At 65.8% G+C, this 55,067-nt stretch carries 56 protein-coding genes (2 of these 56 cut by a window edge); 26 read left to right on the forward strand and 30 right to left on the reverse strand.

What is annotated here, in order from left to right:
* The 4 genes in view from AC1Q5W_RS10915 to AC1Q5W_RS10930 are tightly spaced (at most 56 nt apart) and all read left to right on the forward strand, a layout consistent with a single transcriptional unit that may run on beyond the window.
* On the forward strand, positions 1-238 hold the end of the coding sequence (locus tag AC1Q5W_RS10915; RefSeq protein WP_492644619.1) for an NAD(P)-dependent oxidoreductase. Its footprint begins 1,124 nt before the window's first position; only the last 238 of its 1,362 coding nucleotides appear in the window; its start codon lies beyond the left edge, outside the window; its stop codon occupies positions 236-238.
* A gap of 14 nt (positions 239-252) precedes the next feature.
* On the forward strand, positions 253-1,560 hold the full coding sequence (gene preA / locus AC1Q5W_RS10920) for an NAD-dependent dihydropyrimidine dehydrogenase subunit PreA (RefSeq protein ID WP_492644618.1): 1,308 nt from the start codon (positions 253-255) through the stop codon (positions 1,558-1,560).
* Positions 1,561-1,616: 56 nt separating this feature from the next.
* Entirely contained in the window at positions 1,617-3,059 is a 1,443-nt protein-coding gene (gene hydA, locus AC1Q5W_RS10925; protein ID WP_492644617.1) for a dihydropyrimidinase, read from the forward strand.
* Between the two features lie 9 nt (positions 3,060-3,068).
* The gene (locus tag AC1Q5W_RS10930) at positions 3,069-4,328 is read left to right on the forward strand and encodes a Zn-dependent hydrolase (protein WP_492644616.1); all 1,260 of its coding nucleotides are present in this window, start codon (positions 3,069-3,071) and stop codon (positions 4,326-4,328) included.
* Positions 4,329-4,447: 119 nt separating this feature from the next.
* Here AC1Q5W_RS10930 and AC1Q5W_RS10935 read toward each other — a convergent pair whose 3' ends face one another.
* From AC1Q5W_RS10935 to AC1Q5W_RS10945, 3 genes are read right to left on the reverse strand one after another with little or no spacing between them, the layout of a single operon-like run.
* Positions 4,448-6,202 (reverse strand): methyl-accepting chemotaxis protein, encoded by a 1,755-nt coding sequence (locus AC1Q5W_RS10935; protein ID WP_492644615.1) that lies wholly within the window; start codon positions 6,200-6,202, stop codon positions 4,448-4,450.
* Between the two features lie 60 nt (positions 6,203-6,262).
* The gene (locus tag AC1Q5W_RS10940) at positions 6,263-7,939 is read right to left on the reverse strand and encodes a methyl-accepting chemotaxis protein (protein WP_492704166.1); all 1,677 of its coding nucleotides are present in this window, start codon (positions 7,937-7,939) and stop codon (positions 6,263-6,265) included.
* Positions 7,940-7,975: 36 nt separating this feature from the next.
* Positions 7,976-8,503: a chemotaxis protein CheW gene (locus AC1Q5W_RS10945; protein ID WP_492644613.1), complete on the reverse strand. Its 528-nt coding sequence runs from the start codon at positions 8,501-8,503 to the stop codon at positions 7,976-7,978.
* 290 nt (positions 8,504-8,793) lie between these two features.
* On the opposite strand from AC1Q5W_RS10945, the gene AC1Q5W_RS10950 reads away from it, so the two are divergent.
* From AC1Q5W_RS10950 to AC1Q5W_RS10990, 9 genes are all read left to right on the forward strand, one after another.
* Complete coding sequence (locus AC1Q5W_RS10950; protein WP_492704168.1) at positions 8,794-9,684, forward strand: MerR family transcriptional regulator; 891 nt, start codon at positions 8,794-8,796, stop codon at positions 9,682-9,684.
* A gap of 68 nt (positions 9,685-9,752) precedes the next feature.
* Positions 9,753-10,346: a tRNA-uridine aminocarboxypropyltransferase gene (locus tag AC1Q5W_RS10955; RefSeq protein ID WP_492644611.1), complete on the forward strand. Its 594-nt coding sequence runs from the start codon at positions 9,753-9,755 to the stop codon at positions 10,344-10,346.
* 77 nt (positions 10,347-10,423) lie between these two features.
* The gene (locus AC1Q5W_RS10960) at positions 10,424-10,894 is read left to right on the forward strand and encodes a hypothetical protein (RefSeq protein WP_492704170.1); all 471 of its coding nucleotides are present in this window, start codon (positions 10,424-10,426) and stop codon (positions 10,892-10,894) included.
* Positions 10,895-11,022: 128 nt separating this feature from the next.
* Entirely contained in the window at positions 11,023-12,024 is a 1,002-nt protein-coding gene (locus AC1Q5W_RS10965) for a sulfate ABC transporter substrate-binding protein (protein WP_492644609.1), read from the forward strand.
* Complete coding sequence (gene cysT, locus AC1Q5W_RS10970; protein ID WP_492644608.1) at positions 12,025-12,888, forward strand: sulfate ABC transporter permease subunit CysT; 864 nt, start codon at positions 12,025-12,027, stop codon at positions 12,886-12,888.
* A complete protein-coding gene (cysW, locus tag AC1Q5W_RS10975) occupies positions 12,885-13,778 on the forward strand; it encodes a sulfate ABC transporter permease subunit CysW (RefSeq protein WP_492644607.1) in 894 nt (297 codons plus the stop codon). Before cysT ends, cysW begins: the two co-directional genes overlap by 4 nt.
* A gap of 17 nt (positions 13,779-13,795) precedes the next feature.
* Positions 13,796-14,908: a sulfate/molybdate ABC transporter ATP-binding protein gene (locus AC1Q5W_RS10980; protein ID WP_492644606.1), complete on the forward strand. Its 1,113-nt coding sequence runs from the start codon at positions 13,796-13,798 to the stop codon at positions 14,906-14,908.
* Between the two features lie 123 nt (positions 14,909-15,031).
* A complete protein-coding gene (locus tag AC1Q5W_RS10985; RefSeq protein ID WP_492704172.1) occupies positions 15,032-16,219 on the forward strand; it encodes an MFS transporter in 1,188 nt (395 codons plus the stop codon).
* A gap of 18 nt (positions 16,220-16,237) precedes the next feature.
* Complete coding sequence (locus AC1Q5W_RS10990) at positions 16,238-17,527, forward strand: lytic murein transglycosylase (RefSeq protein ID WP_492644604.1); 1,290 nt, start codon at positions 16,238-16,240, stop codon at positions 17,525-17,527.
* 91 nt (positions 17,528-17,618) lie between these two features.
* On the opposite strand, the gene AC1Q5W_RS10995 is transcribed toward AC1Q5W_RS10990, so the two are convergent.
* The 4 genes from AC1Q5W_RS10995 to AC1Q5W_RS11010 all read right to left on the reverse strand — a co-directional run bounded on the left by AC1Q5W_RS10995 (position 17,619) and on the right by AC1Q5W_RS11010 (position 19,310).
* Positions 17,619-17,759, reverse strand: a complete 141-nt coding sequence (locus tag AC1Q5W_RS10995; protein ID WP_492644603.1) for a hypothetical protein — start codon at positions 17,757-17,759, stop codon at positions 17,619-17,621.
* A 92-nt stretch (positions 17,760-17,851) separates the two neighbouring features.
* A complete protein-coding gene (locus AC1Q5W_RS11000; protein ID WP_492644602.1) occupies positions 17,852-18,373 on the reverse strand; it encodes a zinc ribbon domain-containing protein in 522 nt (173 codons plus the stop codon).
* Positions 18,374-18,439: 66 nt separating this feature from the next.
* Positions 18,440-18,796, reverse strand: a complete 357-nt coding sequence (locus tag AC1Q5W_RS11005) for a TM2 domain-containing protein (protein ID WP_492644601.1) — start codon at positions 18,794-18,796, stop codon at positions 18,440-18,442.
* 274 nt (positions 18,797-19,070) lie between these two features.
* Positions 19,071-19,310, reverse strand: a complete 240-nt coding sequence (locus AC1Q5W_RS11010; RefSeq protein ID WP_492644600.1) for a hypothetical protein — start codon at positions 19,308-19,310, stop codon at positions 19,071-19,073.
* Between the two features lie 118 nt (positions 19,311-19,428).
* On the opposite strand from AC1Q5W_RS11010, the gene AC1Q5W_RS11015 reads away from it, so the two are divergent.
* A complete protein-coding gene (locus AC1Q5W_RS11015; RefSeq protein WP_492644599.1) occupies positions 19,429-20,466 on the forward strand; it encodes a DUF2804 domain-containing protein in 1,038 nt (345 codons plus the stop codon).
* A 64-nt stretch (positions 20,467-20,530) separates the two neighbouring features.
* Here AC1Q5W_RS11015 and AC1Q5W_RS11020 read toward each other — a convergent pair whose 3' ends face one another.
* From AC1Q5W_RS11020 to AC1Q5W_RS11070, 11 genes are all read right to left on the reverse strand, one after another.
* Entirely contained in the window at positions 20,531-21,190 is a 660-nt protein-coding gene (locus tag AC1Q5W_RS11020; protein ID WP_492644598.1) for a TetR/AcrR family transcriptional regulator, read from the reverse strand.
* An 85-nt stretch (positions 21,191-21,275) separates the two neighbouring features.
* Positions 21,276-22,280 carry an ABC transporter substrate-binding protein gene (locus AC1Q5W_RS11025; protein WP_492644597.1) on the reverse strand — a complete coding sequence of 335 codons (1,005 nt, stop codon included), beginning with the start codon at positions 22,278-22,280 and terminating at the stop codon, positions 21,276-21,278.
* Positions 22,281-22,323: 43 nt separating this feature from the next.
* Positions 22,324-23,283: an ABC transporter permease gene (locus AC1Q5W_RS11030; RefSeq protein WP_492644596.1), complete on the reverse strand. Its 960-nt coding sequence runs from the start codon at positions 23,281-23,283 to the stop codon at positions 22,324-22,326.
* On the reverse strand, positions 23,280-24,173 hold the full coding sequence (locus AC1Q5W_RS11035) for an ABC transporter permease (protein ID WP_492644595.1): 894 nt from the start codon (positions 24,171-24,173) through the stop codon (positions 23,280-23,282). The genes AC1Q5W_RS11030 and AC1Q5W_RS11035 overlap by 4 nt, the downstream gene beginning before the upstream one ends.
* Entirely contained in the window at positions 24,157-24,981 is an 825-nt protein-coding gene (locus AC1Q5W_RS11040) for an ABC transporter ATP-binding protein (RefSeq protein ID WP_492644594.1), read from the reverse strand. Before AC1Q5W_RS11040 ends, AC1Q5W_RS11035 begins: the two co-directional genes overlap by 17 nt.
* Before the next feature lie 197 nt (positions 24,982-25,178).
* Positions 25,179-27,059, reverse strand: a complete 1,881-nt coding sequence (locus AC1Q5W_RS11045; protein ID WP_492644593.1) for a hypothetical protein — start codon at positions 27,057-27,059, stop codon at positions 25,179-25,181.
* A 100-nt stretch (positions 27,060-27,159) separates the two neighbouring features.
* Positions 27,160-27,735, reverse strand: coding sequence for a YceI family protein (locus AC1Q5W_RS11050; protein ID WP_492644592.1), 576 nt, complete (start codon positions 27,733-27,735; stop codon positions 27,160-27,162).
* Positions 27,736-27,776: 41 nt separating this feature from the next.
* The gene (locus AC1Q5W_RS11055) at positions 27,777-28,355 is read right to left on the reverse strand and encodes a YceI family protein (protein WP_492644591.1); all 579 of its coding nucleotides are present in this window, start codon (positions 28,353-28,355) and stop codon (positions 27,777-27,779) included.
* 42 nt (positions 28,356-28,397) lie between these two features.
* Positions 28,398-28,958 (reverse strand): cytochrome b, encoded by a 561-nt coding sequence (locus tag AC1Q5W_RS11060; protein ID WP_492644590.1) that lies wholly within the window; start codon positions 28,956-28,958, stop codon positions 28,398-28,400.
* Between the two features lie 110 nt (positions 28,959-29,068).
* A complete protein-coding gene (locus AC1Q5W_RS11065) occupies positions 29,069-31,180 on the reverse strand; it encodes an acetoacetate--CoA ligase (RefSeq protein WP_492644589.1) in 2,112 nt (703 codons plus the stop codon).
* 101 nt (positions 31,181-31,281) lie between these two features.
* Entirely contained in the window at positions 31,282-32,427 is a 1,146-nt protein-coding gene (locus AC1Q5W_RS11070; RefSeq protein WP_492644588.1) for a JmjC domain-containing protein, read from the reverse strand.
* Between the two features lie 125 nt (positions 32,428-32,552).
* Here AC1Q5W_RS11070 and AC1Q5W_RS11075 point away from each other — a divergent pair, with 125 nt between their 5' ends.
* Positions 32,553-32,975, forward strand: coding sequence for a hotdog fold thioesterase (locus AC1Q5W_RS11075; RefSeq protein ID WP_492644587.1), 423 nt, complete (start codon positions 32,553-32,555; stop codon positions 32,973-32,975).
* 68 nt (positions 32,976-33,043) lie between these two features.
* On the opposite strand, the gene AC1Q5W_RS11080 is transcribed toward AC1Q5W_RS11075, so the two are convergent.
* Both AC1Q5W_RS11080 and AC1Q5W_RS11085 read right to left on the reverse strand, forming a co-directional pair.
* Entirely contained in the window at positions 33,044-33,883 is an 840-nt protein-coding gene (locus AC1Q5W_RS11080; RefSeq protein ID WP_492644586.1) for a MipA/OmpV family protein, read from the reverse strand.
* 9 nt (positions 33,884-33,892) lie between these two features.
* Positions 33,893-34,468 (reverse strand): cob(I)yrinic acid a,c-diamide adenosyltransferase, encoded by a 576-nt coding sequence (locus tag AC1Q5W_RS11085; RefSeq protein WP_492644585.1) that lies wholly within the window; start codon positions 34,466-34,468, stop codon positions 33,893-33,895.
* Between the two features lie 51 nt (positions 34,469-34,519).
* On the opposite strand from AC1Q5W_RS11085, the gene AC1Q5W_RS11090 reads away from it, so the two are divergent.
* The 3 genes from AC1Q5W_RS11090 to AC1Q5W_RS11100 are packed head-to-tail and all read left to right on the forward strand — an operon-like array spanning position 34,520 to position 37,465.
* Positions 34,520-35,944: an FAD-binding oxidoreductase gene (locus AC1Q5W_RS11090; RefSeq protein ID WP_492644584.1), complete on the forward strand. Its 1,425-nt coding sequence runs from the start codon at positions 34,520-34,522 to the stop codon at positions 35,942-35,944.
* A gap of 40 nt (positions 35,945-35,984) precedes the next feature.
* Positions 35,985-36,548, forward strand: coding sequence for a LemA family protein (locus AC1Q5W_RS11095; RefSeq protein ID WP_492644583.1), 564 nt, complete (start codon positions 35,985-35,987; stop codon positions 36,546-36,548).
* A 5-nt stretch (positions 36,549-36,553) separates the two neighbouring features.
* The gene (locus AC1Q5W_RS11100) at positions 36,554-37,465 is read left to right on the forward strand and encodes a hypothetical protein (protein WP_492644582.1); all 912 of its coding nucleotides are present in this window, start codon (positions 36,554-36,556) and stop codon (positions 37,463-37,465) included.
* A 21-nt stretch (positions 37,466-37,486) separates the two neighbouring features.
* Here the strand turns inward: AC1Q5W_RS11100 and AC1Q5W_RS11105 are convergent, their stop codons facing one another.
* A complete protein-coding gene (locus AC1Q5W_RS11105) occupies positions 37,487-38,242 on the reverse strand; it encodes an HD-GYP domain-containing protein (protein ID WP_492644581.1) in 756 nt (251 codons plus the stop codon).
* A 256-nt stretch (positions 38,243-38,498) separates the two neighbouring features.
* Between AC1Q5W_RS11105 and AC1Q5W_RS11110 the strand changes: the two genes are divergently transcribed.
* The 3 genes from AC1Q5W_RS11110 to AC1Q5W_RS11120 are packed head-to-tail and all read left to right on the forward strand — an operon-like array spanning position 38,499 to position 41,738.
* Positions 38,499-38,957, forward strand: a complete 459-nt coding sequence (locus AC1Q5W_RS11110) for a glycine zipper family protein (RefSeq protein ID WP_492644580.1) — start codon at positions 38,499-38,501, stop codon at positions 38,955-38,957.
* A 13-nt stretch (positions 38,958-38,970) separates the two neighbouring features.
* Positions 38,971-40,512 carry a DUF1800 domain-containing protein gene (locus AC1Q5W_RS11115; RefSeq protein WP_492644579.1) on the forward strand — a complete coding sequence of 514 codons (1,542 nt, stop codon included), beginning with the start codon at positions 38,971-38,973 and terminating at the stop codon, positions 40,510-40,512.
* A gap of 32 nt (positions 40,513-40,544) precedes the next feature.
* Positions 40,545-41,738: a DUF1501 domain-containing protein gene (locus AC1Q5W_RS11120; RefSeq protein ID WP_492644578.1), complete on the forward strand. Its 1,194-nt coding sequence runs from the start codon at positions 40,545-40,547 to the stop codon at positions 41,736-41,738.
* Positions 41,739-41,741: 3 nt separating this feature from the next.
* On the opposite strand, the gene AC1Q5W_RS11125 is transcribed toward AC1Q5W_RS11120, so the two are convergent.
* From AC1Q5W_RS11125 to mnmG, 7 genes are all read right to left on the reverse strand, one after another.
* Positions 41,742-42,497, reverse strand: a complete 756-nt coding sequence (locus AC1Q5W_RS11125) for a class I SAM-dependent methyltransferase (protein ID WP_492644577.1) — start codon at positions 42,495-42,497, stop codon at positions 41,742-41,744.
* Positions 42,484-43,416 (reverse strand): ParB/RepB/Spo0J family partition protein, encoded by a 933-nt coding sequence (locus AC1Q5W_RS11130; protein ID WP_492644576.1) that lies wholly within the window; start codon positions 43,414-43,416, stop codon positions 42,484-42,486. Before AC1Q5W_RS11130 ends, AC1Q5W_RS11125 begins: the two co-directional genes overlap by 14 nt.
* Entirely contained in the window at positions 43,417-43,965 is a 549-nt protein-coding gene (locus AC1Q5W_RS11135; protein ID WP_492644575.1) for an RBBP9/YdeN family alpha/beta hydrolase, read from the reverse strand.
* Positions 43,966-44,056: 91 nt separating this feature from the next.
* Positions 44,057-44,842 carry a ParA family protein gene (locus AC1Q5W_RS11140; protein ID WP_492644574.1) on the reverse strand — a complete coding sequence of 262 codons (786 nt, stop codon included), beginning with the start codon at positions 44,840-44,842 and terminating at the stop codon, positions 44,057-44,059.
* 51 nt (positions 44,843-44,893) lie between these two features.
* Positions 44,894-45,508 (reverse strand): LysE family transporter, encoded by a 615-nt coding sequence (locus AC1Q5W_RS11145; protein ID WP_492644573.1) that lies wholly within the window; start codon positions 45,506-45,508, stop codon positions 44,894-44,896.
* Positions 45,509-45,607: 99 nt separating this feature from the next.
* Entirely contained in the window at positions 45,608-46,276 is a 669-nt protein-coding gene (gene rsmG, locus AC1Q5W_RS11150; RefSeq protein WP_492644572.1) for a 16S rRNA (guanine(527)-N(7))-methyltransferase RsmG, read from the reverse strand.
* Positions 46,276-48,315 carry a tRNA uridine-5-carboxymethylaminomethyl(34) synthesis enzyme MnmG gene (gene mnmG, locus AC1Q5W_RS11155; protein ID WP_492646147.1) on the reverse strand — a complete coding sequence of 680 codons (2,040 nt, stop codon included), beginning with the start codon at positions 48,313-48,315 and terminating at the stop codon, positions 46,276-46,278. Before mnmG ends, rsmG begins: the two co-directional genes overlap by 1 nt.
* A gap of 70 nt (positions 48,316-48,385) precedes the next feature.
* Here mnmG and AC1Q5W_RS11160 point away from each other — a divergent pair, with 70 nt between their 5' ends.
* Positions 48,386-48,964 (forward strand): NADPH-dependent FMN reductase, encoded by a 579-nt coding sequence (locus tag AC1Q5W_RS11160; protein ID WP_492644571.1) that lies wholly within the window; start codon positions 48,386-48,388, stop codon positions 48,962-48,964.
* A gap of 9 nt (positions 48,965-48,973) precedes the next feature.
* Here AC1Q5W_RS11160 and AC1Q5W_RS11165 read toward each other — a convergent pair whose 3' ends face one another.
* The gene (locus AC1Q5W_RS11165) at positions 48,974-49,669 is read right to left on the reverse strand and encodes a Crp/Fnr family transcriptional regulator (protein WP_492644570.1); all 696 of its coding nucleotides are present in this window, start codon (positions 49,667-49,669) and stop codon (positions 48,974-48,976) included.
* Between the two features lie 100 nt (positions 49,670-49,769).
* Between AC1Q5W_RS11165 and AC1Q5W_RS11170 the strand changes: the two genes are divergently transcribed.
* From AC1Q5W_RS11170 to gstA, 4 genes are all read left to right on the forward strand, one after another.
* Positions 49,770-50,525 carry a class II aldolase/adducin family protein gene (locus AC1Q5W_RS11170; protein WP_492644569.1) on the forward strand — a complete coding sequence of 252 codons (756 nt, stop codon included), beginning with the start codon at positions 49,770-49,772 and terminating at the stop codon, positions 50,523-50,525.
* A gap of 65 nt (positions 50,526-50,590) precedes the next feature.
* Positions 50,591-52,033 (forward strand): coniferyl aldehyde dehydrogenase, encoded by a 1,443-nt coding sequence (locus AC1Q5W_RS11175; protein ID WP_492644568.1) that lies wholly within the window; start codon positions 50,591-50,593, stop codon positions 52,031-52,033.
* A 48-nt stretch (positions 52,034-52,081) separates the two neighbouring features.
* Positions 52,082-53,689 carry a GMC family oxidoreductase gene (locus AC1Q5W_RS11180; protein WP_492644567.1) on the forward strand — a complete coding sequence of 536 codons (1,608 nt, stop codon included), beginning with the start codon at positions 52,082-52,084 and terminating at the stop codon, positions 53,687-53,689.
* Between the two features lie 64 nt (positions 53,690-53,753).
* A complete protein-coding gene (gene gstA / locus AC1Q5W_RS11185) occupies positions 53,754-54,362 on the forward strand; it encodes a glutathione transferase GstA (RefSeq protein WP_492644566.1) in 609 nt (202 codons plus the stop codon).
* A gap of 81 nt (positions 54,363-54,443) precedes the next feature.
* Here the strand turns inward: gstA and AC1Q5W_RS11190 are convergent, their stop codons facing one another.
* Positions 54,444-55,067, reverse strand: the 3' portion of a protein-coding gene (locus AC1Q5W_RS11190) for a YbfB/YjiJ family MFS transporter (protein WP_492646146.1). It continues 549 nt past the right edge of the window; the window shows 624 of its 1,173 coding nt (coding positions 550-1,173); its start codon lies off the right edge, out of view — the gene reads right to left on this strand; it ends in the stop codon at positions 54,444-54,446.

Here is a 55,067-nt window from a genome sequence, read left to right on the forward strand (position 1 = left end):
GGAGGCCGACCTGGTGTTCAAGGCCATCGGCCAGCAACTGGGCAACCCGGTGCTGGCACAGGCCGGCCTCGCGCTGGACGGTGGAAAGATCGCCACCGACGCCGAGGGCCAGACCAACCTGCCCGGCGTCTGGGCCGGCGGCGACTGCCGTGCCGGCGGGCTGGACCTGACCGTGGAGGCGGTGGAGCACGGCAAGCAGTCGGCCCGCGCCATCCATGCCTACATCACACGTGCCTGAGACGGGAGAACACCATGGCCAATCTGCACACCACCTTTGCCGGCATCAGCAGCCCCAACCCCTTCTGGCTGGCCAGCGCGCCGCCCACCGACAAGGCCACCAACGTCAACCGCGCCTTCGAGGCCGGCTGGGGCGGCGTGGTCTGGAAGACGCTGGGCGAGGCCGGACCGCCGGTCGTCAACGTCAACGGCCCGCGCTACGGCGCCCTGCTCACGCCCGACCGGCGCCTGATGGGCTTCAACAACATCGAACTCATCACCGACCGCGACCTGGAGCTGAACCTGAAGGAGATACGCGAGGTCAAGCGCAACTGGCCGGACCGCGCCATGATCGTCTCGCTGATGGTGCCCTGCCAGGAGGAGAGCTGGAAGGCCATCCTGGCGCGCCTGGTGGACACCGGCGCCGACGGCATCGAGCTCAACTTCGGCTGCCCGCACGGCATGAGCGAGCGCGGCATGGGCGCGGCCGTGGGCCAGGTGCCCGAGTACATCGAGATGGTCACCGCCTGGTGCAAGCAGTACAGCAAGCTGCCCGTCATCGTGAAGCTCACACCCAACATCACCGACATCCGCAAACCGGCCCAGGCGGCCAAGCGCGGCGGGGCCGACGCGGTGAGCCTCATCAACACCATCAACTCCATCATGGGCGTGGACCCGTATTCGCTGACCATGACGCCCAACACCGGCGGCAAGGGCAGCCACGGCGGCTACTGCGGCCCGGCGGTCAAGCCCATTGCGCTGAACATGGTGGCCGAGATCGCCCGCGACCCCGAAACGCGCGGCCTGCCGATTTCCGGCATTGGCGGCATCGGCACCTGGCGCGACGCGCTGGACTTCATCGCGCTGGGATCCGGCACGGTGCAGGTGTGCACGGCCGCCATGGTCTACGGCTTCAAGATCGTGCAGGAGATGGAAAGCGGCCTGTCCGACTACATGGACGAGATGGGCTTCACCTCGGTCAGTCAGATCGTCGGCAAGGCCGTGCCCACGGTGAGCGACTGGCGTTACCTGAACCTCAACGTTATTTCCAAGGCCGTCATCGACCAGGACAGCTGCATCCAGTGCGGGCGCTGCCACATTGCCTGCGAAGACACCAGCCACCAGGCCATCACCTTCGAGAAGAATGGCCAGCGCCACTTCGAGGTGAAGGAAGACGAATGCGTGGGCTGCAACCTGTGCGTGAACGTGTGCCCGGTGACCAACTGCATCACGCTGCGCGACCTGCCCGTGGGCGAGGTGGACCTGCGCACCGGCAAGCCGGTGGTAGCCACCCATGCCGACTGGACCACCCACGCCAACAACCCCCTGCGGATTCAGGCCTGAATCCGCCCCAAACCCTTGTATTCATTGCGTAATCAGCTATTGTTTCAGGAGCAACCATGAGCACACTCTTCATCCGTGGCGGCACCGTGGTCAACGCCGACCGCGCCTTTCGTTCCGATGTCATCACGCAAGACGGCAAGATCGTCGCCGTGGGCGAGGCCCTCTCGGCCCCGGCCGGCGCCACCACCGTGGACGCTGGCGGCCAGTACGTCATGCCCGGCGGCATCGACCCGCACACCCACATGCAGCTGCCGTTCATGGGCACCACCACCATGGACGACTTCTACACCGGCACCGCGGCCGGCCTGGCCGGTGGCAACACCACCATCATTGATTTCGTCATTCCCAACCCGCAGCAACCCCTCATGGAGGCCTACCAGACCTGGCGCGGTTGGGCCGAGAAGGCGGCGGGCGACTACAGCTTCCACGTCGCCATCACCTGGTGGGACGAGACCGTGCACCGCGACATGGGCACCCTGGTGCAGCGGGAAGGCGTGAACAGCTTCAAGCACTTCATGGCCTACAAGAACGCCATCATGTGCGACGACGAGACGCTGGTGAACAGCTTCAAGCGCTGCCTGGAACTGGGCGCCATGCCCACCGTGCACGCCGAGAACGGCGAGCTGGTGTACCTGCTGCAAAAGCAGGTGGCCGAGATGGGCATCCATGGGCCTGAGGGCCACCCGCTGTCGCGCCCGCCCATGGTGGAGGGCGAGGCCGCCAACCGCGCCATCGCCATTGCCGATGTGCTCAACGTGCCCATCTACGTGGTGCACGTGAGCTGCATCGAAGCCGCCGAGGCCATTGCCCGCGCCCGCGTCCGCGGCCAGCGCGTGTACGGCGAGGTACTGGCCGGCCACCTGGTGGTGGACGACAGCGTCTACCGCCACCCCGACTTTGCCACCGCCGCCGCGCACGTGATGAGCCCCCCTTTCCGTCCCAAGGGCCACCAGGAATTTCTGTGGCGCGGCCTGCAGAGCGGCAACCTGCACACCACCGCCACCGACCACTGCACCTTCTGCGCCGCGCAGAAGGCGGCCGGCAAGGACGACTTTGCCAAGATCCCCAACGGCTGCGGCGGCGTGGAAGAGCGCCTGGCCGTGATCTGGGACGAAGGCGTAAACACCGGCCGCCTCACGCCCAGCGAGTTCGTCGCCATCACGTCAAGCAACACGGCCAAGCTGTTCAATCTCTACCCGCAAAAGGGCAGCGTGTCGGTGGGTGCCGATGCCGACCTGGTGGTGTGGGACCCCATGGCCAGCAAGACACTGTCCGCCAAGACGCAGTTCAGCAAGGGCGACTACAACATCTTCGAGGGCCGCACCGTCAAGGGTATTCCCAGCCACACAATCAGCCAGGGCGAACTGGTGTTTGTGCAGGGCGACCTGCGGGCGGTGAAGGGCAAAGGCCGCTACCTGCACCGGGCGCCGTTCAGTTCCAACTTTGCGGCAACCAAGTTGCGGGCGGAGACCCTGGCCCCCACCGCAGTCCAACGCTAAGGAGACAGCATGAACACCGCAACCGCCATCGACATTGCCAAGGCCCGCATCAACGGCCAGCGCCTGTGGGACTCCCTCATGGAACTGGCAAAAATCGGCGCCACGCCCAAGGGCGGCGTCTGCCGCCTGACGCTGACCGACCTCGACAAACAAGGCCGTGACCTCGTCACCCGCTGGGCGCGCGAAGCCGGCATGACGGTCACCATCGACAAGATCGGCAACGGCTTCATGCGCCGCGCCGGGCGCAACAACAGCTTGGCCCCCATCGTCACCGGCAGCCACATCGACACCCAACCCACCGGTGGCAAGTTCGATGGCAACTACGGTGTGCTGGCCGGCCTGGAAGTGGTGCGCACGCTGAACGACCTGGGCATTCAGACCGAAGCGCCGATTGAAGTAGCGTTCTGGACCAACGAAGAAGGCTCGCGCTTCGTGCCGGTGATGATGGGCTCAGGCGTGTTCGCCAAGGCCTTCACGCTGGAACACGCCTACGCCGCCACCGACACTGCAGGGCTGACCGTCAAGGGCGAACTGGAGCGCATCGGCTACATCGGGCCGCAGGAACCCGGCGACCACCCCATCGGCGCCTACTTCGAGACCCACATCGAACAGGGCCCGGTGCTGGAAGATGCCGACGTGACCATCGGCGTGGTGCAGGGCGTGCTGGGAATCCGCTGGTTTGACTGCACCGTGACCGGCATGGAGGCCCACGCCGGCCCCACGCCCATGGCGCTGCGCAAGGACGCCATGCAGGTGTCTGCCCGCATCATGCAGGAGGTGGTGGCCTGCGCCCTGCGCCACCAGCCGCACGGCCGCGGCACCGTGGGCATGGTGCAGGTGTTTCCCAACAGCCGCAACGTGATTCCGGGGCGGGTAAAGTTCAGCATCGACCTGCGCAACAGCACGGACGCGCTGGTCGACCAGATGGCCGACGAGGTGAAAGCCTTTGCCGCCCAGGTAGCCAAGGACAGCGGCCTGGACGTGAAGATCGAGATGGTGTCCAGCTACCCCGCCCAGGCCTTCCACGACGACTGCAAGGGCGCCGTGGCGCGTGCCGCGCAGAAGCTGGGCTACAGCAACATGCCCGCCGTCTCAGGCGCCGGGCACGACGCGGTCTACATGGCCCGCCTGGCGCCCAGCGGCATGATCTTCATCCCCTGCAAGGACGGCATCAGCCACAACGAGATTGAGGACGCCAAGCCCGAGCACATTACCGCCGGGTGCAATGTGCTGCTGCATGCCATGCTGGAGCGGGCGGGGGTGGCGTGACGAAGCAGGAAGATATGGAGCCTTCGTAGCCACCACAGGTGCTGCAATGGCAGAAATGACAACACCCGCGCTGGGCCCACGCACCACCTCGGTCATCGTCTGGCCGGTCAGGGAATAACTCAAAAACTTTCCCAGTCGCCACCCTCCACCTGTGGCGCTGTGGAACGTGAAACCTGGCGTACCGCCACTTGCGCCGAAAGCGCTGGCCGTGTGCCACTGCGACCGAGACTGCTCTTAGGCGCGTCGCCGGTTTTTTTGACCAATGTCAGTGGCCGTGGAGTTGCGTGCAGGTGCTTCGGTGGCGCCGGGCGCCGAGCCATTGCACTGCCTGATTTGAATACCGCCACTGCATTCACCAGTTCCCGAGCCTGTGCTTTCAGGCTGTCGGCGGCAGCGGCGCTTTGCTCTACCAGGGCGGCATTTTGCTGTGTCGTCTGGTCCAGCAACGTGACGGCCTCTCCCACCTGGGCTACGCCCAATGCCTGTTCATTGCTGGCAGCACTGATATCGCCCATGAGATCGGTCACGCGTTTAATCGAACTCACGACTTCGGCCATCGTGACACCTGCCTGATCAACCAGGGCGGTACCCTGCTCGACCCGCTCCACACTGGCACTGATGAGGTTTTTTATTTCCTTGGCCGCGTCGGCCGAACGGCCCGCCAGGCTGCGCACTTCGCTGGCCACCACGGCAAAGCCGCGGCCTTGCTCACCCGCCCGGGCTGCTTCGACCGCCGCGTTGAGCGCCAGGATGTTGGTCTGGAACGCAATGCCATCGATGACGCTGATGATGTCCGATATCTGCTTCGACGAGTCGTTGATGCCCTTCATGGTGCCAACCACCTGAGCCACCACATCCCCTCCCCTGACGGCCACGCTGCTGGCGCTCTGTGCCAACTGGTTGCCTTGCCGGGCGTTCTCGGCGTTCGCTTTGACGGTGGAGCTCAGCTCCTCCATGGACGCCGCCGTTTCTTCCAGCGCGCTGGCTTGCTGCTCGGTTCGGGCGGACAAATCGTTATTGCCCTGAGCAATTTCCGCACTGCTTTGGTCCACGCTCATGGCCCGCTCGCTCACGTCGTCCACCAGCGCCCGGAGATTCAAACCCGACTGATTGACAGCGCGCAAAAGCAGGCCAATTTCGTCTACGCGGTCCAGACTGATGTTGCGGCCCGCTTGCCCACTGGCAACCGTCTGGGCTTGCACCAGAATGGCTGCCAGCGGCGAGGCCACCTGCATTTCCAGCATCAGGGTCCCCAGCGCGGCACCGACCAGTAGCGCGGCCACCATCATGGCCAAGGGCGGCCCTGCCACCCCGATGGCCAGGGCGGCCACAAACGGTACCGTCGTCATCAGCACCGCAGCCAGGCGTATGCGCCAGCGTACGGGCATCACCTGAAACCAGGACATCCAACCCATCAGTCCGGTGCGAACAATGATGCCTTTGTGGAATGCCCTGCCATTGGCCGTTCCTTCGCGAAATCGGCGGTACAGGTCCTCGGCTGCGGCCACTTCCTGCGCTTCGGGTCTGGTGCGCACTGACATGTAGCCCGTTACCGCACCGTCTCGCTGAATCGGACTGGCGTTCGCGCGCACCCAGTAGTGGTCTCCGTTCTTGCGGCGGTTCTTCACCAGCGTCGTCCAGGATTGGCCCGCCTTTAAGGTCGCCCACATGTCTGCAAACGCTTGCGCGGGCATGTCCGGGTGACGGACGGCATTGTGCGGTTGACCCACGATTTCTTCTCGGCTGAAGCCGCTGACATCAATGAAGGCCGCGTTGGCGTAGGTAATGTGACTTTGCGTGTCGGTGGTGGACATCAGCGTCACACTGTCCGGGAACGAGTAGTCCCGTTGTGTGACGGGCTGGTTGTTTCTCATGTTCAGTTCTCTTGTTTTACAGATCACGTTTCAGTGAGTGGTCTGCGCCACCAGCCTCATCTAGGCGCTATTGCCGAGGTGAGGTACCGTGGCGTGGCCCAGTTTTCGGAGAACCGGCCTGGCCGGTACCGGATGGGCGTGGCTGATCTGTGCCGGCGTGCTGTCGGCACCAAAGCTCCCCTGGCTTTGCGCCAACTGGAACACCGCCACGGTGCCAACCAATTCCTGTGCCTGCGATTTCAGACTGCTGGCGGCGGCCGCCATCTCTTCCACCAGCGCGGCGTTCTGCTGCGTTACCTGGTCCATCTGCGTGATGGCCTCTCCCACCTGGGCCACACCCTGGCTTTGCTCGTTGCTGGCAGCACTGATTTCGCCCATGAGATCGGTCACGCGTTTGATCGAACTCACGACTTCGGCCATCGTGACCCCCGCCTGATCAACCAGGGCGGTGCCCTGTTCGACCCGCTCCACACTGGCACTGATGAGGTTTTTTATTTCCTTGGCCGCGTCGGCCGAACGGCCCGCCAGGCTGCGCACTTCGCTGGCCACCACGGCAAAGCCACGGCCTTGCTCACCCGCGCGGGCTGCTTCGACCGCCGCATTGAGCGCCAGGATGTTGGTCTGGAACGCAATGCCGTCGATGACGCTGATGATGTCGCCGATCTTCTTGGACGATTCGTTGATACCTTTCATGGTGTCGACCACCTGGGATACGACTTCACCTCCCTTGTTGGCCACGCTGGAGGCACTCAGAGCCAACTGGTTGGCTTGGTGGGCATTGTCCGCGTTCTGTTTGACGGTGGAACTGAGTTCCTCCATGGAAGCGGCGGTTTCTTCGAGCGCGCTGGCCTGCCGCTCGGTACGCGACGACAGGTCATGGTTACCCTGGGCAATTTCCGCGCTAGCGGTGGCCACCGATTCGGAGCCGGCCCGCACCGTGTTGACCACCCCGGTCAGTGACGATTGCATGCGTCCCACCGCAGCCAACACGCTAGCCGTATCGCCGCTACGCACATGCAGCCGCGTCGTCAGATCGCCATCCGCCACGCGACTGACCGCACTGCACAGCTCAATCGGCTCGGCACCGAGTGCGCGCATCAGACTGCGGGTAATGAGTACCCCCGCAATCAGCGCCACCAGAAGAACGCCCATGCAGCCGGCAAAAAGGTAATTCCTCTGCGTGGCATATTCCGCAGCAGCCACCTGCACCAGTTTGGCAGCGCGTTCCTTTGTGTAGTCAGAGTAGTCGTTCGACACCTTGACCAGCGCGGCCAGCAACGGCCGGCATTCGTTATTCATCTTGGCAATGGCGGCTTCGTTCTGCTTGTTCAGTGCAAGCTCGACAATCGCAAGCGCCACCGGCGCATACGACTTTTCTATGTTGTCTATCGCCGCGATCAGTCGACGGGCCTCGGTGGTGACATCTTTTTCCTCCGCCAATCGGTTCAGCGTGCTCATGCCCGCAACGACGTCAGCATGCGCCTTGCTCACCACCGACTTTTCGATAGCCATATCTTCAGGCGTGGTCACCAGCACCAGATTGCGGGCCGCTATGGCCCGAAGATCGATGGCCTCTCGCACGAGATGGGCCGCATTGGCACGTGCATTAATGCCGGTGACGTAATTCACAAACCGCTCGTTCGCATCCCCGAGCGTTTTCACGGCCAGTCCGCCAATCAGCAGAACCATTACCGAAATTCCGCCGAATACCCACGCCAGCTTTGCGCGTACTGTCATATTGTTCATGTTGCGTGTCTTGAAGTTGTTGGCTGGCTATTGGACCGTTGTGGCTATCAGCCCCATCTCAGTGCCAGCCATGAGTTTTTCGATATCCAGCAGCATCAGCATGCGATCTCCGATCGAACCGATGGCTAGCAGGTGGTCACTTCCGGTGGCCGTGGAAAACTCGGGTACCGGGCGCAGTTGCTCTGGCGTCAAGGTGATCACGTCAGAGACGCCATCCACCACCATGCCCACCACCCGGGTTCCGATGTTGAGCACGATCACCACCGTAAACGTGTCGTAGTTCACCTGCGTCAGGTCGAACTTGATGCGCATGTCAACAATAGGGACGATCACTCCGCGCAAATTGATCACGCCCTTGACGAACGCCGGCGTATGGGTCATGCGGGTGGGCTGCTCGTAAGACCGAATTTCTTGCACGCGCAGGATGTCGATCCCGTATTCCTCCTGCCCCAGCTTAAAGGCGAGAAATTCCCGGATGGAAGTGACAGACCAACCGGCCACTCTGTCGTGCAGTCCTGCAGCCGGACCGGCAGATGTTGTTGTGAAGTTACTCATTGAAATGGCACTTATGTTGTGTTTTGTCGTTCAAATCAGCGGGCTTATTGCTCGACGACTTCATGCAGGTTCTTAAATGCAGTGGATTTGTCGGAAAATTGACTGATGCCTTGCCCAGGACAACCGGGCGAGATTCAAAGCCAGCATGCTTTGAACCTCGCGGAACTCGGTCTACCAAGCGAGCTACAGAAATCGCACTTGCTGCCTTGATGCACATACGCGAGTGGGCATTGTTGCATGAATGTCCAATATATACTTAGACAAACAAAATAACATTCAACCTTTGGGGGGTGATCTTGATTACGATAGGCGCGGTATCAAGGCAGACCGGCATTCCCGCTGCTACCCTGAGAAAGTGGGAAGAGCGGTATGGTTTTCCAGTTCCTGGACGAACGGAAAAAGGCCAAAGGGCTTACAGCTTGCCCGACCTGGACTTGATCGCTGAAATATCACGTCTGATTGCAGCGGGACAGCGCGCTGGCGAGGCAATCCAGTGCGTCAAGGAGCGTTCAAGAAATACCCCTGCTGGCCCAGAGAAACTGGCTATTGCGGCCACTTCTGATGTCGATCGGGCCTTGGAAATGCTGCTTCAGAGCCAATTTGCACCATTCGAAAAATACCTTGACCGTCGACTTGCTGCCAATGGCATTCCGGTTTTTGTCCGAGAACTTGCTATTCCCCTGATTCAGGCCGTGGGCGCGGCTTGGCAAGCGGGGGTTTTGCCCATCTATGCGGAACACATATTCTCAGAGACGCTGCAAGCCGTCATCAGCCGAGAAGTTGTACCGCCGCGCAAGAACAGACTTGGCGCACCCAGAGTGCTGTTGGCATCCCCTGCAGCAGAAATGCACACGCTGGCACTTGTCTTGATCAACGCCCTGCTTTGGAACTTGGGTATTTCTCCCCTGTTTCTACACGGAGGACTCCCTGCGTCTGAAATCGCCGCTGCGGCACAGGCTTACGATGCACAAGTCATAGCACTATCGGCCAGTGTTGCCTATCCGCCGAGATTGCTTCGGAATGAACTTCAGACATTGCGTGAGTTGGTTCCCGCGCATGTACAGATATGGATCGGCGGTGCGGGAACCCATCGTATTCCTACACACATGGAAGGCATTACGGTCAGCACCTCCATTGAAGAAGCTGTCGCGCAACTCAACATGCGCATGCCTTCTCCATAAAGCAGCTCTGCCTCCGAATCAGCGTGCGCATGGCCTCGCGCAGAAATAGTTCCTTCGTTTCCCACCCCATGCGCCGACCCACCTGTCCCCGCTGCCTGCGCCCCCAATCCACCTGCATCTGCGGCTTCGTCACGCCCACGCAGACCGCCACCGAGGTGTTGATCCTGCAGCACCCGCTGGAGGTGCACGAGGCCAAGAACACGGCGCGCCTGCTGCACCTGAGCCTGCCGCACAGCCGCGTGGTGGTGGGCGAGGCGTTTGACGACGCCACGCTGCAGGCGCTGCTGGCCGGGCCCCGTTACACCGTGCTGCTGTACCCGCCCACCGCGCATGCGGGGCACGCGGTGCCAGCGCCGTTGGACGCCGCACGGTTGCAGGACCCGGCACACGTGCGGCTGGTGGTGCTGGACGCCACCTGGCGCAAGAGCCGCAAGATGCTGCACCTAAGCCCGCTGCTGCAGGCGCTGCCGCGCCAGTCGCTGGTGGATGTGCCGGCGTCGGGCTACGCCATCCGCAAGGCGCACCAGCCGGGGCAGCTCTCCACGCTGGAAGCCACCTGTGCGGCGCTGGCGCAGCTGGAGGGCGCGCCTGAAGCGTTTGCGCCGCTGCTGCAGACCTTTGCGGGCTTTGTGGCGCAGCAGCTGGCCTTGCGGGCGCAGTAGCGTGCAACCGTGGTGCCGGTAGGGCCAAAGGCGCGGGCACGCGGTGTGCCACGCGCCCAGCGCTTACCATGCGCGCCATGTACGACACCCTCAAACTCCTGCACCTCGTGGCCGCCATCGTCTGGATGGGCGGCATGACCTTCATGCTGCTGGTGCTTAAACCTGCGGCCCTGGCCCTGATGGAGCCCCAGCCCCGCGCCCGCCTGATGGGCGCGGTGTGGCAGCGCTTCTTTGTGATGGTGCTCGCCGCCATTGGGGTGCTGCTGGCCACCGGCACCCACCTCTACACCGCCGCGTTCAAGGCGGCCAAGGCCGCCAGCGGCGTGGGCAGCGTCGCGCTGGGGTGGAACGTGATGCTGGTGCTGGGCATTGCCATGATGCTGATCTTCGGCCACATCTACTTTGCGGGTTTCAGGCGCTTCAAGCGCGCCGTGGCGGCGGGCGAGTGGCCGGTGGCGGCCAAGGCGGCGGCACAGGTGCAGGCGCTGGTGCTGGTCAACTTCGTTCTGGGCTGGCTGGCCATTGCCGCCGTGCGCTTGCTGCACTGAGCAACGCAGGGCTTAGATGCTTTATGGCATAAACAAACAACGAATGATTCGTTGTGGGTTGAACGGCCTTTCCCCAGAATGGGGGTTTTGCACGCTGCGTTGCAACCACCCTGTTTTCGGGACACCCCATGAAATTCAAGCAAAAAGCCACTCTAGCCCTCGCCGTTATTGCGCTGACAGCTAGCAATTTGGTAGCAGCACAGACCACGCTGCTGAACGTCTCGTACGACGTGGCCCGCGAGTTCTACAAGGACATCAACACCGCGTTTGTCGCCAGCTACAAGAAGAGCACGGGCAAGGACATCAAGATCGACCAGTCGCACGCGGGCTCCAGCGCCCAGGCGCGTGCCGTGAATGACGGCCTGGCCGCCGACGTGGTGACCATGAACACCACCACCGATGTGGACTTTCTGGCCAGCACCGGCGTGGTGGCCAAGGACTGGACCAAGCGCTTTCCGCACAACGCCGCGCCCACCAGCTCCACCATGCTGTTTCTGGTGCGCAACGGCAACCCCAAGGGCATCAAGGATTGGGACGACCTGATCAAGCCCGGCGTCCAGGTGGTGGTGGTCAACCCCAAGACCGGCGGCAACGGCCGCATGGCCTATCTGGCGGCTTGGGGCTCGGTCCGCAAGAAAGGCGGCACCGATGCGCAGGCCGCCGAGTTCGTGGGCAAGCTGTACAAGAATGTGCCAGTGCTGGCCAAGGGCGGGCGCGACGCGACCAACATCTTCCTGCAACGCAATCTGGGTGACGTGCTGATCACGTTCGAGTCCGAAGTGGTGTCGGTGGACCGCGAGTTTGGCACGGGCAAGGTGGATGCGGTGTACCCCAGCAGTTCCATCGTGGCAGAGAACCCGGTGGCCATCGTGGAGCGCACGGTAGCCAAGAAGGGAACGGCCGAGCAGGCCAAGGCCTACCTGAACTTCCTGTACTCGGATGCCGGCCAGGAGATTGCTGCCCAGCACGCCATTCGCCCCAGCAACCCCGCCATCCTGAAGAAGCACGCCGCCACCTTCAAGCCCATTGCGCTGTTCCGCGTGGAAGACTATTTCGGCTCCTTCGCAGAAGCCCAGAAAGTGCACTTCAACGACGGTGGCCAGTTCGACAAGCTCTACACCGCCAAGTAAATGACGGCCCTCACCCTGGGTGGCCCGCCCCGCGCCCGCTCCACCCGGCGCGTGTTGCCGGGCTTCAACCTGACGCTGGGCTACACGCTGCTGTACCTGAGCCTGATAGTGCTCATCCCCCTGTCGGCGCTGGTGCTCAAGACCTTCACGCTGACCTGGGGGCAGTTCTGGGCGGCCGTGGCCAGCCCGCGCGTGGTGGCCTCGTACCAGCTGACCTTTGGCGCCTCGTTCATTGCCGCCGTGGTGAACGCAGTGTTTGGCCTGCTGGTGGCCTGGGTGCTGGTGCGCTACGAGTTTCCCGGCAAGAAGGTGGTTGACGCACTGGTGGACCTGCCTTTTGCCCTGCCCACTGCCGTGGCCGGCATTGCGCTCACCGCGCTGCTGGCGGGCAATGGCTGGGTCGGCCAGTACCTGGAGCCTTACGGCATCCAGCTGGCCTTCAACCGCAACGGCGTGGTGGTGGCCCTGATCTTCATTGGCCTGCCCTTTGTGGTGCGCACCGTGCAACCGGTGCTGGAAGACACCGAAAAGGAGCTGGAAGAAGCCGCCACCTGCCTGGGCGCCTCGCGCTGGCAGACGTTTCGCCATGTCATCTTCCCCAGCATTGCGCCGGCCCTGCTCACGGGTTTTGCCATGGCCTTTGCGCGGGCCATTGGCGAGTATGGCTCGGTCATCTTCATTGCCGGCAACATGCCCATGGTGTCGGAGATCACACCACTCATCATCATCGGCAAGCTGGAACAGTACGACTACGCCGGCGCCACCGCCGTGGCGGTGGTGATGCTGGTGTTCTCGTTCGTGCTGCTGCTGGTCATCAACGCGCTGCAGGCCTGGCAGCGCCGGCGCACCGGAGCCACATCATGAGCCGCCCCCCAACCGTTCGCACCGCCGGCACCACCGAGCCGGCCTGGGTGCGCTACACCCTCATTGGCCTGGCGCTGGGCTTCATCTTCCTGTTTCTGCTGCTGCCGCTGGCGGCCGTTTTTACCGAAGCGCTGCGCAAGGGCCTGGACGCCTACTGGGAGGCGCTGAAGGAGCCCGACGCCTGGAGCGCCATCCGCCTGACCCTGCTGACAGCCGCCATTGCGGTGCCGTTCAACCTGGTGTTTGGCGTGGCGGCGGCCTGGGCCATTGCCAAGTACGAGTTCCGCGGCAAGGCGTTTCTGACGACACTGATCGACCTGCCGTTTTCGGTGTCGCCCGTGGTGGCCGGCCTGATCTACGTGCTGCTGTTTGGCTCGCAGGGCTGGATCGGTCCGTGGCTGCAGGAGCACGACATCAAGATCGTGTTCGCCGTGCCCGGCATCGTGCTGGCCACCGTGTTCGTCACCTTCCCGTTCATCGCCCGCGAGCTGATTCCGCTGATGCAGGCGCAGGGTACGGAAGAAGAACAGGCCGCGCAGGTGCTGGGCGCCACCGGCTGGCAGACCTTCTGGCACGTGACGCTGCCCAACATCAAGTGGGGCCTGGTCTATGGCGTGATCCTGTGCAATGCGCGGGCCATGGGCGAGTTTGGCGCGGTGTCGGTGGTGTCGGGCCACATCCGCGGCCAGACCAACACCATGCCGCTGCATGTGGAAATCTTGTACAACGAGTACCAGTCGGTCGCCGCGTTTGCCGTGGCCTCGCTGCTGGCGCTGCTGGCCGTGGCCACCCTGCTCATCAAGTCGGTGGTGGAGTGGCAGTTTGAGCGCGAGCAGAAGGCCGCCGCCGCGCTGCCCCCCGAACGCCCCACCCCGGCCGTTACTGCCTGAGCCATTGAAAGAACCCCATGAGCATTGCCATCCGTAACGTCAGCAAGGACTTCGGCACCTTCAAGGCCCTGAACGATGTGAGCCTGGACATCGAATCCGGCGAACTCGTCGCCCTGCTCGGCCCCTCGGGCTGCGGCAAGACCACGCTCCTGCGCATCATTGCCGGGCTGGAAACGGCCGACCGCGGCGCCATCCTGTTCAGCGGCGAGGACACCACCGACGTGCACGTGCGCGAGCGCAACGTGGGCTTTGTGTTCCAGCACTACGCGCTGTTTCGCCACATGACGGTGTTCGACAACGTGGCTTTTGGCCTGCGCATGAAGCCGCGCGCCACGCGCCCCAGCGAAGCCGTCATCAAGGCCAAGGTGCACGAGCTGCTGGGCCTGGTGCAGCTGGACTGGCTGGCCGACCGCTACCCGGCGCAGCTCTCCGGCGGGCAGCGCCAGCGCATTGCGCTGGCACGCGCGCTGGCCGTGGAGCCCAAGGTACTACTGCTGGACGAGCCCTTCGGCGCGCTGGACGCCAAGGTGCGCAAGGAACTGCGCCGCTGGCTGCGCCGCCTGCACGACGACCTGCACGTGACCAGCATCTTCGTCACCCACGACCAGGAGGAGGCGCTGGAAGTGGCCGACCGCGTGGTGCTGATGAACAGCGGGCAGATCGAGCAGATCGGCTCCCCCCAGCAGGTGTGGGACCACCCTGCCAGCCCGTTCGTGTACGGCTTTCTGGGCGACGTGAACCTGTTCCAGGGCCGCGCCCACGCCGGCGAGATGCACATTGGCGATGGCCCCAACGCCGTGCACCTGGCCACCCCCGAGCACCCGGACGCGCAGAACGCCAAGGCCTTTGCCTACGTGCGCCCGCACGACCTGGACGTGCGCCGCTACAACGCCGCCGAAGACAGCAGCGCCAACGGCCAGCCGCCACGCGGCATTCCCGCCCGGCTGGTGCGCGCCATCGTGGTGGGGCCCATTGCCCGGCTGGAGCTGCAGGCGCTGGAGGCTTCCACCGCCGGTGGTGGCGACATCATCGAAGCGCAGATTCCGGCGCGGCAGTTCAGCGACATGGCGCTGAAAGACGGCGAGACCCTGGTGCTGACCCCGCGCAAGGCCCGGGTGTTCATGGCCTGAGTGCCGCGCCTGACCTCGACGGATGCCGGTTCACACCGGCGACACCGGTGACACCGCAGGTGCGGTACGCTAGGGACCGCCATGTCCGCCTCACCTGATTCCCCTGCCCCCTCTGAGGCCGCCATGCCCTGGCTGCCCTTGTTGACCCTGGTCAGTGCGTTCGCGCTCAGCCAGGCCTTTCGCACCGTGACGGCCATGATGGCGACGGGTTTGCAGCACGACTTCGGCCTGTCCACGCAGGCCTTGGGATTCTTCGCCGCCACCTTTGCCTTTTCCTTCGGACTGAGCCAGTTCGTCATCGGGATCGCGCTGGATTTCTACGGGTTGCGCCGCACCTGGCTGTGCACCTTCCCCCTGGCCATCCTGGGTGCGCTCACCTCCGCGCTGGCACCGAACTATGCCGTCCTGATGCTGGGCCAGGCCCTGATCGGCATTGGCTGCTCGCCGGCCTTTGTGGTGTGCACGCTGTTCATCGCCCGGCGCTTCCCCGTGGAGCGCTTTGCGGCCATATCCGGCGTGGCCATGGGGCTGGGCGGTCTGGGCTTGGTGCTCACGGGTACGCCCCTGGCATGGCTCATTGATGCGAGTTCGTGGCGCGTGGGGTTTGCCGTGCTGGCGGGACTGGCCTGCGTATCGTGGCTGCTGGTCTACCGGCAACTGCGCGAGGGCCTGTCCAGCGCGCACCACCGTCCGGACAACCTGGGACACGCCCTGCGCGGCTTTGGCGCGCTGTTCCTGCTGCCGCAAACCTGGGGCATCCTGGCGCTGGCGCTGGTCAACTACGCCTCGTTCCTGACCCTGCGCGGCCTCTGGCTGGGGCCTTTGCTGATGCACCGCCACGACATGTCGCTGGTGCAAACGGGCAATGTGGCCCTGGTGGTTTCGCTGCTGTCGCTGTTCACGCCCGCGCTGTTTGGCCACTTCGATCCCGGACCGGCACGGCGACGGCACTGGATCGTGCGCGCCGTGCTGGCCATGGCCGCGGTCTTTGTGCTGATGGCATTCCTGCCGCTGGCCTGGGTGGACGTGGGCGGCATGGTGGTGCTGGCCGTGGTCTCCGGTGCCGGCATTCTGCAATACGCCAACGTGCGGGCCTCCTACAGCGTCGAAATGAGCGGGCGCGCCATGTCGGTATTCACCATGGCCATGTTTCTGGGTGTGGCTGTCGTGCAGAGCCTCAGTGGCCTTGCCGCATCCTGGTCGCAGACCTGGGGGCTGGACCCTTATGCGGGAGTCCTGGTGTGTGTGGCGTCCTTGCTGGCGCTGGGCGCGCTGGCCTTTCGCACGCTGCCGGTGGCGCGGCCCAGCTGACCGGCGAAAATGGGGAGCATGCAAACGCCCACCCTTTCTCCAACGCCCGCCCGTTACAAATTGGCTGCCACTTGGCTGACCATCCTCGTGCTGGCGGGGTGCGCGTCTGCGCCACCGGTGGTCGGCACCGCGCCGACGCCAGTGGCGGCCGAATCCACGGAAGCCGAATACAGCGAGAAGTTTGCCCGCTGGGTGGCCGAATTCAGCACCCGTGCCCGCGCCGCCGGCATTGACGAGTCCACGCTGCACAGCGCGTTCGATACTGTTCGCTTCATCCCCCGTGCGATTGCGTCGGACCAGGCACAGCCCGAGTTCACCCGCCCGGTCTGGGACTACCTGGACAGCGCGGTGTCGCTGCAACGCATTGCACGGGGTCAGGCCAAGCTGCGGCAACTGCGCTCCACTGCGGCCAGGGATGCAAATATCGACGTCGACACGATTGCGGCGCGCTACGGTGTGCCGGCCGAAGTGCTGGTTGCGATCTGGGGCCTGGAGAGCAACTACGGCAGTTTCATGGGCGACATTCCGACCATCGACGCCCTGGCGACGCTGGGCTTTGAAGGGCGGCGCGAGACGTGGGCGCGTGACCAGCTGCTCGCCGCCTTGAAGATCCTGCAGAGCCACGACATCGACCGGGCACAGATGATTGGCTCGTGGGCTGGCGCCATGGGTCAGACGCAGTTTTTGCCATCGGCGTTTCTGGCCTACGCGGTGGATGCCGATGGCGATGGCCGACGCGACATCTGGGGTAGCGTGCCCGATGTGATGGCGTCCACCGCCAACTTCCTGGCCCGCTCCGGTTGGCAAACGGGCCAGCCCTGGGGACTGGAGGTGCGCTTGCCCGCCGGGTTTGACTACGCCCGCGCCGATGCCAATGTGCGCCAGCCCAGTACCCAATGGGCGGATGAAGGCGTGAAAACCCTGGACGGTGCGCCGCTGCCGGCCTTGCCGGAGAGTTCCATCCTGCTCCCGGCGGGCGCACGCGGGCCGGCCTTCCTGGTGGGGCCCAACTTCCGCACCATCCTGCGCTACAACAACGCGACCAGTTATGCGCTGGCCATCCACCTGCTGGCGCAGCGGCTGGCCGAGGGGCCCGGGGTGCAGGCACCCTGGCCACGCGACGTGCCCTTGCTGTCGCGCAGCCAGTTGCTGGAATTGCAGGCGGCGCTGAACGCACGCGGCTTTGACTGCGGCACGCCCGACGGCATGGTCGGCCCGGCCACGCAACGCGGCATTCGCCAGTACCAGCGCAGCCGGGGCTTGCCGGCCGACGGATACCCGACCCTGGAGTTGCTGCGATCGCTATGATTTCAGGAGCTGCTGACGCATTTCCTGTGGGCGCTTAGGGCCAAATCAGCAACAAAACCGAGCAGCCCTTGCGGGCGGCGCCCCGGTGCGCTCAGCCCAAGATGCGCATCAGCCCGTAGGCGGACAGCAGACCGGTACCCACCAGCAGCGCGGTCTTGGTGCCCCGCGCACCGACCATGGCCCCCATGAGGCTGCAGAGAAGAATGGCGCCGAAGATGTAGCTTGTTTTCATGAGGAGCAATGGTACGGCATGGAGCGCCACAGGCTCACCTGTACACCGGCAGTGACAAGCAAGCGCTGGCTCCTAAAGCGCAGAGGACGCGCCTACCGCGAAAGCCCCACCGCTAGGCCGACAATCAGCGCCGCGATGAAGTAACCGATAAGGGAGGCGACCCCTAGGAGAAGTGCTTTGCCCCACGGCTTGCGGGCATAGCCAGCGCCGAGTTTTTCCTTGACGTACTTGCTTTGCGCACGCCCCGCAGAAAAGTACCAAACCAAGAGAAACAGGAACCCAAGCCCACGCGCCATACCGTCTGCCGCCTTTGAATTGCCCATGAAAACACCCATGAGCACATATACGACAAGCAATCCTAGGCCAGCATAGAACCAGTTTTTTGACGCAGCAGCCCGCTCGGACTCTCCAAGACTCTGCCAATTCAACATTTGAAGATAGGCGCCAAACGCGGGGGTAAAAATCAAACTCCAATTCGCTGCCGCATTGGGGTTCCAGATTGCCGCCTGGGCAGCCGATTGAGGCTGCGCCAACGAGCTCGCTAGCGAGTTGCCGCATTTCTTGCAGAAGCGCGCGTCTTCCGGATTTTCAGTGCCGCACTGTGGACAAAACATGACTCTTCCTTCCAAGTCTAAAGTTGGGGCCAGCAGGTGCCGCCCGGAATCCCATCGCACATGGACTTAGGAATGGCCATATTTTTGATTGAACGCTTCATCGCTCATCGTGAGAAACAAGATGAACTCGATAAAGGCAATAAAGGCCGGAATAAACGTCCAGCAAAAAAGCAAATAAACAATGCCAAGCCCCACTTGGCCTAAATAGAACTTGTGACCACCCAGACCTCCAAGAAAAAAAGCAAACAAGGCAGCGGCAATCCGGCTTTTTCCATTTGACGCCACAGGTCCCAAATTGATTGCCGTGGGCGGATTCATCTGCCGTACTCCGCACTTGGGACAAATCTCCGCTTTGGCTTTTATGACGGAACCACATTCGGTGCAAAATTTCTCATCGATTGCCTTGGCTGGTGATTCGCTCATATTTCTTCCCTGTGAATTGGCACTGCTTCAGGAGCCGAAAGGGCTATGCAGTGCAGAACTTATTGACTCATTGGGCGCCTAAGGTGTGACAGTCGCCTGTCACTGAGTCTAGGCGGTCCTCAGGGTCGCGCATATCCCCCAAACGGGTGAATCGGTCAGCAAGCGCTGGAAGTAGTCCGCACAGGTTTGTGTTTGCCGTGGAACCCCAAATTGCTAGACTCACAGTGCTCCGGTGCCAGGCGCAACTCACGCAATTCCCGCGCGGGCAAAAGCCCTATTCAATTAACAAACCAGAACCCCGAAAAATCAGCGACACCACATGCTCGGTGGCCCACGCATGGCAGCGGCTCGACAGCGCTATGCGCCCGGAGTTCACCCAGTCCTGCACCACGGCGACTTTGTCTTTCGCCAGCAAGCCGTTCCGCCAAGGATTCTCAAACACGCACTGCCTTTTCCCAGTCAAGAAACCGGGCAGGCATCGAACTGGCACTGCCCAGGATTTGGCTTTTGCCATCACACCCGCCTGTACCTATCGCGGCTGGATCACCCAAACGGTTGACCGTGCTGCGAAGCAGCATGACTCGACAGTACCAACCACCCTATTTCTGGCCAGCCCCAGGTAAGCTTGCCCCATGCAGACCGAAATCACCACCCCCTTGAACCTGCTGGATGCGCAGGGCCACATCAACCACCCCGGTTGGGCGCGCCACCCTTTTTGGCGCTATGAGCGCAGCGCCATCCATGCCCCGAAGTGGCGCATCAAGGAGTGGGATTACTTCAGCGTGCTGTCGCCGGACCAGAAGTTCGGCCTGACGCTGACCATGAGCGACCTCGGGTTTGCCGGCATGTTCGCCCTGTGCTTTCTGGACTTCGAGCGTGGTTTTTTCCACCAGGTAGACACCTTGAGCCTGCTGCCGCTGGGCAAAACCGGCTTTCCGGCCGGCAGCGACGAGGGCGTCATTCGCTTCGGCAACGCCACCCTCGAACTGGAATTCAACTACACCCAGGGACGCCGCACCCTGCGCTTCAGCGCCCCCGGCCTGAAGAACGCCCAGGGGGACAAGGGTCTGTCCGGCAGCATCACCCTGGAGCAGGACCCCGCCCTGCAGAGCATGAACATCGCCACCTCATGGGCACAAAACCGGAAAGCGTTTTATTACAACCGCAAGATCAATTGCATGCCCGCCAGTGGCGGCTTTACCATCGGGCAGCGCCGCTACACCTTTGCCCCCGAGCGCGACTTTGGCGCCCTGGACTGGGGACGCGGCAACTGGACCTACAAGAACCGCTGGTACTGGGGTTCGGCCTCCGGCCACGCCCAAGGCCACACCTTGGGCTGGAACATTGGCTACGGCTTCTCCGACCGCAGCCCGGCCAGCGAAAACATGCTGCTGGTCGATGGCGTGGCACACAAGCTGGCCGAGGTAACCTTCCACTTGGACGAGCAGGACTACACCCGCCCCTGGCGCTTTTCCAGCTCAGACCAGCGCTTTGAAATGCATTTCGAACCGATCGTGGACCGCCACTCCAGCATCCATCTGGGACTGATTCGCTCGGCCCAACACCAGGTCTTTGGCTACTACAGCGGCACGGTCGTTCTGGACGATGGCAGCCGCATGGCGGTGGACCGCATGCTGGGTTTTGCCGAAGACGTGCTGAACTGGTGGTAGCCGGGGTCCTCTGGATGCCCGGAATTGCACTTGACGCCGGACTGCGGCAAAGTCCCCATTCAATTCACAAACCACAACCCCGCAAAATCAGCGACACCACATGCTCGGTGGCCCGCACGTGGTCGCGGTGCGTCAGTGCCTTGCGGCCCAGCACCGCTGCCACCTGCACATCAAAGTCGGCATAGGTTTGCGTGGCCGCCCAGATGGTGAAGAACAGGTGGATGCTGTCCACCGGCGCCATGCGCCCGGCGTCCACCCAGCCCTGCACCACGGCGGCCTTGTCTTGCACCATCTGGCGCAATTCCTTGGCCAGCAGGCCGTGCACCACAGGTGCGCCGTGCAGCAGCTCGTTGGCAAACACCTTGGAGCCGTCGGGCCGCTGGGCTGACAGGGCCATCTTGGCGCGGATGTACTGCTCGATGGCGGTGCGCGGGGCGGCGTCGGCCGTGATGCCGTGGGTGGGCACCAGCCAGTCGTTCAGGATGCGCGCCAGCACGGCGCGGTACAGCACGTCCTTGCTGCCAAAGTAGTAGTGCAGGTTGGCCTTGGGCAGGCCGCTGGCCTGGGCAATGGCGGCCATGGTGGCGCCGCCGAAGCCGGCGCGGGCAAACACCTTCTCGGCCGCGCCCAGTATCCGGCTCTCGTTGGCCTGGCGGATCTGGCCCTTGGCGCCGTCGTCGCCCGCTACGCTGCGGTCAAGGGGGATGGGAAGTGGCTTGGACATCGTCATGCATGCAAAAAAATAAAGGGGTCGCACCCGACAGGATACGACCCCTGGACTCAGCCTTGCGACTGTAGCGTCTGGCAGCTTACTTGCTGGCCGCTTCCCACACCACGTGCGACATGGCGGCCTTGCCCGGGTCCTTCTTGATGACAGGCGAGCTGCCACCGGCCAGCAGCACCTTCACCGTGCGCTCGTAGGCGGCGGGCTCCAGGTAGCCCATCTTGGGCGTGTTGGCGGTGGTGATGAGCTTGGCCACGTTTTCCATCTGGCGTTTCTGCACCTTCAGGGTGGCGCTGCCCGACATGTCGGCGGCGACCACGGCCTTGGCGGCTTCTTCGGGGTTCTTCACAGCGTCGTTCCAGCCCTTGAAGGTGGCCTTGAGGAACTTGGCCATGCGGGCCACGAAGGCCGGGTCCTTGAGCTTGGCTTCCATCACGTACAGGCCATCCTCCAGCGTGGCCACGCCTTCTTTTTCGTAGAAGAAGGTGATGAGGTCACTCTCCTTCACGCCCGCATCGACCACCTGCCAGTACTCGTTGTAGATCATGGTGGAGATGCAAGCCGCCTGGTTCTGCAGCAGCGGGTCGACGTTGAAGCCCTGCTTGAGCACCTTCACGTCCACATCGGGCTTGTAGCCCAGCTTGCCCATCCAGTTGAGGAAGGGGTACTCGTTGCCGCCGTACCAGACACCCAGGGTCTTGCCCTTGAGGTCTTTCGGGCTCTTCACGCCGCTGGCCTTCTTGCAGGTCAGCATGAGGCCGGAGTGGTCAAACACCTGGGCGATGTTGACCAGCGGCACGCCGGCTTCGCGGGCGGCCAGGGCATCGGGCATCCAGTTCACCACCACGTCGGCGCCGTTGCCGGCAATCACCTGCACGGGCGAGATGTCGGGACCGCCAGGCTTGATGGTCACGTCCAGCCCCTCGGCCTTGTAGTAGCCCTTGGCCTGCGCCACGTAGTAGCCGGCGAACTGGGCCTGGGGCAGCCACTTGAGCTGCACGGTCACCTTCTCGGCGGCGTGCGCGGTCATGCCGCACACAGCCACCACGGCGGCCAGCAGGCCTTTGCTGAACTTGAAAGAACGGGTCATGAAACACTCCTTGGGGTTGGGGTAGGAACAAAACAGCGGGGCATCACGTGCCTCGCACCGACGGATGCCAGAATGCCGCGCGGCGCTCCAGCTGCACAAGCAAGGCGTAGGCCAGCGAGCCGGTGACCGAAGCCACCACGATCGCGCCCCACACCAGCGCTGAGTTCATGCGCGAGGCTTCGGTCGAGATGCGAAACCCCAGCCCCATGGTGGGCGAACCAAAAAACTCGGCCACGATGGCCCCGATCAGCGCCAGCGTGGCATTGACCTTGAGCGCCCCGAACATGAAGGGCGTGGCCGCCGGCAGGCGCAGCGACCACAGCGTGCGCCCGTAGCTGGCGGCGTAGCTGTGCATCAGCTCGCGCTCCAGCTTGCCGCTGGCCTGCAGCCCCGCCAGCGTGGACACCAGCATGGGGAAGAAGGTCATGAGCACCACCACCGCCGCCTTGGACGGCCACTCAAAACCAAACCACATCACCGCAATGGGCGCCACGGCCACCAGCGGCACGGTGCTGGTGAGCGACGCCAGCGGCAGCAGGCCGCGCTGCAGGAAGGGCAGGCGGTCGATGGCGATGGCCACCGCAAAGCCCAGGCCACTGCCCAGCACCCAGCCCACCAGCACGGCCTTGAGCACGGTCTGCGTGAAATCGCCCCACAGGCGCGGGCCGTTGTCCACCATGGCCTGCACGATCAGGGTGGGCGCCGGTAGCAGCACACGCGGCACCTCGAAGGCCACCACCAGCACCTGCCAGAAGTACAGCACCCACAGGCCGAACAGGCCGGCAGTCAGCACGCCGTCCCAGCGCGTGCCCTGGATGGCCGCCACGCGGCGGATGGTCCACAGGGCCACCAGTCCCAGCACACCGGCCAGCAACCAGAACAGTGCGGTGGGCGGGCTCTCGCCCTGGGCAGTCGGGTGCAGCAGCAACAAAGCCGCAGCCACGGCGGACACCACCACGGCCAGCGCGGTGGTGCGGTGGGACACAGGGCGTGCGGGCTTCATGCCTGCCTCCGGTGGCGCAGGGCCAGCCGCTCCACGAGGGCCACCACCGTGGTCAGCACCAACCCCAAAAGGGCCGACATGACCAGCGCCGACCAGATGGCCAGGGTGTTGCCGTAGTAGGAGCCGGTGAGCAGGCGCGCGCCCAGGCCGGCCACGGCACCGGTGGGCAGCTCGGCCACCATGGCGCCCACCAGGCCGGCGGCAATGCCCACGCGCAGGGCGGGAAACAAAAAAGGCAAGGCGGCGGGCAGACGCAGCAGCCACAGCGACTGCCAGCGCGAGGCCGCGTAGGTGTGCATCATCTCGGTCTCGATCACCTGCGGCGAGCGCAGACCCTGCACCATGGCCACCGTGACGGGAAAGAAGCACAGGTACATGGCAATGACGGCCTTGGGCGCCAGACCTTCGAACCCCAGGCTGCCCAGGATCACCAGCACGATGGGCGCAATGGCCAGCACCGGCACGGTCTGCGAAGCCACGATCCAGGGCAGCAGGGCCCGGTCCAGCGTGCGCGAATGCACGATGAGCACCGACAGCACCAGCCCCAGCACCGTGCCCAGCACGAAGCCCACCAGTGTGGTCTCGCCGGTGACGACCACGTGGTACAGCAGGTTGCGCGGCGAGTCGACGGGCCAGTCCACCACGCTGGACCAGAAGTCCAGCGCCACCTGGTGCGGCGCGGGCAGCACCGGGCGCTCCATGCCCATGGTGGCGGCCAGCAGGTCCTGCCAGGTCCAGGGGTTGCCGGCAGGTTCCAGCACACGTTCGATGGCGCCGGGCGCGTTCATGGCCCAGGCGCCGGCGTACCAGAGCAGCAGCACGCCCAGCAGCATCACGGCTACGGGCAGCGCCTGCTCCCACAGGCGGGCGGCTTTATTCGTGATGGCCATCGGCAAGTGCCTCGCGCACGGCGTGCGCCACGTCCATGAAGGCCTGCGTGTCGCGCAGGCCCAGGTGCCGCTCGTCAGGCAGCGGGGAATCAATGACCTTGACGATGCGCCCGGGACGCGGCGACATGACCACGATGCGGGTGGACAGGTACACCGCCTCGGCAATGGAGTGGGTCACGAACACCACGGTGCGGCGCTCGCGCTGCCAGAGTTGCTGCAGCTGTTCGTTGAGGCGGTCACGGGTGATTTCGTCGAGCGCGCCGAAAGGCTCGTCCATCATCAGGATGCGCGGCTCAAAGGCCAGCGCCCGGGCAATGGATACGCGCTGCTGCATGCCGCCGGAGAGCTGCCAGGGGTACTTGCGCTCGAAACCAGCCAAGCCCACGCGGGCGAGGTGCTCCTGCGCGACCGACCGCGCCTCGGCCTTGTTGCGGCCCTGGATCTGCAGCGGCAGCATGACGTTGGCCAGCACGTTGCGCCACGGGAACAGGGCCGGCGCCTGGAACACGTAGCCGTAGGCGCGCGCCAGACGCGCATCGTGCGGGCTCACGCCATTGACCAGCACCGTGCCGCTGCTGATCTGCTCCAGATCGGCAATGACGCGCAGCAGCGTGGTCTTGCCGCAGCCCGAAGGTCCGATGAGCGACACAAACTCGCCCTCACCGATGCGCAGGTCGATGTTGCTGAGCGCCTGCACCGGCGTGTCGGCCGTCTGGTAGACCACGCTGGCGTCGTGGACCTCCACGGCGGGCCGGGATGCATCGGCGGGAACCGCCGTGGAAGGGGAAGGCGCTGGAGCAGGATTCATGGATAAAAAGCTAACCGATTGGTCAAGTAACTGCCGGAATACTAGCGAGTTTCGTGCCAGAAACGGATCACGCATCCGGATATACCCTGCCCCGGACTAACCCCTAGGACGCTGACCGGCGTCCGGTGGTGCACCACCAGGCTGCACCAAATCCGGCAGGGTCCGCACGGAAAGGGCGCGCGATGCGCCCCCTCCCCTCACACCAGGTGCGCCTGCTTCAACGCGAAATACACCCCCAGGCCCACCAGGACCAGCAGGCCGGCATACAGCGCCCACGGCCGTTTCTTTTCGGCGTAGGGGTCGGTCAGCGAACGCTCGGCATTGGGCGGCAACTGCGCCAGCTGGGTCAGCGAAGTGCCAAACGGAATGTTGATACGGGCGCGGGCATTGATGGCCCAGCCATTGGCGTCCAGGATCGGCCCCAGGTTGCGGCTGCGCAGCTTGAACCACGCCAGCACCACGGCGGGGCCGGACACGATGAGCAGCAGCACCAGCAAAGCGATGGGCACCTGCCACCACTTGAGGGACAGCAGCCCCGACAGCACGGACACCAGCGCCGTGCCCAGGGCGCCCACGGCCAGCCCGATGGCGGCAAAGATGCCGGCGAACTTGCCCACGTCAAACGGGGGCGCCGCCGGCGCGACCGGCACCTTGGCCGCCGCGTCGCCGGCGGCAACCGCCTTCTTGGTGGCCCCCATGGCCAGGACTCCGAGCCGGTCGTTGGACGCACTGGCCTTGTTGGCCGCCATTTTCTGCAGCTGACCAGCCACCAGGCGTGCCAGCTGCTTGTACGGCGACCAGAAGGCCTGGCGCAGGCTGATGGGGTGCTCCACCATGCGGGTGATGGTGGCATTCCAGTCGCGCCCCTGGCGGTCGTAGAACACCCCGTTGCGGCCCACCATGAGCTGGTCGGAGTCGCCCGCCGTCATGGCCACGGCAATGCTCAGTTTCTCGCTGCCGCGCACACAGTCGCAATACACCAGACAGATGCGGGCCAGCGAGGCCAGCGCCGCATGGCGCGTGGCGTCCGACACCGCCACGCACAGCTCGCACGAGCGCCCGTCGATGTACAGCGTGCCCAGCTGGAACGTGGCCTTGCCCTGGCGGGTGTAGAAGTCGCGGAAGGCGACAAAGTTGTTGGCCAGCGGCATCAGGTCGCGCACGTAGCGCGCGAGTTTTTCCAGCTCGCGCACGCCATCGCCCTCGGCGGCCGGATCGGGCTTGGCGGCCAGCCAGTCGGCATAGGGCGCAAAGCGATCCTTGAGCGTCCGCCAGTCGGCCTCGCTCAGCGCCTCGCGGGCGCCCAGCAGCGGCGTGACCACCGCCTCCCGCAATGCCTGCATGCGCTCAGCCCACGCCGGGTTGAGGCTCGAGCCCAGGTGCAGGGCCGCATGGGCCTGCACCCGCGCCACGGGCAAGGCGGCAATGCCCTCGGCGTCGGCCGTGAGCGTGTCCGCCGCCAGCGCGGTCAGGGCGTCGGCCGAGGCATTGAGGGCCTCGCCCGCACGGCCGTCAAAGGCCGCCAGACGGCAGCGCACAAACCAGTCGTCCACCTTGTCGGCCACCGCCTGCCAGGTGGCGTAGGCGGCTTCAGTGGCGTCGCCCAGGGGCAGGACATCCTCGCCCTGCGCCTCCCAGGCGGCCATGGCGCGCTCCACGTAGCGGGCCTGTGCTGCGCTGGCAGCCTCCACGCTCACCATGCCGTCGGTCTGCTCCAGGCTGGCCAGCAGCTCGCGGGCCGCGGCGGTGATGCGCTGACCTTCCTCGTCGTCGCTGCGCAGCGCAACCAGCGGCACGCCGGGCAATTTGTGCGCCAGCACCTGCGTGTCGCTGAGCCGCTCACCGGCCCACTGCACGGCGGCAATGAGTTCGGGCGCGCGGATCTGTCCGTCACCATCGCTGTCGACAAACGCCAGGGTGCGGCTGTCGAATTCGATGCCCTGCACCGGGCAGGACAGGGCCACCCACAGTTTCTGGTCCAGAGAGCCGATGGCGAGCAGTTCCGCCGCGGTGTCCAGGCGCACCTGGTCAAAACCGCCAGCCCGGAAGAAACGCCAGTGTTGCAGATCAGTGTTCACGGAGATGGATAAAGCTGTTGGGACGCACAAATCTTACCGTCCAGAAAAAAAGGCCCCGCCGGCAATGCACCGGCGGGGCCTTGTCGGGGCAGACAGGCAATTACTGCTTGACGCCTTCAGCCTGGATCACCAGGCGGACGTTCTTGGGGAAGCCCCAGTCGATGCCGTAGTTCATGCCGAAGGCGGTGCGGTCGATGGTGGTTTCGAAGTCGCCGCCGCACACTTCACGCTTGACCATGGGGCTCATGTAGCAGTTGAACTGGTTGGCCTTCAGGGTCACCGTCTGGGTCTTGCCCAGCAGGGTCAGGTTGCCGACGATCTCGGCCACCTTGTCGCCGTTGAAGATGAACTTGTCGGAGACGAACTTGATGGTGGGGTACTTGGCGGCGTCGAACAGCTCGGCGCTTTGCAGGTGCTTGTCAAAGCCGGGCGTGCCGGTGTTGATGGAGGTGGTGTCGATGGTGACTTCCACCTTGCCGGCCTTGCCCGCCTTGTCCAGCTGCACGGAGCCTTCCTTCTTGTCGAAGCGGCCCCGGTTGGTGGTGGTGCCGAAGTGACCGATTTCAAAGGTCACGAAGGTGTGGGTGGGGTCCAGGTTGTAGGTGGCGGTCTGAGCTTGGGCGACGCCCGACAGCAGGGTGGCGGCAGCGGCGAGGCCGATAAGGGATTTACGCATGGTGATTACTCCAGAAAAGAAAGGGTTGGGGGAAAAAGGAATCAGAGCTTGCCGACGCCGGAAAGCGCCAGCTTGAACTTGACCTGCACGTCATCGGCCACCATGGACGTGTCCGCCCACTCGTTTTCACCGATCTTGAACGCCAGGCGCTTGATGACGAACGCGCCATTGGCCACCGTGGTGGCGCCACTCTGGGTGAGCGCCACGGGGACGACCAGATCACGCACATTGCCCTTGATGGACAGCTTGCCCGTCACCTCGAACTTGCCGCCGCCCAGGCCCTTGATGGCACTGGACTGGAACGTGGCCTGGGGAAACTTGGCGGTGTTGAACCAGGGGGCCTTGGGCAGCTCGGCGTCCGACTCGGGGGCGCCCAGCGTGGCGCTGGCCACGTCGATGGTGAAGGCGATCTTGCCGGTCTGTGGCTTGGCCGGATCAAAGGCGATCTGGGCGTCAAACTTCTTGAAGCGTCCCTCGACGGGCACGCCCATCTGCTTGCTCACAAACGCAATTTCGCTCTGCGCGGGCAGCAGCTTTTGCTCGGCCTGGGCCTGCAAGGCGCCCAGAGCGGCCAGCAACAGCACCGCAGTGGTGCGAACCGAATACAACACGGGTTTCATTTCATTCACTCCTTGAATCAGTGTGCGTACCGCCGGAGGGCTTCAGCGCCGCCCGGGCAGCATGCGGTCGAGCAGGCCGTCGCGGTCCACCCATTGGTGCTTGAGTGCGGCGCCCGCATGCACCACCACCAAGGCGGCCATGGCGAAAGCCGAAATCTCGTGCCAGGGCTTGATCACCTCAGCCAGGGCCTTGCTCACCGGCACGAAGTCAGGCAGCGGCAGCACGCCGAACAGCACGATGGGGAAACCGGCCGCCGAGCTGTAGGCCCAGCCCACCAGCGGCACGATGAAGAACAGCGCATACAGCAGGCCGTGGGTGGCGCGGTAGGCCGCCATCTGCCAGCCCGGCATGGCCAGCGTCACCGCCTGCGGCAAGGCCGGCGGGCGGTGGCCGAGGCGCCACAGCACGCGCACCACCGACAGGGCCAGAATGCAGACGCCTGCCCACTTGTGCCAGTTGTACAGCTTCAGGCGCTGGGGCGAAAACGGCAGATCGGCCATGTACAGGCCCATGGCGAAAATGCCCACCAATGCCACGGCCAGCACCCAGTGCAGGGCAATGGCAAAACCGTGGTAGCGCGTGGCAGCGGAAGTGGATGGCATGGCAAGTAAGGTGAAGACCACCGGCGGCGGGATGCCACCGGCGTTTGGAACATGCGACAAGTTTAGGAGTCGCCGTTCTGCAAAAAATTCAAATTACTTGTCGCAACAATTCAATTTTTTTGAACTAAACGCTGCTGCGCGAACGCCACGTACCAGTCCAGGCAAGCCGGATTGGCCATGGCGTCCTTGTTCACCACCTTCTCCAGCGGCTGGCCCAGCAGCAGTTTCTTGATGGGCAGCTCCTGCTTCTTGCCCGACAGGGTGCGCGGAATCTCGGCCACCTGGAAGATGGCGTTGGGCACAAAGCGCGGGCTCAGGGCGGTCTTGATGGCGTCGTTGATCCGGGTCTTCAGTGCGTCGTCCAGCACCAGGCCGTCGCGCAGCACCACAAACAGGGGCATGTAGCTCTCGCGCCCCAGGTATTCGAGGTCGACCACCAGGCTGTCCATCACCTCGGGCAGCACCTCCACCGCGCTGTACAGCTCGCTGGTTCCCATGCGCAGGCCATGGCGGTTGATGGTGGCGTCCGAGCGGCCAAAGATCACGCAGCCCTCGCCGCCCTGCTCCTTGGTGCCCACGCGCAGCCAGTCGCCGTGGCGCCAGACGCCGCCGGCCTCGGGGCCCAGGTCGCCGCCACCGGGCTTGCGGCCGTGGCCGGGCGGGTACATCTCGAAGTAGCTGGCCAGGTAGCGGGCGTTGCCCTGGTCGCCCCAGAAATACAGCGGCATGGACGGAATGGGCTGGCTGCACACCAGCTCGCCCACCTCGCCCAGCACGGGCACGCCGGCTTCGTTCCACGCCTCCACGGCGCAGCCCAGCAGGCGGCACTGCATGACGCCGGGCTCCTGCGGCAGCTCGCGGTTGCCGCCGATGAAGGCGCCGCAGAAGTCGGTGCCGCCGGAAATGTTGCACCACCAGATGTCCTCTTGCGCCGCGGTCTGGGCGATGCGACGGAACTGCTGGGTGCCCCAGATCTGCGCCTCGGGCGACAGGGGCGAGCCGGTGGAGCCCAGCGCCCGCACGCTGGAGAGGTCGCCACACTGGGCCAGATCGACGCCGGCCTTGAGGCAGCCGGCAAAAAAGGCCGCACCGGCGCCAAAGAAGGTCACGCCCGTTTCGCTGGCAAAACGCCACAGGGTGCTCCAGTCGGGCTGGTCCTTGCTGCCGCCGGGGTTGCCGTCGTAAATCACGCAGGTGGTGCCGTTGAGCAGGCCCGCCACCTGGGCGTTCCACATGACCCAGCCGGTGGAGCTGTACCAGTGGAAGCGCTCGCCCCGGTTGTTGTCGCTGTAGCTGCAGCCGATGTCGTTGTGCAGGGTCTTGAGCGCCAGCGCCACCAGCACGGTGCCACCGTGGCCGTGCACGATGGGTTTGGGCAGGCCGGTGGTGCCGCTGGAGTAGACGATCCACAGCGGATGGTCAAACGGCAGCCACAGGGGCTCGAAGGCCGCGGTTTGCGCATCATTTCGGGCTGTGACGGCCGTGAAACGGGCGCAGGCAGCTATGGAATTGCTAGCATGCTCCGGGGCATCGGCGGTGCCCAGGTTGTCGTGCAGGATGACGTGGCGCACGCTGGGCAGGGCCTGCACCAGCTCCTGCACCACGGCCATGCGGTCGAAGTCGCGCCCGGCGTAGCGCACGCCGTCGCAGGCGATCAGCACCTTGGGGGTGATCTGCTTGAAGCGGTCGAGCACGGCGTGGGTGCCCATGTCGGGGGCGCAGATGCTCCACACGGCGCCAATGCTGGCGGTGGCCAGGAACGCCACCATGGCTTCGGGCACGTTGGGCAGGTAGGCCGCCACCCGGTCGCCGGGCATGACGCCCTGGCTTTGCAGGTGCAGGGCCAGCGCAGCCACCTGGCGGCGCAGCTCGGGCCATCCCAGCTCGCGCTGCTGCCCGCCTTCGTTGCGGCTGATGATGGCCGGGAAACCGGCGGCGTGCGCCGGCGCCACGTGGCGAAACACCTGCTGCGCGTAGTTGGCCTGCGCGCCGGGAAACCATGCCGCGCCGGGCATGGCGTTCTTGGCCAGCACCGCCGTGTGCGGCGTGGGCGACTGCATCTCGAAGTAATCCCAGATGCTTTGCCAGTAGGCGTCGAGGTCGGTGATGGACCAGCGCCAGAGGTCGTTGTAGGTGGCAAACGACAGGCCGCGGGTTTCGCGCAGCCAGTCCTGGTACAGGCGGATCTGGGGCAGATTGGGAGGGGGTGTTGTCTGGCTCATGTTCTGGTTTTGCGGGGCGCCCCGTGGCGCACCGGTGTCTCGCCGTAATATGCCCCCGCCCCCCTGGGCGCAGGTGACGCCCAGGCGACACCCCGGCCCGGTCAGTCCAGAAAGTACCAGTAACCGGCGTTGACCCAGGCGGTGAGCGCCGCCACGAATTCCGGGTTCTTCAGGCCGCTGCGCAGCTGGCTGTGGCTGAGCTGCTCCTGGTCGCACAGCGCCGTGACGGCCGCGCGGGCGGCAGCGCCAAAGGCGTGGCGTTCGCCGTCCACGTAGCACACGCCGTCGGCCGCCGTAGCGTCCACGTAGAAGCAGCGCAGGCCGCCGGTGCGCACCAGCGGCTGCTGCTGCAGGGTATCGAGCAGCTCGGCGGCGTCCATGGGTTCTTCCAGCGGCTGCAGGTCGAGTGCGCATTTGGTCTTGGACAGGAAGCTGCCGGCAAAGTCCGCCACCAGGGTGTCGTTGTCCAGCAGGGACTGCAGCTGCGCCCGGATCAGGCCGAAGTCGCTGGCGTTGATCTGGCCCGGATGGTGGCTCACCGGCCGCCCGGGGTCGCTCAGCAGCGCGCTGCCCTGCTCCTGGTCGATCACGTAGTCGGCCAGGCCGCTGAGCAGGTCGCAGGCCGACTTGCCCCGGAAACCGACCGAGTAGCTGAGCGCGGTTTCCAGCGTGACGCCGTCGTGCGGGAAGCCCGGCGGGATGTACAAAATGTCGCCGGGCAGCAGTTCCACATCGAGGATGGCCTCGAACGGGTCCACATGCAGCAGCGCCGCATGGGCCGCGAACTGGCGGTGCGCGCCCCGGTCGCCCACGCGCCACCGGCGCCGGCCGGAGCCCTGGCAGATGAACACGTCGTACAGGTCGATGTGCGGCCCGACGCCGCCCTGGGACCGGGAGTAGACGACCATCACGTCGTCCAGACGCCACTTCGGAATGAAGGCAAATGGCTCCACCAGCGTGGCCACCGCGGGCGACCAGTGGTTGACCGCCTGCACGATCAGCGACCAGCCGGTGGTGCCCAGATGGTCGTACGACTCGAAGGGGCCGGTCTCGGCCTGCCATTTGCCGTCTTTCTGGTAGACCAGGCGCGAGTCCACCGCCTCCTCGCAGGCCAGACCGGCCAGCTCCTCGGGGGTGATCAGGTCCTCGAAGGCCTTGAAGCCCTGGCGGATGACCACCGGCTTTTGCTGCCAGTAGTGCGCCACGAAGTGGTCCAGGGAAAATTCGGCCAGGGTGAGAGAGGGCATGGAACAGGGGGGATTAAACAGTCGAGGCGGCAGGTTAGCAGGCTGCCCGCACAGGGGATTGATGCAGGTCAACGGTTGGGGTGGGGGTATAAACTCCCACGAACTCTTCAGTATCTCCGCGCACCATGACCATCTGGAAACAAGCCATTTCTGTTCAGACGCTGACCGCCATCAGCGCCAACACCGCCGTATCCCACCTGGGGATGGAATTCCTGGAAGTCGGCGACGACTTCATCTCGGCCCGCGTGCCCGTGGACGAGCGCACGCGCCAGCCCTACGGCCTGCTGCACGGCGGCGTGAGCGTGGTGCTGGCCGAAACCCTGGGCTCCTGCGCTGCGGTGTTCGCCAGCCCGGAGGGCTACCGGGCGGTGGGCCTGGACATCAACGCCAACCACATCCGCGCCGCCACCAGCGGCTGGGTGACCGGCGTGGCCAAGCCCGTGCACATCGGCCGCACCACCCAGGTCTGGCAGATCGATCTGCGCAACGAGGCCGGCGAACTGACCTGCGTGTCACGTATCACGATGGCGATCCTGGCGCCAAAATAAGTGCCTAATGCGGCTAACAGCCGCATGAATACTGCGCATACCGCTATGCATTGCATAGCATCGCCCAATCAATCCCGCACCAGCGTCTGCGACTGTGCCACGGTGTAGGTGATGAACAGGCCGACCGATGCGCCCGTGGTCTTTTGCACCAGCGGGCTGGACTGGTTGGCCGCACCCGCCACCGAATCCACGCGCGTGAAGGCCGTGATGCGCAGGTGCGGCGTGAAGGACTTTCCGGCATAGAGCGACAGGCGTGTGGCGATCAACCCCGCCTGCGCGGTGTAGGCGCTGCGGTTGGGCGTGGCGTACGCCGGCGCCACGCCGTACAGCGTGTCGGCCAGGCGCTGGTCGCCCAGCAGCAGGCCCAGACCGCCGCCGTAGCTCCAGCCCGCGCGGGCGCTGCGCTGGTACACCAGCTCGGGCTCCAGGGCCATGCCCTTGTCGGTGAGGTGGTTCGTGGCGTCAAAGACGCCGCGCAGGGGAAAGTCGGCGCGCCAGCGGCCGTGGTTGGCATCGCGGGCCAGCGTCCACTGGATGCGGGGGCCGAACTCCAGCAGCGTGCCGAGTTCCGGCATGCCGCGGCGGGCATCGATCTCGTCGGAGCCCGCGCCAAAGGCGGCGGCAAAGCCCAGGTCCAGCCGTACATCGGGGGAGAGAATCTTGCGCAGGCCCACGTTGTCGCGGTCCACCCGCAGCAGGTCGCCGCGGTACACCACATACGGCAGCAACAGGCCCCGCTCCAGCTGCTGGCCGGAGCCCGGGTAGGCCTGCTGCGACATCAGCAGGGACATGGCGCCCACCTCCCACAGCGGCTGGGCTTCGCCGTCCTGTGCCAGCCCCGCCAGGGGCGCCAGCAGGCCCGCCACCACCACCGTACATCGGAATCGGCGTCGGCCGGCGTCACGCATGGCCGGACCTCACTGCCCGGACTGCGCCAGCTTCTCGCTCTTCCAGTAGACGTCGTCGCCGACCGTGCCGTCGGGGCGGTAGCGGTTGAGCACGCGCGAGAGCACGAACATCAGGTCCGACAGGCGGTTGAGGTACTGGCGCGGCGTGTCCTTCAGCGCATCCTGCGCCCCCAGGGCCACCACCGAGCGCTCGGCCCGGCGCGCCACGGTGCGGCAGATGTGGGCCTGGGCGGCCGCACGGGTGCCCGCGGGCAGGATGAATTCCTGCAGGCGCGGCAGGTTGGCGTTGTGGTCCTCCAGCGCCTGGTCCAGCACCAAGAGGGCCTCGGGCTTGAGCAGCTCGAAGCCGGGAATGGACAGCTCGCCGCCGAGGTTGAACAGCTGGTGCTGGATTTCCACCAGCAGAGACCGCACGGCCGCCGGCATGTCCTCGCACAGCAGCAGGCCGATGTGGGAGTTGAGCTCGTCCACGTCCCCCATGGCGTGCACGCGCAGGCTGTTCTTGGAGACCCGGGTGTTGTCGCCCAGACCGGTGGTGCCGTTGTCTCCGGTGCGGGTGGCGATTTGCGAGAGGCGGTTGCCCATGGTCGACTCCATGAAAGTACAAAAGGAATCTCGCTATCGTAAACTGGTCGCATGAATGCCCCTACCACCACCCCGCATTTGCTGCCCCGCGTGAACCAGCGCCCGGTTCCCGCCGCGCTGCTGCAAGCCCTGCAAGCCCAGTTCGGCGAGCGCTGTTCCACCGCCCAGGTGGTGCGCGAGCAGCATGGACGCGACGAGTCTTCCTTTGACGTGCCGCCGCCCGGCGCCGTGGTGTTTGCCCGCAGCACGGCCGAGGTGGCGCTGGTGCTGCAACTGGCCGCGCAGCACGCCACCCCCGTGATTCCCTTCGGCGTGGGCACCTCGCTGGAAGGCCACCTGCTGGCCGTGGAGGGCGGCATCAGCCTGGACGTGAGCCAGATGAACCAGGTGCTCTCCATCAACGCCGAAGACCTGACCGTGACGGTGCAGCCCGGCGTGACACGCAAGCAGCTCAACGAAGCGGTCAAGTCCACCGGCCTGTTCTTCCCCATCGACCCCGGCGCCGACGCCACGATTGGCGGCATGAGCGCCACGCGCGCCAGCGGCACCAATGCCGTGCGCTACGGCACCATGCGCGAAAACGTGCTGGCGCTGGAAGTGGTCACCGCCAGCGGCGCGGTCATCCGCACCGGCACGCAGGCCAAGAAGTCGTCGGCCGGCTACGACCTGACGCGCCTGCTGGTGGGCTCCGAAGGCACGCTGGGCGTGATCACCGAAGTCACGGTCAAGCTCTACCCCCTGCCCGAAGCCGTGATGGCGGCCACCTGCTCCTTTGCCACGTTGGCCGACGCGGTGAACACCACCATCCAGATCATCCAGCTGGGCGTGCCCATTGCGCGCTGCGAACTGCTGGACGCCAACACCGTGCGCGTGGTCAACCAGCACTCCAAGCTCAGCCTGCGCGAAGGCGCCATGCTGCTGATGGAATTCCACGGCTCCCCCGCCGGCGTGCAGGAACAGGTGGAAACGGTACAGGCCATCGCCCGCGAGCACGGTGGCGAAACCTTCGAGTGGGCAGCCACCCCCGAGGAGCGCACCCGCCTGTGGACGGCGCGGCACAACGCCTACTTTGCCGGCGTGCAGTCGCGCCCGGGCTGCAAGGCCATCACCACCGATGCCTGCGTGCCGATCTCGCGCCTGGCCGAGGCCCTGCTGGACTCGGTGACCGAGGCGCAGGCCGCCGGCATTCCCTACTTCCTGGTGGGCCACGTGGGCGACGGCAACTTCCATATGGGCTACCTGATCGACCCGGCCATTCCCGCCGAGCGCGAAACCGCCGAACGGCTGAACCACCAGCTCGTGGCGCGCGCGCTCCGGCTGGGCGGCACCTGCACCGGCGAGCACGGCGTGGGCCTGCACAAGATGGATTTCCTGGAGAGCGAAACCGGTACCGGCGCCGTGGACATGATGCGCGCCATCAAGCACGCGCTGGACCCGCAGAACATTCTCAACCCGGGGAAAATCTTCGCGCTGTAATGCGGCGCACACCCCTTCATCAATGGAATAGGAAACTGCAATGGTGATTTTCTGGATTGGCGTCGGCGTCCTGGTGGTCTACCTGGTCACCCTGTACAACAGCCTGGTGGAGGTGAAGAATGGAGTCGCCAAGGCCTGGGCCAACATTGACGTGCTGCTCAAGCAGCGCCACGACGAGCTACCCAAGCTGGTGGACACCTGCAAGCAGTACATGCAGCACGAGCAGGCCACGCTGGAGAAGGTCATCCAGGCGCGCGCCCGCGTGTCGTCGGCGCGCGAGGCCCACAACGTGGAGGCCCTGGGCCAGGCCGAGGGCGCCTTGCGCGGCGGGCTGGGGCAGCTGTTTGCCCTGGCCGAGTCCTATCCCGACCTGAAGGCCAACGAGCAGTTCCTGCACCTGCAGTCGCGCATCAGCGGCCTGGAAAACGCCATTGCCGACCGGCGCGAGTTCTACAACGACAGCGTCAACATCAACAACGTGCGCATCGCGCAGTTCCCCGGCGTGCTGCTGGCGCGCTGGTTCCAGTTCAAGGCCTTTGACCTGCTGCAGTTTGCTGCCGCGGAGTTGCAGGACGTCGACATCGGCCAGCGCTTCAAAGGCTGAGACCGGTGCTGCTCTGGGGCTTGCGGGCGGTTCGCAGCCAGGACCTCAACGCCTTTTTCACGGCCTGCTACCTGGGCCTGTTCGTGGGTGCGCTGCGGGCCGGTCCCGGCACCGCCAGCCGGCTGTTCCTGGTGGCGGTGGCGCTGCTGGGCATCGGGGCGTGGGCTGCGGCCCTGCGCCGCGCACGGGCCATTGCCAACACGGCGACCTCCCGCATCGGCTCAGCAGCGCAGGGCTACGTGGAGGTGCAGGGGCGCGCCAGCGTCAGCCAAGACAACCTGATCGTCAGTCCCCTGAGCGGCGTGCAATGCATCTGGTACCGCTACCGGGTGTACGAGAAAGACACGGGCGAGCGCGAGTGGCGCGAGGTGGACCACGGCGTGAGCAGCGCCACGTTTGAAATCTCCGATGCCACGGGCACCTGCCGGGTGGACCCCGACCACGCCGAGATCCTGGGCGCCGAAACCCGCACCACCTACCGGGATGGCACCAAGCAGGTCGAGGAACTGCTGTTTGGCGGCAGCACGGTCTACGTGCTGGGCGAGTTTTCCACCATCGGCGGCGCCGCCACGGCCCTGAACCTGAGCGAGGACGTGGGCGCACTGCTGGCCACCTGGAAGGCCGATGCAGCCGGCCTGAAGCGGCGTTTCGACCTGGACGGCAACGGCCAGATTGATGCGCGCGAATGGGAGCTGGCGCGCCGACTGGCCACCCGGACGGTGGAACGCAACCACCGGGACATCCGCCAGCAGCCCGGCATCCACATGGTGCGGGCGCCACGTGACACGCGCCTGTTCCTGATTTCCGCCCTGCCCCCCCAGCGCCTGCGCCGGCGCTACCTGGCGTGGAGTGTCTTTCACCTGGGCATGGGCCTGCTGGCCGCCGGCCTGCCCGGCCGCGCACTGTCCCTCTGGTAACGAGGGCAGCGGCGCCAGCCCCTACAGCTCGGCGTGGTCGGCGATGGAGCTGGCCATGTACTCCATCCGGTGGCGCATGTCGGCCTCGGTGTCGGCGTGCTGGCGGGCAATGCGCGCGAAGGTGTCCTGGATGGCAATGAAGGCGTCCACCATGTCCGGGTCGAAGTGCGCGCCGCGCTCGCCGAAGATGACCTGCACCGCCCGGTCGTGCGGCACGCCGTCCTTGTACACCTTGTCGGAGATCAGGGCGTCGTACACGTCGGCGATGGCCATGATGCGCGCGGCCACCGGAATCTGCGTTGCCGCCAGCCCCTGCGGGTAGCCGCTGCCGTCCCATTTCTCGTGGTGCGACAGCGCCAGTTCCTTGGCCACCACCAGTCGGGGCGATGCCCGCCCCAGCGTCTGCTCGGCCCGTTCGATGGCGGCGTGGCCCACGGTGGTGTGGGTGCGCATGAGCACCACTTCATCCGGCGTCAGCGGCCCCGGCTTGAGCAGGATGCGCTCCGGCACGCCGATGGAACCCATGTCGTACAGGGGCACGCTGCGGCACAGCAGGTCGATGTACGCGTCGCTCAGCAGGGTGGCAAACGCGGGTTCCCGCTGCAACGTCTGCGCCAGCGCGCGCACATAGGCCTGCACGCGCAGCAAGTGGTTCTCGGAGTCGGATTCCCGCTGCTCGGCCAGCGTGGCCAGGGCGAACACCACCACCTGCTGGGCGTGCGTGATGGCCTCCACGTCGCTGGGGGTGTCGGGGGCCGGTGAACGGGGGGAATGCATGGTCAATCTCCTGAAGGCGCGGGTGGCACAGCCGGTGCCGCCACGCCATTCTGCCATCGGCCACCCCCGCTTTACACGGCGTAACCTTTGCAGGCGTGCGCGCACCGGCCGGGTGTCAACTCGCGGCGGGCTGCCGCGTTGTGACGGGGTGCATGGCTGCGTCATCCCGTAGACTGGGATACGGGGCCATGCCCAATGCCTTGCCCCACGCGCGGGTGCCGCGCGTGCCACTGGACATCCACTACCGGGTCACACCATGCATCGTCTTGCCCTCCCCGCGTGCGCCACACTGGCCACCGCCCTCCTGCTGGCGGCCTGCGCCGCCTCTTCCGGCCCCAACAGCCCCAACGCCGGGCCGGTGCTCTACCCCAACGCCACCTACAACAGCCTGGGCGAAGCACGCGCCCGTGACGAGGTAGCGGCCTGCACCGCACGGGCCACCACGGCTGGCCTGACGCCGGAGGAAAAAGACAATGCCGTGGCCCAGGGGGCCACCAAGGGGGCCGCCGTGGGTGGCGTGGCCGGCGCCGTGAGTGCCGCCGTGCGGGGCCGCAGCCTGGAGAACGTGCTGGGCTCGGGTGCTGCCGGCGCCGCCATTGGCGGCTCGGCTGGGGCCACCGCAGGCGCCTTCCACAACAAGCCCAGCCAGACGTACCGGCATTTCGTACAGCGCTGCCTGCGTGACAAGGGGCTGGACGTGATCGGCTGGAACTGAGGCCGCGTCTGCCATGGACCGCAAGGGAAGCGCATGCCGGGCGGCACTGGGAATCGTGCTGGCCTGCTCCGCCGTGCTGGGCCTGTGCGCCGAACGCCCACTCCAGCCGGATGACGTGCGCTGGATCAACCGCCTGACCTACGGGCTCGATTCCACCACCCTGGCGCAGTACCGGGCCCTGGGACGCAAGCAGTTCCTGGAGCAGCAACTAGCCCCCGCAAGCGACACCCTGCCCGCCGCGGTCCAGCACACGATTGACGCGCTGAGCATCAGCACCCACACGGCCGCCCGGCTGCTGGCGGACGCCGACGTGGAGAACCGCCGCATCAACGCCCTGCCGGACGGCGACGAAAAGAGCGCCGCCCGCCGGGCCCTGCAGGACGCGCAGGAGCGCGTAGTCCAGGAAGCTGCCAAACGCCACCTGCTGCGCGCCGTGTACTCTCCCGCGCAACTCAAGGAACAAATGACCTGGTTCTGGCTGAACCACTTCAGCGTGTTCCGCTACAAGGCCAACTTGCGGTGGTCCGTTGCAGACTACGAGGAACAGGCCATACGCCCGCACGCCCTGGGCAACTTTCGCGATCTGCTGCTGGCCACCATGAAGCACCCGGCCATGCTGGTGTACCTGGACAACGCCCAGAGCGCAGCCGGCAGGATCAACGAGAACTACGCCCGGGAACTGCTGGAGCTGCACACCATGGGGGTGGACGGCGGCTACACGCAGCAGGACGTGCAGGAACTGGCGCGCGTGCTGACGGGCCTGGGGGTCAACACCGGTGCCGCGCCCTCGCGCGTCAAACCGGCGGTGCAGCACTTGCTGGTCAACGAGGGGGCTTTCGAATTCAATCCGGACCGGCATGACTTCGGCGACAAGACGCTGCTGGGGCACACCCTGGCAGGCAGCGGCCTGACCGAGGTGGCCCAGGCCGTGGACCTGCTGGTGCGCAACCCCGCCACCGCACATTTCATCGCCCGCAAGCTGGCCGTCCAGTTCGTTGCGGACGACCCGCCCCCGGCCCTGGTGGAGCGTATGGCCCGCGCGTTCATCCGTTCCGATGGCGATATCCCCAGCGTGCTGCGCGTGATGTTCAACTCCCGGGAGTTCGATGCCAGCCTGGGGACCAAGTTCAAGGACCCGATGCACTACGTCGTGTCCGCCCTGCGCCTGGCCTATGACACCCCCACGCAAAGCGGCCGCTTCTTTGTCAACCTCAAACCGGCCAACGCCATGCTCAACGCCCTGGGCGAGAGCCTGTACGGCCACCTGACGCCCGACGGCTACGGCCTGCGTGCCGCGGACTGGAACAGCGCCGGACAGATGGGCAAACGCTTTGAAATTGCCAAATGGATCGGCAGCGGCAACGCCGGGTTGTTTGATCCGGATGACGGTAACCCGGCACAGGTCACCGGCTTTCCCCAATTGGGCAACCGGCTGTTTTTCGACGCCCTGGAGCCCGGCCTGTCGCCGGCGCTGCGCACGGCACTGGCCCAGGCGTCGACCCAGTGGGAATGGAATGCCTACCTGCTGGCGTCGCCCGATTTCATGTTCCATTGAACTGCTGTGTGCCCACCCCTGGAGCGACGCCCATGAAACGCAGAACCCTGTTGCAAGCCGGTCTGGCGGCCACCACGTTGGCCAGCGGTATCCGGCTGCACGCCGCACCCGCCACCCAGAACCGTTTCCTGCTGGTGTTCCTGCGCGGCGGGTATGACGCGGCCAACCTGCTCGTCCCCAGCGGCAGCCCTTTCTATTACGAGGCCCGCCCCACCCTGGCCATCGCGCGGCCGGCCCCTGCCAACCCGCAGGCAGCACTGGCCCTGGACGGGCACTGGAGCCTGCATCCGGCGCTGCGCGACAGCATTGCGCCGATGTGGGCGCGCAAGGAAGTGGCGTTCATCCCCTTCGCCGGCACCCACGATGCGTCCCGCAGCCATTTCGAGACCCAGGACCGCATCGAAGCCGGTCTGGCTGGCCCGGCCGGCAGCGCCGTGGCCTCCGGCTTCCTGAACCGCCTGTCGCAGGTGCTGGGCAGCGCATCCATCGCCTTCACGGATGCCCTGCCGACCGTCTTCAAGGGAGACGTGGGCGTGGCGAACATCTCGCTCAAGGGGGTAGGCAAACCGGCTTTCGATGCACGGCAGTCCGGCGTGTTGGCCGGCCTGTACCAGGGGCACGCGCTGGAAGGCGCCGTGCGCGAGGGATTGGACCTGCGCCAGGAAGTGGCGCGCGAGCTGGACCAGGAAATGCAGATGGCCAATCGGGGCGCCATTTCCGCCAAGGGGTTCGAACTGGAAGCCCGGCGCATCGCCCGCCTGATGCGCGAGCGCTACCAGATCGGCTTTGTGGATATTGGCGGCTGGGACACCCACATCAACGAAGGGGCCGCGCAGGGCCCGCTGGCCAACAACCTGGCCGATCTGGGGCGGGGCCTGTCGGGTTTCGCCCAGGAGATGGGCCCAGCCTGGAAGCAGACGGTGGTGGTGGTGCTCTCCGAATTTGGCCGCACGTTCCGGGAAAACGGCACCCGGGGCACCGACCACGGCCATGGCACGGTGTACTGGGTGCTGGGGGGCGGACTGGGCAGCACCGCGGGCGGCAAGGTGGTGGGCGCGCAGCAGGCGCTGGAGCCCGCCACGCTGTTCCAGAACCGGGACTATCCCGTGCTCAACGAATACCGCGCCGTGCTGGGAGGGCTGCTGGGCCGCATGTACGGCCTCTCGCCCCGGGACCTGGAGCGCATCTTCCCCAATGCCCCGGCGCAGGATTGGGGCCTGGTCTAGGCCTCAGGGCATGCGGTACACCCAGACCGCACGCCCGTCGGGCGCGGTCAGGGTGTGGGTCGGCGCCACTGCGGGGTCCTGGAACTCCAGGCTCACCAGCCAGCTGCCGCGGCGCATCTGGCTGCGCGCCTTGTGCAGCGCGCGCGCCATGCTCTCGGGCCGCTGGAACAGGTAGACCAGGTCGTAGCCCGACCAGTCGGCACGCCAGATGTCATCGCGGCGCACCCGCGCCCAGGGGCAGCGCAAGGCGCAGGCCGCGCGCAGCGGCCAGCTCCACTCCAGACCATGCAGTTGTGCCTGCGGGTAGGCCCGGCGCAGGGCCAGCAGCCCGTCGCCGAGGCCGCAGCCGGCGTCCAGCACACGGGCACCAGGGGCCAGCGGGACATGCGCCGCCAGAGTGTCCAGCGCCTGGCGCGGCGTGGGAAACAGGGGCGCATCGCGCCAGGCATTGAGGGGATAGACCAGCAGCAGCAAGGCCAGCGGCACCAGCCAGGCCCAAGCCGGCGCGGCCGCCAGGCCCGCGGCGGGCAGGGACAAGGCCAGCGACAGGGGAAACCCCGCCGCAATGAACAGACGGCGCCACCAGGTGTGGCCCCACAGGCTGGCCGTCACGCCCAGGGCCGACGCCAGCGCCAGGGCGGTGGTCATTTCCCAACCCCAGCCCTGGGCCAGGTGAAACAGGCCCCAGGCAGCCGCCCAGGCCAACAAGGCCGGCAGCGGCCAGGTTCCCAGAAACGCGAAACGCTTAGCGGCTGGCACCGGGTGAGAGCCGCTCGATGAGCCCGTTGAGCTCATCCAGCGAGCCGAACTGGATGACCACCTCCCCCATTTCCTCCAGGCGCCCGGCACGCTTGACGCGCTTCTTGACGTGGATTTCAACCTGCGCCATGAGCAGGTCCGACAGCTCTTCCTCCACGCGCTTGAGGTCGCGCGACTTCTCTTTCTTGGGCTTGGTGGACGTGAGCGTGAACTCGGCGCTGAGTTTCTTGACCAGGCTCTCGGCCTCGCGCACCGACATTTTCTTGGCCGCGATCTGGTTGGCGGCGGTGATCTGGGTGGCGCGGTCCAGCGCCAGCAGGGCGCGGGCGTGGCCCATGTCAAGGTCGCCGGCCATCAGCATGGTCTGCACCGGGTCGGCCAGGTTCAGGAGGCGCAGCAGGTTGCTGGCGGCGCTGCGCGAACGGCCCACGGCCTGCGCCGCCGTTTCGTGAGTGAGTCCGAACTCCTTGATCAGGCGTTGCAGGCCCTGGGCTTCTTCCAGCGGGTTGAGGTCTTCGCGCTGGATATTCTCGATGAGCGCCATGGCAGCGGCGGCCTCGTTGGGCACGTCGCGCACCAGCACCGGCACACTGTCGAGCCCGGCCAGCCGGGCAGCGCGGAAGCGCCGCTCGCCAGCAATGATCTCGTATTTGCCAGCGTTGGCGCCGTCGGCCAGGCGCCGCACCAGGATGGGCTGCATGATGCCCTGCACCTTGATGCTCTCGGCCAGCTCGTACAGGGCGCCCTCGTCCATGCGGGTGCGGGGCTGGTACATGCCCGCCACCATGTCGTCGAGCATCAGGGTGCTTGGCAGCCCCGAGTTGGCGGCACCCGCATCGGCCGGCGCGCGGTCCTTGACCTTGGGGCCCAGCAAGGCCTCCAGACCCATGCCCAGGCCCTTGGGTTTCTTGGTAACCATTCAGTTCTCCCTCATTAATTGCATCAGAATTGCGTGCCCCTGCGGCCAGTCGCCCAGCCCGGAAGCGGCATTGATATGGCCGGCGTGGCCGTAGTCCACAAAGGTGGAGCCCCACGCGCCGGCAAAGTCCTGGGCGCGCTGCAGGCTGCAATAGGGATCATCGTGGCTGCCCAGCAGGACGCTGGGAAACGGCAGGCGCTGCAGCACCACTGGCGACCAGCTCTTGAGTGCCGCGCGCAGCTCTTCACGCTCGGGGTCGCCCGGCGCCACCAGCAAGGCCGCCTTCACCCGGTGGGTATTGCGGGAATGCGCGGCCCATGCCGCCGTGAGGATGCAACCCAGGCTGTGCGCCACCAGCACCACCGCAGCAGGGGCCGCCAAAACAGCCTCTTCCAGCTGTGCCATCCAGTCACCCCGCAGCGGCTGCATCCAGTCGTGCTGCTCCACGCGCACGTAGCCGTGCAGCGCCTCCCAGCGGCTCTGCCAGTGGTCGGGCCCGGAGTCTTGCCAGCCGGGCAGGATCAGGACCGGATCGGAAGAAGTGCTCATGTCGTTTTATTGCTATTATTTTGATAGCTTCCTGCGCAATGAATACGGGCTTTTGAGCCTTGTTTCATGCTGAATTTCTGCTGCCGTGCGCTCACATGGCCTTGATGCGGTCCACCATTTCCTGCGCGAACGTGACAAACGCCTGCGCCCCCTTGGACGAGGGATCGAACACCACGCCGGGCACGCCGTAGCTGGGCGCTTCGGCCAGGCGCACGTTGCGCGGAATGACGGTGTCGAACACCTTGTCGGAGAAGTGGGCCTTGAGCTGGTCGCTGACCTGCTGCTGCAGGGTGATGCGCGGGTCGAACATGACGCGTAGCAGGCCGATGATCTGCAGGTCGTCGTTGAGATTGGCCTTGACCTGCTTGATGGTGTTGACCAGATCGGTCAGGCCTTCGAGTGCAAAGTACTCGCACTGCATGGGCACGATCACGCCGTGCGCGCAGCACAGGCCGTTGAGCGTGAGCATGGACAGGCTTGGAGGGCAGTCGATGAGCACGAAGTCGTACTCGGCATCCACCACCGCCAGCGCCTGCTTGAGGCGGCGCTCGCGGCGCTCCACTTCCACCAATTCCACCTCGGCCCCGGCGAGCTCGCGGTTGGCGCCCAGGATGTCGTAGCTGCAGCCGCCGTCCTTGAGCTTGTCGCTTTGCGCGCGCGCTTCGGCAATGGAGGCGGATTCGAGCAGCACGTCGTACACGGTGAGCTCCAGTTGGCGCTTGTCCACGCCTGAGCCCATGGTGGCATTGCCCTGCGGGTCCAGGTCGATCATCAGCACCCGCTGTCCGACCTTGGCCAAGCCGGCCGCCAGGTTTACCGTGGTGGTGGTTTTGCCAACGCCACCTTTTTGGTTGGCAACACAGAAAATTTTGGCCATGGGGTGCTTACCTGAGAATGGAAGGAAACGGAGAATGCAAGACCGCGGGGCTCAGCGGGACAGCGCCAGCTTGGCACCAAAGCCAATGAGGAACACCCCGGCCAGTTTTTCCAGGGTGCGGGAAATCCGGGGATTGGCGCGCAGCCGTTCCGCCAGAAAGTGCGTCAGCAGCACGACGGCGAAGCAGTAGACAAAAGCCAGGGCCGCCACGGTGAGCGCCATCACCCCGAAGGTCACCAGGCCCAGGTGCTGGGTCGGGTCGATGAACAGCGGGAAGAAGGCCATGTAAAACACGATGGCCTTGGGATTGAGCACCGTGATCGTCAGCGCCTGCTGGAAATAGTGGTGCGGCTTGATGTGCAGAATGGGCGCCGCGCCGGGCTTGGCCGTCAGCATCTTGAAGCCCAGCCAGGCCAGGTAGCCGGCACCCAGCCACTGCACGGCCCGAAACGCCGTGGGGTACGCGGCCAGCACGGCGGCCACACCGGCCACGGCCAGCCACATCAGGACCTGGTCGCCCGCCATCAGCCCCAGCGTGGCGGCCAGGCCACCCCGCAGACCACCCTTGGTGGTGGAGGTGATGATGGCCAGATTCCCGGGGCCGGGAATGAACAGCAGAATGATGAAGGCGGCGACAAAGGCGCCGTAGTCGGCTATGCCAAACATGGGGAATTCCTTGGGGCGTGGCCCGCAGACCGCTGCGGGCAGAGGGAGCAAGTTTACGTTACCTTTCGGCCCGTCCGGCGGACGGGCACGCGGCCGGCGTCAGGCAGCGCGTTTGCGCATCCAGACAATGCAGCGTTCTGCATCCAGCCCCGGCACCAGCAGCTGTTCCACGTGAAACACTTCCACGTCGGCGGGCAAGGCGGCCACTTCGTCGTCGGGGTGCTTGCCCTTCATGGCCATCCAGACGCCCTGCCCGGCCAGCGCGGCGCCGGACCAGTGGGTGAAATCCGCCAGCGAGGCAAAGGCGCGGGAACTGACCACGTCATACGGTTCGGTGAGCGACTCCACCCGGGCGTGCAATCCGCGCAGGTTGGGCAGCTTCAGGCTGACGGCCACCTGCTGGATGAACGCAGCCTTCTTGGCCACGGTATCCACGCAGTGCACGGTGATGTCAGGGCAGCAGATGGCAATGACAATGCCGGGCAGACCGGCTCCCGAGCCGACGTCCAGCAGGCGGATGGCAGACGCCTCGCCCGCCGGCACCGCCCGTTGGGCCACCTGCCGGCGCAGGGGGCGGATCACCGCCAGGCTGTCCAGCAGATGGTATGTCAACATTTCCGCCGGATCACGCACCGCCGTCAGGTTGTAGACCTTGGTCCACTTCTGGATCAGCTCCAGGTAATCCAGCAGGCGGCCCACCTGCGCGTCGTCCAACTCCAGCGCCAGCGCCGCCAGCCCCTGGCGCAAGCCCGGTTCGAGCGCGCGCATCAGGCCGCCCCTTCCGCTGCCGGCGCCGGCGGGTTGCCGGCAAAACCGCGGAAATTGCCCTTCTTCAAATGGATGAGCAACAAGGAAATGGTGGCCGGCGTGATACCCGACATGCGCGACGCCTGCCCCAGGGTTTCCGGCCGCTGCTTGTTCAGGCGCTGACGTGCCTCGATGCTCAGAGCCGTGACCTGCATGTAATCCAGCTCCGGCGGCAGCCGCAGGTTTTCGTAATGGCTCGCCCGCTCCACCTCGTCCTTCTGGCGGTCGATGTAGCCGGAGTACTTGGCAGCAATCTCCACCTGCTCCACCACCGCCGCCACGAACACCGCCTGCGCCTGGGCGGCCGGGTCAGTGGTGGACTCTCCCAAAGAGGTTTCACGTGAAACAACAGGCGGCAGGTCCGGGTTGGCGTACCGCCCGTCCTGCAGCGACATCAGGGTGGCATAGTCCACATCGGGGCGGCGCAGCAAATCGGCCAGGTTGTATTCGTGGTCAATCGCCTTGCCCAGCACCCGCTCGGATTCACTGGCCGGCAGGTTCTTGGGGCTGACCCAGATGGAACGCAGGCGCTCTGTTTCACGTGAAACAGCATCGCGCTTGCGGCAGAAGGCAGCCCAGCGGGCGTCATCCACCAGCCCCAGCTTGCGGCCGGTCTCGGTCAGGCGGGCGTCGGCATTGTCCTCGCGCAGCTGCAGGCGGAACTCGGCCCTGCTGGTGAACATGCGGTAGGGCTCGGTCACGCCCTTGGTGATCAGGTCGTCCACCAACACACCCAGGTAGGCCTCGTCGCGTCCGGGCGTCCAGGTGTCCTGGCCCCAGGCGTTCCGGGCACCGGCCTGCAGGGCAGCGTTCACCCCGGCGAACAGGCCCTGGGCAGCGGCCTCCTCGTAACCGGTGGTGCCGTTGATCTGGCCGGCAAAGAACAGGCCCTGGATCTGGCGTGTCTCGAAGCTGCTCTTGAGGCTGCGCGGATCGAAGTAGTCGTACTCGATGGCGTAACCCGGACGCAGGATGTGGGCGTTCTCCAGCCCCGGCATGCTGCGCACCAGCGCGTACTGGATGTCAAACGGCAGGCTGGTGCTGATGCCGTTGGGGTAGTACTCGTGCGTGGTCAGGCCTTCGGGTTCCAGGAAAATCTGGTGACTGTCCTTGTCGGCAAAGCGGTTGATCTTGTCTTCCACGCTGGGGCAGTAGCGCGGCCCCACTCCCTCGATCTTGCCGGTGAACATGGGGCTGCGGTCAAACCCACTGCGGATGATGTCGTGGGTGCGCGCGTTGGTGTGGGTGATCCAGCACGGCATCTGCTGCGGGTGCATGTCCAGCCGGCCCATGAAACTGAACACCGGCATGGTCGGGCTCATGCCGCCGGGCATGCCGTCACCGGGCTGTTCCTCGCACTTGCTGAAATCGATGGAGCGGCCGTCCAAGCGCGGCGGCGTGCCCGTCTTCAGACGCCCCTGCGGCAGCTTCAGTTCCTTGAGCCGGGCGCTGAGCGACACGGCCGGCGGGTCGCCGGCGCGTCCGGCCGCGTAGTTGTTCAGCCCCACATGGATCTTGCCGTCCAGGAAGGTGCCGGCCGTCAGCACCACGGTCCGGGAGCGAAAGCGGATGCCCACCTGCGTGACGGCACCGACCACCCGGTCGCCCTCCACCATCAGGTCATCCACCGCCTGCTGGAACAGCCACAGGTTGGGCTGGTTTTCCAGCATGCGGCGGATGGCCGCCTTGTACAGGATGCGGTCGGCCTGCGCCCGGGTGGCGCGCACGGCCGGGCCCTTGCTGGAGTTGAGGGTGCGAAACTGGATGCCGGACTCGTCAGTGGCCAAGGCCATGGCGCCGCCCAGGGCATCCACCTCTTTCACCAGATGGCCCTTGCCGATGCCGCCGATGGACGGGTTGCAGCTCATCTGCCCCAAGGTCTCGATGTTATGGCTCAGCAGCAGGGTCTTGCACCCCATGCGGGCAGCGGCCAGGGCGGCCTCGGTACCGGCGTGACCGCCGCCGACGACGATGACGTCGAATTCTTGTGGGTAGAGCATGGGGCCGATTTTACCGGGCGCCCCCTGTGCAGGGCGGCCCCAGCCCGCAAACCCGGCCACAATGGCGGGCATGAAACTCCTGATCTTTGCCGGCAGCACCCGCCAACACTCCTTCAACCGCCGCCTCGCCCACGTGGCCGCGGCCCAAGCCCGCGCCGCCGGGGCCGAGGTCACCCTGCTGGAACTCGCCACAATGGACATTCCGCTGTACAACGCCGACCTGGAAGCCCGGGGCACGCCGCCCGATGTGCTGCGCCTCAAGGAAACGCTGGACGCCCATCCGGCCTGGATCATCTGCTCGCCCGAGTACAACGGCAGCTACACCGGCCTGCTCAAGAACACCATCGACTGGGCTTCCAGCCCGGTCCACGGCCACCCGGTCTGGGGCAGCGGCGAGCGGCCCTTTGCCGGCAAGGTGGTGGGCCTGCTCAGCGCCTCCAACGGCGCCCTGGGGGGCCTGCGCTCCCTGAGCCACCTGACCCCGCTGCTGCACAACCTGCAGTGCTGGGTGTGCCCGCGCCAGTTCGCCCTGAACCATGCCAGCGACGCCTTTGACGCGCAGGGGCAGCTCCCGTCCGAGGCGCACCGCAACCGGGTGCAGGCCGTGCTGGACCAGGTGCTGTGGGCCGGCCAGCGGCTGGCGGCCTGAGGCGCGCGCTCAGGCCAGCGCGCTGTGCTGCTCCAGCCCGGACAGCGACACGATCTCGATCTGCCCGTACCCCAAGGCCAGCACACCCGCCTCCACCAGCGCCTTGAGTTCCTTGGACAGCGTCTGGCGGGTGATGCCCAGCATCATCGCCAGCGCCTCCTGCGACACCGTCACCCGCACGCGGGCGTCGCTGGCCATGGTGGCGTCTCCGCGGGCCAGGGCCAGCAGGCGCCGGGCAATCCGGGTGCGGGTGGAGCGCAGCATGGAGTCCTCCAGCAGTCCGTACAGCCCCCGCACCCGGGCGCACAGCAGCAGGTTCACCGCGCGAGCAAAGGCGCTGCGCTGCATCAGGCGTGCAAAGGCGTGCGGACTGATCACCAGCACCTCGCTGGCCCGCACGGCCGTCACATCGTGCGGGCGCGGCTGTCCGTCGAGCAACGAAGTCTCGCCCAGCCAGTTGCCCGCCTCCACCACCGACAGGATGCCCTCGCGCCCGTCCTCCCCCAGGGTGGACACCTTCAGGGCGCCGGCCACCAGGCCCAGAAAGCCCCCCGCCGGATCGCCCTTGCGGTAGAGCATCTCGCCGGAGCGCACCGACACCCGGTCTGCCACCGCCAGCATGGCCCGGCGCTCGGCCAGCGGCAGGCTGCCGAACCAGGGATTGCGCGACAAGGTTTCCAGCAAGGCTTTTTTGGAGTCCGCCATCCATTTCCCCCCGGTAAATACCCTAGATTGTAAATTTTTTAACAGTCTAGCACCGGGCATGCGGTTACCGTGCGGGCTTGTTGTCATCCGGAGCCTGTGCATGAACATACCGTCCCTCAAGGACAAGGTCAGCCCCGAAGAGTGGAAGCTGCGCGTCGACCTCGCCGCCTGCTACCGGCTGGTGGCGGCCTACGGCTGGAGCGACCTGGTGTTCACCCACATCAGCGCCCGCATTCCGGGGCCGGAGCACCAGTTCCTGATCAACCCCTACGGCCTCATGTTCGACGAGATCACCGCCAGCAGCCTGGTCAAGGTGGATCAGCAGTGCAACAAGCTCATCGACTCGCCTTTCCCCGTCAACCCGGCCGGCTTCGTCATCCACAGCGCGGTGCATGAGGTGCGCGCGGACGCGGGCTGCGTGCTGCACACCCACACCCGCGCCGGCGTGGCCGTCAGCGCCCAGCAATGCGGCGTGCTGCCCATCAGCCAGCAGTCCACCTTCGTGCTGGGCTCGCTGGCGTACCACACCTACGAAGGCGTGGCCTTCCGCGAGGACGAGAAGCCGCGCCTGCAGGCCGACCTGGGGCAGGCCAACTTCCTCATGCTGCGCAACCACGGCCTGCTGACCGTGGGCCGCACCATTGCCGACGCCTTCCTGTCCATGTACACCTTCGAGTCCACCTGCCAGATCCAGATCGGCGCCCAGGCCGGTGGCGCCCTGACCACGGTCGATCCCCGCATCGTCCAGGGCGTGGCCGAAGCCATGCGCGTGCAGACCGGCGGTCTGGGCGGGGCCTTCGTCTGGCCCGCGCTGATCCGCAAGCTCGAGCGCACAGACCCCAGCTACCGTACCTGAGCACATCCGCGCGTTTGCGCGCATCATCCGTCCAACAGCCATTCATTTACCGAAAGAGGCCCGCCATGTCCGCCATTCCCCTGCATGCCACCGTCCCGGTCGACGCCATCCGCCACACGCTGGAAGAAACCCTGCAGCTGCAGCGCGCCGCCTACCTGGCCAACCCCATCCCCACCCTGGCCCAGCGCAAGGCCGACCTGCTCAAGCTCAAGGCCTTTGTGCAGGACAACCGCGAAGGGCTGGTCCAGGCCGTGAATGCCGACTACGGCAACCGCTCGCGCCACGAGACCCTGTTCACCGAAATCTTTACCGTGGTCGACGGCGTGGAACACGTCCTCAAGCACCTCAAGAAGTGGATGAAGCCGCAGCGCCGCGGCGTGGACCTGCGCAATTTCTTCGGCGCCAGCAACCGGGTCATCCCCCAGCCCCTGGGCGTGGTGGGCGCCATCGTGCCCTGGAACTTTCCCATCAACCTGAGCTTCACCGGCCTGATCTACACCTTTGCCGCGGGCAACCGGTCCATGGTGAAGATGTCGGAAAATTCCCGTCACCTGGCCCAGTTCCTGATCGACAAGATCCCGGCCTACTTCCCGCGCGAAAAGCTGGCCTTCTTTGACGAGACCGGCGGCGTGGGCATCGAGTTCTCCCAGCTCAAGTTCGACCACATCCTGTTCACCGGCTCCGGCCCCACGGGGCGCGCCGTCATGGCGGCGGCGGCCCAGAACCTGTGCCCGGTGACGCTGGAGCTGGGCGGCAAGTCCCCGGCCATCATCTGCGACGACTTCCCGCTGCGCAAGGCCGCCGAGCGGCTGCTGTTCGTGAAATGCCTCAACGCCGGCCAGATCTGCACCACCGTGGACCACGCGTTCGTGCCGCACAACAAGATCGCCACGTTCGTCGCCATGGCCAAGGAAATCGTGACCCAGCGCTACCCCTCGCTGGACACGCCCGACTTCACCTCCATCATCGACGAGCGCGCCTTCAACCGCATCACGGCCGCCATGGAGGAAGCCGAGGCGCGCGGCGCCACCCTGGTGCAACTGATTCCGGGCAAGAAGTGGGACGCCAGCACCCGCAAGATTGCGCCGCACATCGTCCTCAACGCCCCCGACGACTGCGCCCTGCGCACGCGCGAGATTTTTGGCCCCGTGCTGCCGGTGATCGGCTTCAACGCCATCGAAGAACCCATTGCCGCCATCAACGCCCGCCCGCGTCCGCTGGCGCTCTACCCCTTCAGCAACGACCGTCAGCAGATCCAGACCCTGCTGGACCGCGTCATGTCCGGCGGCGTGAGCGTCAACGACGGCCTGTTCCACGTCGCCCAGCATGACCTGCCCTTTGGCGGCGTGGGCGACAGCGGCATGGGCCACTACCACGGCTACGAAGGCTTCGCGACCTTCTCCAAGATGCGCCCGGTGTTCTACCAGGCACCCTTCAGCGCCATCAAGTTCATGTGGCCCCCGTACGGCAAATTTGCCACCAAGTACCTGGACTTCCTGACCAAATAACGCCGGGGCAGGCCCGGCCTGCCCCCTCCTTCACAGCAAAGGTATTTCATGAGTCTGCAAGAATTTGACTACGTGGTGGTCGGCGGTGGCGCGTCCGGTTGCGCCCTGGCCGGGCGTCTGTGCGAAGACCCCCAGGTGTCGGTGTGCCTGATCGAAGCCGGCGGCCGCGACGACACCGTGTTCGTGCGCGCCCCCCTGGGTTTCGCCGCCACGCCGCACCTCAACCTCAACACCTGGGGCTACAACACTGTGCCCCAGCGCGGCCTGTACGGGCGCAAGGGCTACCAGCCCCGCGGCAAGGTCATGGGCGGCTCCTCCTCGGTCAACGCCATGGTCTACACGCGCGGCAACCGCAACGACTACGACCACTGGGCCGCCCAGGGCAACCCGGGCTGGAGCTACCAGGACCTGCTGCCCCTGTTCAAACGTTCGGAAAACAACGAGTGCTTCGGTGCCACCGAATACCGGGGTGTGGGCGGGCCGCTGAACGTGGGCTACCTGCGCAGCCCCAGCGTCCTCAACGAAGCCTTCATGCAGGCCTGCGTGGAGCAGGGCCTGCCGCGCAACCCCGACTACAACGCGGCCAGCCAGTACGGCGTTTCCCCCGCCCAGGTCACCCAGAAAACCGGTGAACGCTGGAACGCCGCACGCGGTTACATCGACCCCCACCGGGGCCAGCCCAACCTCAGCATCATCACCGGCGCCCACACCACCCGCGTGCTGCTCGACGGCAAGCGCGCCACCGGCGTGGAGTTCCTGCAGGGCGGCAGCACCCAGCAGGTCAAGGCCCGGCGGGAAGTCATCCTGAGCGGCGGTGCCTACGGTTCGCCCCAGCTGCTCATGCTGTCGGGCATCGGCCCGGCGGCGCACCTGCAGCAGCATGGCATTGCCGTGCAGCACGACCTGCCCGGCGTCGGGCAGAACCTGCACGACCACGTCACCACCGTGCTGATCTACCGCAGCCCGCGCACGGACGCCACCATTGGCATGTCGCTGCGGGGCGCCTGGGCCATGCTCAAGGCCGTCTTCGAGTGGCGCAGCAAGCGCACCGGCTGGATCACCACCAACGTGGCCGAGGTGCAGGGTTTCCTCTCCACCGAAGGCAACCCGGACCATCCCGACATCCAGCTGGCCCTGTGCACCGGCATTGTGGACGACCACACCCGCAAGAGCCACCTCGGCCACGGCTACACCCTGCACGTCACGCTGATGCGCCCCAAGAGCCGCGGCTCGGTCACGCTGGCCAGCGCCAAACCCACCGATGCGCCGCTGATCGACCCGGGCTACCTGGCGCACCCCGATGACCTGGCCGTCCTGACCAAGGGCACGCAGATGGGCTTTGACATCATGGAGTCCAAGGCCCTGGCGCCCTTTCGCGGCAAGATGCTCTACCCGCTGGAGCGCAACAACCCGGCACAGATCGAGCGTTTCCTGCGCCAGCACTCCGACACCGAATACCACCCGGTCAGCACCTGCAAGATGGGCCCGGCCAGCGACCCCATGGCCGTGGTGGACGCCACGCTGCGCGTGCACGGCCTGCAGGGCCTGCGCGTGGCCGACGCCTCCATCATGCCCGAGCTGATCACCGGCAACACCAACGCCCCGTCGATGGTGATCGGCGAAAAGGCCGCCGACCTGATCCGATCCGGGGCTTGACCCCAGCCCCTGCAGGCGCGGGGGAATCCCGCTAGCATGCAAAGCCTCTTCACCAGGAATTCGCATGAAACTCTATTACTCCCCCGGCGCCTGCTCCCTGTCTCCCCACATCGCCCTGATGGAAGCCGGCCTGCCGTTTGAGGCCATTGCCGCCCCCACCAAGACGCACCAGTTGCCCGACGGCACCGACTACTACACCGTCAACCCGCTGGGCTACGTGCCCTTCCTGACACTGGACGACGGCCGCAGCCTGCACGAAGGCCCGGCCATCGTCCAATACATTGCCGACCAGGTGCCGGCCAAGCAGCTGGCACCCGCCAACGGCACCTACGAGCGCTACAAGCTGCAGGAATGGCTGACCTTCATCGGCACCGAGCTGCACAAGACCTTCTCCCCCCTGTTCGTGCCCACCACCCCCGCCGAAACCAAGGCCACGGCCCTGGAGCGCCTGCAAGGCCGGCTGAAATGGGTGGACGGCGAGCTCGCCGGCAAGCAGTACCTGATGGGTGACACCTTCACCGTGGCCGACGGCTACCTGTTTGTGGTGACCAACTGGCCCCAGTACGTGGGCCTGGACTTGTCGCCCTACCCCAACCTGCTGGCCTACCGCGCCCGCGTCGCCGCGCGCCCCGCCGTCATCGCTGCCATGAAGGCCGAAGGCCTGCTCAAGTAAACCGCGCCCAAGCCCCGGCCGCGTGTCGGGGTTGGCCATGCGCTATCAAAAAGCGAGCTGTCTGCGCAAGCAGTACACCGCTTACAGGGCTTTTTGACGCCAGGCCAGCAGCGCACCCAGCCACAGCGCCACCGCCGAAAACACCAGGCCGCGCGCCAGCCCGCCGGGGCCGTCGGCAATCCAGCCCACCACCGTGGGCCCCACGATCTGCCCGGCCGCAAACACCGTGGTGAACGCGCTGATGCCCGCCGCCCAGGCGTTGTGCGGCAGGTTGTGGCGCACCAGCGCCGTGGTCGACGCCACCACCGACAGGAACACGCCGCCAAACAGCAGGCCCGAGGCCAGCACCACCGGCCAGGACTGGGTCAACGCCGGCAGGATGGTTGCCACGCCCAGCAGGGCGTTCAGGGTGGCCAGTGCCCGGCCGCTGCGGTGGCGGTCCAGCAGGCCGGCCCAGATGCGCGAGGACGCCACCACCGCCACCCCCAGCAGGCCATAGAACACCGTCACGGCCAGCGCACTGCTGCCCTGCTGGCGCAGCAGCGCCACCACGAAGGTCATGTAGCCGATGTAACCGACGCCAAACAGGGTGTAACCCGCCAGGGCAAAGCCAAACTCCCGCCAGCGAAACACGCCCGCAGGGGCATTGCCCGCGGCTGCCGGTGGCGCCCACTGCGCCATCACCCGTGCCGGCCACAGCAGCAC

It is taken from the genome of Rhodoferax sp. MLSD5-FHT05B10 (genome assembly GCF_058793415.1).

Bases quoted from the DNA above. Each gene is read 5' to 3' on its own strand.
- AC1Q5W_RS11035 (WP_492644595.1), bottom strand. From the start codon at position 24,173: ATGGCCATCACGAATAAAGCCGCCCGCCTGTGGGAGCAGGCGCTGCCC.
- AC1Q5W_RS11115 (WP_492644579.1), top strand. From the start codon at position 38,971: ATGGACCGCAAGGGAAGCGCATGCCGGGCGGCACTGGGAATCGTGCTG.
- AC1Q5W_RS11050 (WP_492644592.1), bottom strand. From the start codon at position 27,735: ATGCGTAAATCCCTTATCGGCCTCGCCGCTGCCGCCACCCTGCTGTCG.
- mnmG (WP_492646147.1), bottom strand. From the start codon at position 48,315: ATGCTCTACCCACAAGAATTCGACGTCATCGTCGTCGGCGGCGGTCAC.
- AC1Q5W_RS11020 (WP_492644598.1), bottom strand. From the start codon at position 21,190: ATGTCCAAGCCACTTCCCATCCCCCTTGACCGCAGCGTAGCGGGCGAC.
- AC1Q5W_RS11065 (WP_492644589.1), bottom strand. From the start codon at position 31,180: ATGAGCCAGACAACACCCCCTCCCAATCTGCCCCAGATCCGCCTGTAC.
- AC1Q5W_RS11005 (WP_492644601.1), bottom strand. From the start codon at position 18,796: ATGAGCGAATCACCAGCCAAGGCAATCGATGAGAAATTTTGCACCGAA.
- AC1Q5W_RS10955 (WP_492644611.1), top strand. From the start codon at position 9,753: ATGCGCCGACCCACCTGTCCCCGCTGCCTGCGCCCCCAATCCACCTGC.
- AC1Q5W_RS11180 (WP_492644567.1), top strand. From the start codon at position 52,082: ATGAGTCTGCAAGAATTTGACTACGTGGTGGTCGGCGGTGGCGCGTCC.
- AC1Q5W_RS10930 (WP_492644616.1), top strand. From the start codon at position 3,069: ATGAACACCGCAACCGCCATCGACATTGCCAAGGCCCGCATCAACGGC.
- AC1Q5W_RS10985 (WP_492704172.1), top strand. From the start codon at position 15,032: ATGCCCTGGCTGCCCTTGTTGACCCTGGTCAGTGCGTTCGCGCTCAGC.
- hydA (WP_492644617.1), top strand. From the start codon at position 1,617: ATGAGCACACTCTTCATCCGTGGCGGCACCGTGGTCAACGCCGACCGC.
- AC1Q5W_RS10980 (WP_492644606.1), top strand. From the start codon at position 13,796: ATGAGCATTGCCATCCGTAACGTCAGCAAGGACTTCGGCACCTTCAAG.
- AC1Q5W_RS11130 (WP_492644576.1), bottom strand. From the start codon at position 43,416: ATGGTTACCAAGAAACCCAAGGGCCTGGGCATGGGTCTGGAGGCCTTG.
- cysW (WP_492644607.1), top strand. From the start codon at position 12,885: ATGAGCCGCCCCCCAACCGTTCGCACCGCCGGCACCACCGAGCCGGCC.
- AC1Q5W_RS11105 (WP_492644581.1), bottom strand. From the start codon at position 38,242: ATGCATTCCCCCCGTTCACCGGCCCCCGACACCCCCAGCGACGTGGAG.
- AC1Q5W_RS11090 (WP_492644584.1), top strand. From the start codon at position 34,520: ATGAATGCCCCTACCACCACCCCGCATTTGCTGCCCCGCGTGAACCAG.
- AC1Q5W_RS10965 (WP_492644609.1), top strand. From the start codon at position 11,023: ATGAAATTCAAGCAAAAAGCCACTCTAGCCCTCGCCGTTATTGCGCTG.
- AC1Q5W_RS11120 (WP_492644578.1), top strand. From the start codon at position 40,545: ATGAAACGCAGAACCCTGTTGCAAGCCGGTCTGGCGGCCACCACGTTG.
- gstA (WP_492644566.1), top strand. From the start codon at position 53,754: ATGAAACTCTATTACTCCCCCGGCGCCTGCTCCCTGTCTCCCCACATC.
- AC1Q5W_RS10945 (WP_492644613.1), bottom strand. From the start codon at position 8,503: ATGAGTAACTTCACAACAACATCTGCCGGTCCGGCTGCAGGACTGCAC.
- AC1Q5W_RS11070 (WP_492644588.1), bottom strand. From the start codon at position 32,427: ATGCCCTCTCTCACCCTGGCCGAATTTTCCCTGGACCACTTCGTGGCG.
- AC1Q5W_RS11170 (WP_492644569.1), top strand. From the start codon at position 49,770: ATGAACATACCGTCCCTCAAGGACAAGGTCAGCCCCGAAGAGTGGAAG.
- AC1Q5W_RS11040 (WP_492644594.1), bottom strand. From the start codon at position 24,981: ATGAATCCTGCTCCAGCGCCTTCCCCTTCCACGGCGGTTCCCGCCGAT.
- AC1Q5W_RS11145 (WP_492644573.1), bottom strand. From the start codon at position 45,508: ATGTTTGGCATAGCCGACTACGGCGCCTTTGTCGCCGCCTTCATCATT.
- AC1Q5W_RS10935 (WP_492644615.1), bottom strand. From the start codon at position 6,202: ATGAGAAACAACCAGCCCGTCACACAACGGGACTACTCGTTCCCGGAC.
- AC1Q5W_RS11165 (WP_492644570.1), bottom strand. From the start codon at position 49,669: ATGGCGGACTCCAAAAAAGCCTTGCTGGAAACCTTGTCGCGCAATCCC.
- AC1Q5W_RS11030 (WP_492644596.1), bottom strand. From the start codon at position 23,283: ATGAAGCCCGCACGCCCTGTGTCCCACCGCACCACCGCGCTGGCCGTG.
- AC1Q5W_RS11160 (WP_492644571.1), top strand. From the start codon at position 48,386: ATGAAACTCCTGATCTTTGCCGGCAGCACCCGCCAACACTCCTTCAAC.
- preA (WP_492644618.1), top strand. From the start codon at position 253: ATGGCCAATCTGCACACCACCTTTGCCGGCATCAGCAGCCCCAACCCC.
- AC1Q5W_RS11025 (WP_492644597.1), bottom strand. From the start codon at position 22,280: ATGACCCGTTCTTTCAAGTTCAGCAAAGGCCTGCTGGCCGCCGTGGTG.
- AC1Q5W_RS11075 (WP_492644587.1), top strand. From the start codon at position 32,553: ATGACCATCTGGAAACAAGCCATTTCTGTTCAGACGCTGACCGCCATC.
- AC1Q5W_RS11060 (WP_492644590.1), bottom strand. From the start codon at position 28,958: ATGCCATCCACTTCCGCTGCCACGCGCTACCACGGTTTTGCCATTGCC.
- AC1Q5W_RS11080 (WP_492644586.1), bottom strand. From the start codon at position 33,883: ATGCGTGACGCCGGCCGACGCCGATTCCGATGTACGGTGGTGGTGGCG.
- AC1Q5W_RS11085 (WP_492644585.1), bottom strand. From the start codon at position 34,468: ATGGGCAACCGCCTCTCGCAAATCGCCACCCGCACCGGAGACAACGGC.
- AC1Q5W_RS10995 (WP_492644603.1), bottom strand. From the start codon at position 17,759: ATGAAAACAAGCTACATCTTCGGCGCCATTCTTCTCTGCAGCCTCATG.
- AC1Q5W_RS11175 (WP_492644568.1), top strand. From the start codon at position 50,591: ATGTCCGCCATTCCCCTGCATGCCACCGTCCCGGTCGACGCCATCCGC.
- AC1Q5W_RS11095 (WP_492644583.1), top strand. From the start codon at position 35,985: ATGGTGATTTTCTGGATTGGCGTCGGCGTCCTGGTGGTCTACCTGGTC.
- AC1Q5W_RS11140 (WP_492644574.1), bottom strand. From the start codon at position 44,842: ATGGCCAAAATTTTCTGTGTTGCCAACCAAAAAGGTGGCGTTGGCAAA.
- AC1Q5W_RS11055 (WP_492644591.1), bottom strand. From the start codon at position 28,355: ATGAAACCCGTGTTGTATTCGGTTCGCACCACTGCGGTGCTGTTGCTG.
- AC1Q5W_RS11000 (WP_492644602.1), bottom strand. From the start codon at position 18,373: ATGTTTTGTCCACAGTGCGGCACTGAAAATCCGGAAGACGCGCGCTTC.
- AC1Q5W_RS11015 (WP_492644599.1), top strand. From the start codon at position 19,429: ATGCAGACCGAAATCACCACCCCCTTGAACCTGCTGGATGCGCAGGGC.
- AC1Q5W_RS10940 (WP_492704166.1), bottom strand. From the start codon at position 7,939: ATGACAGTACGCGCAAAGCTGGCGTGGGTATTCGGCGGAATTTCGGTA.
- AC1Q5W_RS11110 (WP_492644580.1), top strand. From the start codon at position 38,499: ATGCATCGTCTTGCCCTCCCCGCGTGCGCCACACTGGCCACCGCCCTC.
- cysT (WP_492644608.1), top strand. From the start codon at position 12,025: ATGACGGCCCTCACCCTGGGTGGCCCGCCCCGCGCCCGCTCCACCCGG.
- AC1Q5W_RS11010 (WP_492644600.1), bottom strand. From the start codon at position 19,310: ATGGCAAAAGCCAAATCCTGGGCAGTGCCAGTTCGATGCCTGCCCGGT.
- rsmG (WP_492644572.1), bottom strand. From the start codon at position 46,276: ATGCGCGCGCTCGAACCGGGCTTGCGCCAGGGGCTGGCGGCGCTGGCG.
- AC1Q5W_RS10990 (WP_492644604.1), top strand. From the start codon at position 16,238: ATGCAAACGCCCACCCTTTCTCCAACGCCCGCCCGTTACAAATTGGCT.
- AC1Q5W_RS11135 (WP_492644575.1), bottom strand. From the start codon at position 43,965: ATGAGCACTTCTTCCGATCCGGTCCTGATCCTGCCCGGCTGGCAAGAC.
- AC1Q5W_RS10960 (WP_492704170.1), top strand. From the start codon at position 10,424: ATGTACGACACCCTCAAACTCCTGCACCTCGTGGCCGCCATCGTCTGG.